55 protein-coding genes (1 of these 55 running past the window's edge) are annotated in these 57,671 nt (G+C 54.6%); 16 read left to right on the forward strand and 39 right to left on the reverse strand.

The window, feature by feature from the left end; translation table 11 throughout:
• From CSA35_02595 to CSA35_02610, 4 genes are all read right to left on the reverse strand, one after another.
• The coding region (locus CSA35_02595; protein PIE54998.1) for a hypothetical protein at positions 1-1,175 on the reverse strand (1,175 nt) is incomplete at its 3' end.
• Between the two features lie 440 nt (positions 1,176-1,615).
• On the reverse strand, positions 1,616-1,825 hold the full coding sequence (locus tag CSA35_02600; GenBank protein ID PIE54999.1) for a hypothetical protein: 210 nt from the start codon (positions 1,823-1,825) through the stop codon (positions 1,616-1,618).
• A 368-nt stretch (positions 1,826-2,193) separates the two neighbouring features.
• Positions 2,194-3,084, reverse strand: coding sequence for an RNA pseudouridine synthase (locus CSA35_02605; GenBank protein ID PIE55000.1), 891 nt, complete (start codon positions 3,082-3,084; stop codon positions 2,194-2,196).
• Positions 3,085-3,090: 6 nt separating this feature from the next.
• The gene (locus CSA35_02610) at positions 3,091-4,143 is read right to left on the reverse strand and encodes a phosphohydrolase (GenBank protein ID PIE55001.1); all 1,053 of its coding nucleotides are present in this window, start codon (positions 4,141-4,143) and stop codon (positions 3,091-3,093) included.
• Between the two features lie 129 nt (positions 4,144-4,272).
• On the opposite strand from CSA35_02610, the gene CSA35_02615 reads away from it, so the two are divergent.
• A complete protein-coding gene (locus CSA35_02615) occupies positions 4,273-6,396 on the forward strand; it encodes an AAA family ATPase (GenBank protein ID PIE55002.1) in 2,124 nt (707 codons plus the stop codon).
• Positions 6,397-6,402: 6 nt separating this feature from the next.
• On the opposite strand, the gene argH (CSA35_02620) is transcribed toward CSA35_02615, so the two are convergent.
• Both argH (CSA35_02620) and CSA35_02625 read right to left on the reverse strand, forming a co-directional pair.
• A complete protein-coding gene (gene argH / locus CSA35_02620; GenBank protein PIE55003.1) occupies positions 6,403-7,791 on the reverse strand; it encodes an argininosuccinate lyase in 1,389 nt (462 codons plus the stop codon).
• Between the two features lie 85 nt (positions 7,792-7,876).
• On the reverse strand, positions 7,877-9,109 hold the full coding sequence (locus CSA35_02625) for an argininosuccinate synthase (protein ID PIE55004.1): 1,233 nt from the start codon (positions 9,107-9,109) through the stop codon (positions 7,877-7,879).
• 662 nt (positions 9,110-9,771) lie between these two features.
• Between CSA35_02625 and CSA35_02630 the strand changes: the two genes are divergently transcribed.
• From CSA35_02630 to CSA35_02640, 3 genes are read left to right on the forward strand one after another with little or no spacing between them, the layout of a single operon-like run.
• Positions 9,772-10,335 (forward strand): hypothetical protein, encoded by a 564-nt coding sequence (locus CSA35_02630; protein ID PIE55005.1) that lies wholly within the window; start codon positions 9,772-9,774, stop codon positions 10,333-10,335.
• A gap of 30 nt (positions 10,336-10,365) precedes the next feature.
• The gene (locus CSA35_02635) at positions 10,366-10,665 is read left to right on the forward strand and encodes a hypothetical protein (GenBank protein PIE55006.1); all 300 of its coding nucleotides are present in this window, start codon (positions 10,366-10,368) and stop codon (positions 10,663-10,665) included.
• 1 nt (position 10,666) lies between these two features.
• On the forward strand, positions 10,667-11,746 hold the full coding sequence (locus CSA35_02640; protein PIE55102.1) for a hypothetical protein: 1,080 nt from the start codon (positions 10,667-10,669) through the stop codon (positions 11,744-11,746).
• A 107-nt stretch (positions 11,747-11,853) separates the two neighbouring features.
• Here CSA35_02640 and CSA35_02645 read toward each other — a convergent pair whose 3' ends face one another.
• Together CSA35_02645 and CSA35_02650 are read right to left on the reverse strand one after the other, a co-directional pair.
• Entirely contained in the window at positions 11,854-12,741 is an 888-nt protein-coding gene (locus CSA35_02645; protein PIE55007.1) for a fructose bisphosphate aldolase, read from the reverse strand.
• A 120-nt stretch (positions 12,742-12,861) separates the two neighbouring features.
• Positions 12,862-14,043, reverse strand: coding sequence for an aminotransferase (locus tag CSA35_02650; protein ID PIE55008.1), 1,182 nt, complete (start codon positions 14,041-14,043; stop codon positions 12,862-12,864).
• Between the two features lie 358 nt (positions 14,044-14,401).
• On the opposite strand from CSA35_02650, the gene CSA35_02655 reads away from it, so the two are divergent.
• Positions 14,402-15,688 (forward strand): hypothetical protein, encoded by a 1,287-nt coding sequence (locus tag CSA35_02655; GenBank protein PIE55009.1) that lies wholly within the window; start codon positions 14,402-14,404, stop codon positions 15,686-15,688.
• Positions 15,689-15,696: 8 nt separating this feature from the next.
• Here CSA35_02655 and CSA35_02660 read toward each other — a convergent pair whose 3' ends face one another.
• From CSA35_02660 to CSA35_02685, 6 genes are all read right to left on the reverse strand, one after another.
• Positions 15,697-16,005 (reverse strand): branched-chain amino acid transporter AzlD, encoded by a 309-nt coding sequence (locus CSA35_02660; protein ID PIE55103.1) that lies wholly within the window; start codon positions 16,003-16,005, stop codon positions 15,697-15,699.
• 13 nt (positions 16,006-16,018) lie between these two features.
• Positions 16,019-16,720: a branched-chain amino acid transporter AzlC gene (locus tag CSA35_02665; GenBank protein ID PIE55010.1), complete on the reverse strand. Its 702-nt coding sequence runs from the start codon at positions 16,718-16,720 to the stop codon at positions 16,019-16,021.
• Complete coding sequence (gene argH, locus CSA35_02670; protein ID PIE55011.1) at positions 16,717-18,111, reverse strand: argininosuccinate lyase; 1,395 nt, start codon at positions 18,109-18,111, stop codon at positions 16,717-16,719. Before argH (CSA35_02670) ends, CSA35_02665 begins: the two co-directional genes overlap by 4 nt.
• A 161-nt stretch (positions 18,112-18,272) precedes the next feature.
• Positions 18,273-18,740, reverse strand: coding sequence for a hypothetical protein (locus CSA35_02675; protein ID PIE55012.1), 468 nt, complete (start codon positions 18,738-18,740; stop codon positions 18,273-18,275).
• A gap of 6 nt (positions 18,741-18,746) precedes the next feature.
• Positions 18,747-19,082: a molecular chaperone DnaJ gene (locus CSA35_02680; GenBank protein PIE55104.1), complete on the reverse strand. Its 336-nt coding sequence runs from the start codon at positions 19,080-19,082 to the stop codon at positions 18,747-18,749.
• A 41-nt stretch (positions 19,083-19,123) separates the two neighbouring features.
• Entirely contained in the window at positions 19,124-20,596 is a 1,473-nt protein-coding gene (locus tag CSA35_02685) for a hypothetical protein (GenBank protein PIE55013.1), read from the reverse strand.
• 135 nt (positions 20,597-20,731) lie between these two features.
• On the opposite strand from CSA35_02685, the gene CSA35_02690 reads away from it, so the two are divergent.
• The 7 genes from CSA35_02690 to CSA35_02720 all read left to right on the forward strand — a co-directional run bounded on the left by CSA35_02690 (position 20,732) and on the right by CSA35_02720 (position 28,517).
• Positions 20,732-21,754: a TIGR00303 family protein gene (locus CSA35_02690; GenBank protein PIE55105.1), complete on the forward strand. Its 1,023-nt coding sequence runs from the start codon at positions 20,732-20,734 to the stop codon at positions 21,752-21,754.
• Between the two features lie 27 nt (positions 21,755-21,781).
• Positions 21,782-23,176, forward strand: a complete 1,395-nt coding sequence (locus tag CSA35_02695; GenBank protein PIE55014.1) for an FAD-dependent oxidoreductase — start codon at positions 21,782-21,784, stop codon at positions 23,174-23,176.
• A gap of 123 nt (positions 23,177-23,299) precedes the next feature.
• Positions 23,300-23,470 carry a ferredoxin gene (locus tag CSA35_02700; protein ID PIE55015.1) on the forward strand — a complete coding sequence of 57 codons (171 nt, stop codon included), beginning with the start codon at positions 23,300-23,302 and terminating at the stop codon, positions 23,468-23,470.
• A 249-nt stretch (positions 23,471-23,719) separates the two neighbouring features.
• Positions 23,720-24,931, forward strand: coding sequence for an aminotransferase (locus CSA35_02705; protein ID PIE55106.1), 1,212 nt, complete (start codon positions 23,720-23,722; stop codon positions 24,929-24,931).
• 270 nt (positions 24,932-25,201) lie between these two features.
• Positions 25,202-26,419: an aminotransferase gene (locus CSA35_02710; GenBank protein ID PIE55016.1), complete on the forward strand. Its 1,218-nt coding sequence runs from the start codon at positions 25,202-25,204 to the stop codon at positions 26,417-26,419.
• Between the two features lie 63 nt (positions 26,420-26,482).
• Positions 26,483-27,853, forward strand: a complete 1,371-nt coding sequence (locus CSA35_02715) for a tRNA uridine-5-carboxymethylaminomethyl(34) synthesis GTPase MnmE (protein ID PIE55017.1) — start codon at positions 26,483-26,485, stop codon at positions 27,851-27,853.
• A 70-nt stretch (positions 27,854-27,923) separates the two neighbouring features.
• Complete coding sequence (locus CSA35_02720; protein PIE55018.1) at positions 27,924-28,517, forward strand: nitroreductase; 594 nt, start codon at positions 27,924-27,926, stop codon at positions 28,515-28,517.
• Between the two features lie 60 nt (positions 28,518-28,577).
• Here CSA35_02720 and mce read toward each other — a convergent pair whose 3' ends face one another.
• Positions 28,578-28,982: a methylmalonyl-CoA epimerase gene (gene mce / locus CSA35_02725; protein ID PIE55019.1), complete on the reverse strand. Its 405-nt coding sequence runs from the start codon at positions 28,980-28,982 to the stop codon at positions 28,578-28,580.
• Between the two features lie 187 nt (positions 28,983-29,169).
• Here mce and CSA35_02730 point away from each other — a divergent pair, with 187 nt between their 5' ends.
• On the forward strand, positions 29,170-29,952 hold the full coding sequence (locus tag CSA35_02730) for a prepilin peptidase (protein PIE55020.1): 783 nt from the start codon (positions 29,170-29,172) through the stop codon (positions 29,950-29,952).
• Here CSA35_02730 and CSA35_02735 read toward each other — a convergent pair.
• From CSA35_02735 to CSA35_02760, 6 genes are all read right to left on the reverse strand, one after another.
• Positions 29,916-30,743 (reverse strand): alpha/beta hydrolase, encoded by an 828-nt coding sequence (locus tag CSA35_02735; GenBank protein PIE55021.1) that lies wholly within the window; start codon positions 30,741-30,743, stop codon positions 29,916-29,918. The two genes, CSA35_02730 and CSA35_02735, sit on opposite strands and share 37 nt — an antisense overlap.
• A 4-nt stretch (positions 30,744-30,747) precedes the next feature.
• Positions 30,748-31,488, reverse strand: a complete 741-nt coding sequence (gene pssA, locus CSA35_02740) for a CDP-diacylglycerol--serine O-phosphatidyltransferase (GenBank protein PIE55022.1) — start codon at positions 31,486-31,488, stop codon at positions 30,748-30,750.
• Entirely contained in the window at positions 31,457-32,104 is a 648-nt protein-coding gene (locus tag CSA35_02745) for a phosphatidylserine decarboxylase family protein (protein ID PIE55023.1), read from the reverse strand. The genes pssA and CSA35_02745 overlap by 32 nt, the downstream gene beginning before the upstream one ends.
• Entirely contained in the window at positions 32,101-34,545 is a 2,445-nt protein-coding gene (locus CSA35_02750) for a DNA gyrase subunit A (GenBank protein ID PIE55024.1), read from the reverse strand. Before CSA35_02750 ends, CSA35_02745 begins: the two co-directional genes overlap by 4 nt.
• 480 nt (positions 34,546-35,025) lie before the next feature.
• Complete coding sequence (locus tag CSA35_02755; protein ID PIE55025.1) at positions 35,026-35,835, reverse strand: FdhC protein; 810 nt, start codon at positions 35,833-35,835, stop codon at positions 35,026-35,028.
• A gap of 21 nt (positions 35,836-35,856) precedes the next feature.
• Positions 35,857-36,378 (reverse strand): nitroreductase family protein, encoded by a 522-nt coding sequence (locus tag CSA35_02760; protein PIE55026.1) that lies wholly within the window; start codon positions 36,376-36,378, stop codon positions 35,857-35,859.
• A gap of 159 nt (positions 36,379-36,537) precedes the next feature.
• Between CSA35_02760 and CSA35_02765 the strand changes: the two genes are divergently transcribed.
• Complete coding sequence (locus CSA35_02765) at positions 36,538-37,536, forward strand: glucokinase (protein ID PIE55027.1); 999 nt, start codon at positions 36,538-36,540, stop codon at positions 37,534-37,536.
• Here CSA35_02765 and CSA35_02770 read toward each other — a convergent pair.
• The 10 genes from CSA35_02770 to CSA35_02815 form a co-directional block, all read right to left on the reverse strand.
• Complete coding sequence (locus CSA35_02770; protein ID PIE55107.1) at positions 37,484-38,539, reverse strand: L-asparaginase 1; 1,056 nt, start codon at positions 38,537-38,539, stop codon at positions 37,484-37,486. The two genes, CSA35_02765 and CSA35_02770, sit on opposite strands and share 53 nt — an antisense overlap.
• Before the next feature lie 378 nt (positions 38,540-38,917).
• The gene (locus tag CSA35_02775; GenBank protein PIE55028.1) at positions 38,918-39,412 is read right to left on the reverse strand and encodes a rubrerythrin; all 495 of its coding nucleotides are present in this window, start codon (positions 39,410-39,412) and stop codon (positions 38,918-38,920) included.
• Between the two features lie 248 nt (positions 39,413-39,660).
• Positions 39,661-40,608: a hypothetical protein gene (locus CSA35_02780; GenBank protein PIE55029.1), complete on the reverse strand. Its 948-nt coding sequence runs from the start codon at positions 40,606-40,608 to the stop codon at positions 39,661-39,663.
• A 27-nt stretch (positions 40,609-40,635) separates the two neighbouring features.
• Positions 40,636-42,207 carry a peptidase C69 gene (locus tag CSA35_02785; protein PIE55030.1) on the reverse strand — a complete coding sequence of 524 codons (1,572 nt, stop codon included), beginning with the start codon at positions 42,205-42,207 and terminating at the stop codon, positions 40,636-40,638.
• A gap of 121 nt (positions 42,208-42,328) precedes the next feature.
• Positions 42,329-43,531 (reverse strand): deacylase, encoded by a 1,203-nt coding sequence (locus CSA35_02790; protein PIE55031.1) that lies wholly within the window; start codon positions 43,529-43,531, stop codon positions 42,329-42,331.
• A gap of 201 nt (positions 43,532-43,732) precedes the next feature.
• On the reverse strand, positions 43,733-45,028 hold the full coding sequence (locus tag CSA35_02795) for a citrate transporter (protein PIE55032.1): 1,296 nt from the start codon (positions 45,026-45,028) through the stop codon (positions 43,733-43,735).
• 29 nt (positions 45,029-45,057) lie between these two features.
• Complete coding sequence (locus tag CSA35_02800; protein PIE55033.1) at positions 45,058-45,651, reverse strand: hypothetical protein; 594 nt, start codon at positions 45,649-45,651, stop codon at positions 45,058-45,060.
• Positions 45,652-45,765: 114 nt separating this feature from the next.
• Positions 45,766-46,830 carry a hypothetical protein gene (locus tag CSA35_02805; protein PIE55034.1) on the reverse strand — a complete coding sequence of 355 codons (1,065 nt, stop codon included), beginning with the start codon at positions 46,828-46,830 and terminating at the stop codon, positions 45,766-45,768.
• Positions 46,827-47,267, reverse strand: coding sequence for a capsule biosynthesis protein CapC (locus CSA35_02810; GenBank protein PIE55035.1), 441 nt, complete (start codon positions 47,265-47,267; stop codon positions 46,827-46,829). The genes CSA35_02805 and CSA35_02810 overlap by 4 nt, the downstream gene beginning before the upstream one ends.
• Before the next feature lie 22 nt (positions 47,268-47,289).
• Positions 47,290-48,297 carry a capsule biosynthesis protein CapB gene (locus CSA35_02815; GenBank protein PIE55036.1) on the reverse strand — a complete coding sequence of 336 codons (1,008 nt, stop codon included), beginning with the start codon at positions 48,295-48,297 and terminating at the stop codon, positions 47,290-47,292.
• 167 nt (positions 48,298-48,464) lie between these two features.
• Here CSA35_02815 and CSA35_02820 point away from each other — a divergent pair, with 167 nt between their 5' ends.
• Positions 48,465-48,764, forward strand: a complete 300-nt coding sequence (locus CSA35_02820) for a hypothetical protein (protein ID PIE55037.1) — start codon at positions 48,465-48,467, stop codon at positions 48,762-48,764.
• Between the two features lie 403 nt (positions 48,765-49,167).
• On the opposite strand, the gene CSA35_02825 is transcribed toward CSA35_02820, so the two are convergent.
• The 4 genes from CSA35_02825 to CSA35_02840 form a co-directional block, all read right to left on the reverse strand.
• Positions 49,168-50,619: an S-layer protein gene (locus CSA35_02825; protein ID PIE55038.1), complete on the reverse strand. Its 1,452-nt coding sequence runs from the start codon at positions 50,617-50,619 to the stop codon at positions 49,168-49,170.
• Between the two features lie 619 nt (positions 50,620-51,238).
• A complete protein-coding gene (locus tag CSA35_02830; GenBank protein ID PIE55039.1) occupies positions 51,239-52,240 on the reverse strand; it encodes a hypothetical protein in 1,002 nt (333 codons plus the stop codon).
• Positions 52,241-52,428: 188 nt separating this feature from the next.
• On the reverse strand, positions 52,429-53,259 hold the full coding sequence (locus tag CSA35_02835) for a glycosyl transferase (protein PIE55040.1): 831 nt from the start codon (positions 53,257-53,259) through the stop codon (positions 52,429-52,431).
• Positions 53,256-54,215, reverse strand: a complete 960-nt coding sequence (locus tag CSA35_02840) for a hypothetical protein (GenBank protein PIE55041.1) — start codon at positions 54,213-54,215, stop codon at positions 53,256-53,258. The genes CSA35_02835 and CSA35_02840 overlap by 4 nt, the downstream gene beginning before the upstream one ends.
• Before the next feature lie 237 nt (positions 54,216-54,452).
• Between CSA35_02840 and CSA35_02845 the strand changes: the two genes are divergently transcribed.
• A complete protein-coding gene (locus CSA35_02845; GenBank protein ID PIE55042.1) occupies positions 54,453-55,391 on the forward strand; it encodes a hypothetical protein in 939 nt (312 codons plus the stop codon).
• 55 nt (positions 55,392-55,446) lie between these two features.
• Here CSA35_02845 and CSA35_02850 read toward each other — a convergent pair whose 3' ends face one another.
• The 4 genes in view from CSA35_02850 to CSA35_02865 are tightly spaced (at most 24 nt apart) and all read right to left on the reverse strand, a layout consistent with a single transcriptional unit that may run on beyond the window.
• Positions 55,447-55,905 (reverse strand): hypothetical protein, encoded by a 459-nt coding sequence (locus tag CSA35_02850; GenBank protein PIE55043.1) that lies wholly within the window; start codon positions 55,903-55,905, stop codon positions 55,447-55,449.
• On the reverse strand, positions 55,826-56,329 hold the full coding sequence (locus CSA35_02855) for a hypothetical protein (protein PIE55044.1): 504 nt from the start codon (positions 56,327-56,329) through the stop codon (positions 55,826-55,828). The genes CSA35_02850 and CSA35_02855 overlap by 80 nt, the downstream gene beginning before the upstream one ends.
• Before the next feature lie 24 nt (positions 56,330-56,353).
• Positions 56,354-57,397, reverse strand: coding sequence for a hypothetical protein (locus tag CSA35_02860; GenBank protein PIE55045.1), 1,044 nt, complete (start codon positions 57,395-57,397; stop codon positions 56,354-56,356).
• 14 nt (positions 57,398-57,411) lie between these two features.
• A protein-coding gene (locus tag CSA35_02865; GenBank protein ID PIE55046.1) for a hypothetical protein crosses the window boundary here: on the reverse strand, positions 57,412-57,671 show its end. The gene runs 787 nt beyond the window's last position; 260 of the gene's 1,047 nt are visible here — the last part of the coding sequence; the start codon falls outside the window, past its right edge; it ends in the stop codon at positions 57,412-57,414.

Raw genomic sequence — 57,671 nt, forward strand, 5'->3', positions numbered from 1 at the left:
ATATCCGCGCTCACCGTGCCGGCATCTCTGGCGGGACTCCCCTCTCCTATCGCCATGGTCCATGTGGGGCCGCCGTTATCAGCCAGAGGGCTCAACAGGGGATCTGATGAGATAACATGTATATCTGGAGATGAGATGTCCTCCACCACGGAGTAGGTCACTGCAGGTGTACTCGTACCCCCATTATAAAAATCTCCACTCACGTTATCCCAGAAGATGCAATTGGTCACGATCGGGTCGCTGTTGCGGTTGCACATCCCGCCACCCCAAGTTGCCCCGTTCCCAGAGAAGGTGCAGTTCGTCACTGTGGGGTTACTGCTGTCGTAGTTACGCATCCCACCGCCCTTTTGTACTGCTGTATTCCCCGAAAAGGTACAGTTGACCAGTGCAGGACAGCTGTTGTCGTTGTTGAAGATCCCAGCACCAAACTCTGCCTCGTTCCCCGAGAAGGTACAGTTCGTCACTGTAGGACAACTCTCCCAGTTGCGCATCCCGCCGGCCACATGTGCCTTATTCCCCGAGAAGGTACAGTTCGTCACTGTGGGACTACTTGCGTTATTGCACATCCCGCCTGCCTCATGTGCCTTATTCCCCGAGAAGGTACAATTCCTCACGAGAGGGTTGCTGACAAAGTTGTGCATCCCAGCGCCATTAATGTCAGCAGAGCCTGCACAGATAGTAAACCCGTCCAGAATCGCCGTGTTGTCACAACGATAGGATCTCACCACGCGGAGGCTGTTCGTTCCCACGATATTATCCGCCGACACAGTTACTCCGTTCACCTTATTGGCATCGTTATTGTCGATGTCTCCCGTGAGGACCGTGACGTTAGCTGATACGTCCCGCTCTCCCAGGGTTGTCTCGCCTCCTGCGAACCCCCCGTAGAGCGCCACGTTGTTCGACAACACGAAGGAGTCGGTGTTACTGCTCCCGGGACGGTAGACGCCCGCCTTCACCCAGAACTCCACCTCGCCACTCGCAGGGGTGACGGCTCTCAGAGCATCACGAAACTGAGGTTCGTCCAAAGCTGCAGCCCAGCTCGAACCATCACCGCCAACGCTTGTAGCGTCGACACGCAGGATCGTCGCCGCCCAGGCGCAGCTCGTCAGAAGCGTCATAAAGACGACCAGCGTCCCCGCTGCCGCCCATCTTCGTGCACATCTGTTCTCACACATATGGACCTCTCCTTTCGAGTTCTACCCCAAAATATACAGTTGATACGACATACAACAAGCAATATATTTCAGTATAGCACCAATAATTTAGTATGACATCTTTTCTGTAGTCAAGCATCAAACAAGGAAGGACAGGAGGGGAGACACCGAGTAAGGCGATAAGGAGAGAGAGGCATGATGGAGATCAGGATGGCCATACGGAATAGAAGCACTCATGACCGACCTCCCGTTCTCGACGTTCGTATTGCCGGAACATGGGCCTCTCCGATCTTTCCAATGGAACCGCTAGGATGATGGTCTGTTCCCCGGAGAAAGAGAGCAATAAGATCCGAGGTCTACGTACAGAGTCAACTACGAGATGGGAATGAAAATAATCAAAAGGCACCTGGGCACAAAACGACCCAGGAGCCTCTTTTAAAAAACCTATAGAGAGAACGAACTTAATGACAGGAAGTACACCCCTCACAGCCCGACTCTGCCGGAGCCAGCACGGCCGACGTGACAACCAGATTGACCATCCAGAGGAAGCCCTTGAGGTCGATGCTCACCGTCTTGTCGACAAAATCCATCGCATCTGGCACCCAAACAGTCACATCGCCGTCCTTCAGCTGTTGATAATTGTCCGTGGACGCAGGAGATCCGCTCTTCACGAGAACGGCCTGACGGGCTCCTCAGCCAATACCCAGAGTCCCCTCAAAAACGGTAACTTCAGGACCAATCTCGACGATTCGCTCCTTTGCTCTCTCTGTAATATCGAGCCTTAATTCTTTCATAAAAATCGCACCTCCAGGATCTCTTTTATAGAAGCATACCACATGAGGGTATAACTCACAATCAGTCATTTTGCCTACAGGGGATCTCTAAAAATTCAGAAACTCGCCTCATGTCCTTTCGACGGAGCTCATTCGAGATTCGTATTTTTTTGACCTGCCGTCATGAAGTATCGACTAGGGCGAGGCGGACGTCCTCCCAGGCCGGGAGGACACAGGAGGTGCCCTGCATCATAAAAGCCCATTGTTTATGGATGAAGCGGCAACAAGGCCTCCATGTCGTCAGGGATCGGGGCAAGTACCCTTATCCCCGACACCTCAGAAAGGTTTCCCACCAGCCCATAGGGGAATCGAATTGATCGGGCATGAAGCATGGGACGATGAATTTTCCTCGTCCGATTGACCGGAGCTCCTCCGTATTTTCGATCCCCCAAAACAGGAAAGCCCAGATGCGCCATGTGAACCCGGATCTGATGAGGCCGTCCTGTGAGCAGACTGATCTGACACAGAGCCACCCCACCCCCCACTGCCAAGCAGCGGTAGAGGGTTACCGCTGGCTGGCCGTCGGGATGGACCGAGACGACGTTGGTTCTCTCGTCCTTACGGAGGGGGGCATCGATTCGTCCTTCCCTGGGCGGGGAGCCCTGAACGAGCACCCAGTAGATCTTCTCTACGGTTCTCCGAGCCCAGAGATCGCTTAACTCCCGGAGAGCTCGTCCCGAGAGGGCCAGCACCATGACTCCGGACGTATTCCTGTCGAGACGATGGACAGCCTGAGGAGAAAAATCTCCTCCCTGTACCCAAGCCCGACTCACCACCGAGTCACCGCCCTTCCGATCCGGCTGGCTGAGCAATCCCGCCGGCTTATTCACAACCCAGACCGAAGAGTCTCTATACAAGGTTTCCAGATCTCTCCGAACCCCACGAGACAATCGTTCCTGCGGAGCCTCCCAAGGGACGACGACCTCTTGCCCCTCTCTAATGCGTTGGTCGTATCGTCCTCGTCCGCCGTCCACCCGGATTTGTTTTTTTCGAAAACCTTTCATCATGGCCCCTAAGGGCAGTTCGGGCCACCGAGCCCTGATAACCTTGTCCAGACGTCGGCCATCGTCGTGGGGACCTACGATAAAACGATCCATAACGACTCACTCCTCAGGATCAGGCCGCCACTTCCAGTACCGGCGCTGGGTTGGATAGTGAATATCCGAGATGGCGTCCTCAATCGCCTCGAAACCGCCTCTCAGCTGGGAGACAGCGTCCCCCCAGCAAAAGAGCTTAAAGTCCAGTTCGTCGGCTGCTGAGACAACCAGAGCTTCAGGCGTCCCCGGGAGCACGGGCGAACCGTATTCCTTATGTCCATGATGGCTTAAAATCACATGTCCTAAGGCTGTTCGCAGCACCTCATCAAGCCCAAAGGACTGGGCGAGGCTTTCAAACCGAACGTAGCCCAAGGCCACGTGGTCGATGACCGTTCCCTGAACGGTCATGCCAGGGCCTGGGTTGAGGATATACGAGTCCAGCTTGCCTAAATCGTGAAGAAGTGCTCCAGCGATGACCAGGGAGACATCGGGAGCCCTGAAGCCATGAATAGCCTGAGCCATGGACAAAGCCAGCTCGGTCACCGATATCGAGTGCTCCAGAAGACCGTGAACATACGCATGATGGTGAGCTACCGCAGCGGGCATAACTCTGTATCGGTCCCATATTTCGCCATCCTTGGCAAAGACGAATCGGAGAAAATCCCCTACAGGTCCAGAGCATCGGTTCACTAGTGCGTCAAAGCGAACCTCCAGATCATCGACGGCCACCGGTGCCGTTTGGACGAAGGACTCAGGTCTGTATTCCTCCCTCTTCTGATCGACGAGGAACACCTGGTTAAAGTTATACTGGTTCTTCCCCCGAAACTCACTGACCTGACCGGTGACACCCACTGTCGTCCCCTTGAGGTTCGTCACCAGGGACGAGGATGACGGATCGTCCAGCTGCGACCGGACACCCTCCCGATAGTCCCACCACTGAGAGTTTCCCCAGACCTTGGCGTCCATGGCCCCGCTACGATCCATAAGAGACATGGTCCAGTAGCTTTTGCCGTTTTTGTCCTTCTTCTCCCGTATATCCAGAACGACTCCCACGACGGAGAACTTCTCCCCCACAGGCAGCACCTTGATCTCGTCCACGACCTTCCTGTTCTCGGCCACACGATCCCCTCCCTTAGCCCCGATTCAACGCTTGAGTATAATCCATGGAAAGGAAAAATGCTAATAGACGACTGTTTTTCTATGATACAATCTATACACTAAAGTTTATAAACGAAAGAGGGAGAGCACATGCTCGTCGTGACCGAGGGACATAAAGAGGATTTTGGGCGGGGCATAGTCAGGATGACCCAATGGGACATGGAGCATCTCGGATTTGACGACGGACAGATCGTCGAGATCAAAGGCAGCCGACGCACCCCGGTCCGGCTCCTCCGTTCGATCAAGGATACCGACAGAAACGGATTTCTTGCCATGGATAGTATAACTCGTGGAAACGCCGGGGCCGTCCTGAAGGAGAGAATCTCGATCCACAAGGTGACGGTGGATTTTGCCGTAGAGCTTACAATTCGACCGATAACGTCCATCCACTGTTTGGAGAAGGACCTTGACCCCCGAACTCTCGGCGATAAGCTCTGCGGATTGCCTCTGATCAAGGGTGACCGGGTTCGACTTCCCCTGAGTGGTAGTCGGGACCTGGATTTTCAGATTATCTCCACGACTCCTGGCGGATCGGTGATGGTCTCTCCGGCCACAGAACTCTCGGTGGAAGAGCCAACAGTAAAAGGGCATGCCCAAAGGATCTCGTACAGAGATGTTGGCGGTCTCTCCCGTCAACTCCAGCGGATACGGGAGATGATCGAGCTTCCCCTCCGTTTTCCTCAGGCATTTCTCCGCCTGGGCGTGGAACCCCCCAAGGGCGTATTGCTCTACGGCCCTCCCGGTACGGGAAAGACCGTGATCGCAAAGGCCGTAGCCCATGAGACCGACGCATGGTTCACCCATATCTCCGGGCCGGAGATCATCGGAAAGTATTACGGAGAAAGCGAGCAACGGCTTAGAGACGTTTTTGACGAGGCCAAGGCCCACGCACCGGCTATCATCTTCATCGACGAGATCGACGCTATCGCCCCCAAACGGGAGGAAATGGGCAGCGAGAAGCAGGTTGAACGCCGGGTTGTGGCTCAGCTCTTGGCCCTGATGGACGGGCTCAGAGGCCGAGGTCAGATCGTTGTGATCGCCGCCACCAACCTGCCTAACACCCTGGATCCAGCCCTGAGACGGCCTGGACGGTTTGACCGGGAAATCGCCATCTCTATCCCGGATCGGCAGGGCCGGGAGGAAATTCTCCAGATCCACACCAAGGGGATGCCCCTGGCCCGAGATGTCGACTTGTCCCGGATTGCCGAGGTAACACGTGGATTCGTCGGGGCCGATCTGGAGGCCCTTGCAAAGGAGGCCGCCATGGCGGCACTCCGGGGAATCATGTCGTCGATGGACTTCGAGGACGCTCAGGTACCATCGGATCGTCTCCGAACCATGGAGATTGCCATGAAGGATTTTTCCACAGCTTTCCGAGAGGTGGAACCTTCGGCCATCCGAGAGGTTTTCATCGAGCGTCCGACGGTATCCTGGCAAGACGTAGGTGGTCTGTCCGAGATCATCGCAGAGTTAAAAGAGGCCGTCCAGTGGCCTATGGAACACGGCGATGTCTTTCGTCAATTTCGGGTGACGCCTCCCAAGGGAATCATTCTGCACGGCCATCCCGGATCGGGTAAGACCCTCCTGGTCAAGGCTCTCGCTCAGGAAAGCAGGGCAAACTACATCGCCGTACAGACGCCCTCTCTTATGTCCCGGTACGTCGGTGAGAGTGAGCGAGCCATACGGAACGTCTTTCGAAAAGCCAAACAGGCAGCCCCAATTCTCCTGTGTTTCGATAAAATTGAAACCTTGTTGCCGCTTCGGGAACAGAACTCAGAGGTGGAAGCCCAATTCACGGAGCGAGTGCTTGCTCAGTTTCTCTCCGAGATGAGCGCCTTGAAGGATATGGATGGAATCGTGGTTTTTGGGGCCACAGATCGCATCGACCAGGTAGACCCAGCGCTCCTGAGCTCCGGCCGATTCGAACTGGTACTCGAACTCCCCTTACCAAGCCACGACGGCCGAAAGGCCATCATGGAGATCCATCTGAGGGAGAAACCCCTCTCTGAGGACGTCTCCATGGAAGAGCTGGCAAAGGAGACTGAAGGAGCCTCTGGAGGCGAACTCGCCACCTTGTGCCGCCTCGCCTCATACGAGGCCGTCCGGGAATACATCCGCCGGGGCAAGACCGGCGATCCCCTGGTGGAGCAACGCCATTTTGAAACGATCCTAAAGCGTCACAAAAAAACACACGAGAGCAGAAGCACAACATAAAAAGGCCTACTCGGGCTGTCCCTTCAACTGGGTGATGATGTCCAGACCTCGCTGGATCTGGTGTCCCACCTGTTTGAACCCCGTTCCGCCCAGGGTCTCTCGTCGAAGCACCGCCGCTTGAACGTCGACCAAAGGCAGGAGGTCCTCCGTAGCATCACGGCCCAGAAAGGCCTGAAAATCTCCCAGGGACAGGTCAAAGAGACTCCGCCCCTCTCTGAGGCACCACCCCACCAGGGCACCGACCCTCTGATGGGCCTCTCGAAAGGGAACACCCTTGACCACCAGGTACTCGGCCACATCGGTAGCCAGAACAAAGCCGTCGGAAAAGCTCTCAACCGCCCGATCAGCGTCCACCTGGACGGCACGAATCAGGTCGGGCAACACGTCCAGGACCAGGAGGATGACATCAAAGGCCGAGAACAGACCTCGCTTATCCTCCTGAAGATCCCGATTGTACGTCATGGGCAATCCTTTCAGGGTGACCAGAAAATCCACCAGATGACCGACCATCTGACCGGTCCGCCCCCGGACAAGCTCAAGAACATCGGGGTTTTTCTTCTGGGGCATCATGCTGGACCCCGTGCAGAAACAATCGGGGAGAAGCACCCACCCGAACTCGGCACTGGCGTAGAGGATCAGGTCCTCGGCCAGTCGGCTGCAGTGAACCGAGAACATTGCGGCAAAGGCAAGAACATCGAAAATGTAGTCCCTCTGCCCCACAGCGTCCATGCTGTTCTGAGCCGGCGTCTTAAACCCCAGAGCCTGAGCCGTATAGTCCCGATCAAGGGGCAGGGTGGAGCCAGCCAGAGCCCCACAGCCCAGAGGACACTCGTCAGAGGCCTCCAAGGCGAACTCCAGCCGCCTCGCGTCCCGACTGAAGGCCTCAAAGTGAGCCATCCAGAAATGTCCCATGCTCACCGGCTGGGCCTGCTGAAGATGTGTGTAGCCCGGAACGATGACTTCCTGATGAACCTCAGCGCGATCAACCAGGGCCTCCAGGAGACGGATAAGACCAACCCGCACATGAGCCAGCATGTCCTTCACGTAGAGCCTCATCGTAGTCCCCACCTGGTCGTTCCGGCTCCGTCCGGTGTGGAGACGGGCACCAGCAGCGCCGATTTTCTCGGTCAGCCGATGTTCAATATTCATGTGCACGTCCTCGAGCCCCTCATGCGGGACGAATTCTCCCCGGTCAAGCTCGTCCATGATATCCTGAAAACCCCTTCGTATGGCTGAGAGGTCATCGTCGGAAATGAGGCCCTGTCGATTCAGCATCTCAGCATGGACCAGGCTTCCCCGTATATCCCACGAAGCCAGACGCCAATCGAGATCCAAGGACTGGGAAAAACGCTGAACCTTTCCGTCGGTCTCCTGGGTAAAACGGCCTTTCCACATAGCAGCTTTCTCCTCTCGTCATGAATAAACACCGGAAGGATCCCGGACTCCCCTTAGTGCGCAGATATCATCGGACGGGAGACTTTCAACAGGGAATTTTTATGGACGGTGAGTCGGCGTTTTTTTGAGCGTGGAGCTGCTGCCATGTTTTCAGGGGCAATCCCCAAACCTTGATGAACCCCACAGCCGACGAGTGGTCAAACCCATCGTCCTCCGAATAGGTGGCCAGATCGTGACTGTAAACCGACCAGTCGGACCTGAGCCCCTCCACCGTGGCCAGCCCCTTGAACAGTTTAACCCGAACGACTCCGCTCACGGTTTTCTGGGTCGTCTCGACAAAGGCATCGATAGCCTCTCTGAGGGGGGAGAACCAATAGCCAGTGTACACCAATTCGGAAAAAGTCGTCTCAAGCCATCTCTTGACAGCTAGGAGGTCTTTTGGCAACGTCATGGATTCCAGAGCCCGATGGGCCCTGATCAGGGTCACAGCTGCGGGGCACTCGTAGACCTCCCGGCTTTTAAAGCCAACCAGGCGGTCCTCTATCATGTCAATACGTCCCACTCCGTGAGCTCCGGCCATGGATCGAAGGGCCAGGATCAAGGAGGGCCCGTCCATGGGCACTCCATCAAGGGAGACGGGGATTCCCTTCTCAAAACATATCTCGACGACGGTAGGCTCATCGGGGGCATTCTCCTGAGAGACGGATATCTGGAAGGCCTCTTCAGGACAGGTTGCCCAGGGATCCTCAAGAGCTCCACACTCGATGGCCCGCCCCCACAGGTTTTCGTCGATGCTGTAGGGAGACTGGACCGATGCCCCGACGGGGATGTCATGCTCTTTGGCATACTCGATCTCAGCTTCCCGACTGAAATGCCAGTCTCGAACGGGAGCGATCACGTCCAACTCGGGATTCAGGGCCCCAATCGCCACCTCAAACCGGACCTGATCCTGCCCCTTGCCGGTACACCCGTGAGCCACAGCGACAGCCCCTTCGTTCCGCGCCACCCACGCGAGTTGCTGGGCGATCAGAGGACGGGATAAGGCGGAGCTCAGGGGGTAGGTCCCCTGGTACATACCGTTGGCCTTTAAAGAGGGCCATACGAAGTCCTGAACAAACTGTTTTTTCAGGTCCATGACGTAGGCTGCGACGGCCCCTGTCTGTAAGGCCTTCGCCTTCTTTTCCCTCAGATCAACGGACTGACCCACGTCAGCCGTGAGGGTCACCACATCGTACCCACGCTCCATAAGCCAACACACCGCCACAGACGTGTCCAACCCTCCGCTATATGCCAAAACGACCTTTCCCTTTTTCTCCATAACTGGCCTCCAGACATGAACCTATTTTTTTCTTTTATCAGGTTCATAAACTTTAGTTGCCTAAGTATAGTCCCTTCTCAAATTCTGTCAAGCATGAAGCCAAGCCCTGTCGTTGCCCATTGATACCGTCCACATCGAGTATAACAGTGACAGAGAGGAAACGCCTCATACGGTGATTTCTGAGCCTGAGACTCACCGACAGTCGTCCTTAACTCCCCCATATCACGGTCAAAGAGAGAGTGCGAACTACATGAAAGAACTACTGAACGACGAAATAGCAGCCAAGCATCAGAGCACGTTGTCAGAAGCACCAACCCCAGGGACTGCATCCACCGTCTCCTGGCCCGATCCAAGAGTTCGTCCATACGACCATAGGTTTCATAAGCTGCCCCGACGGAGAGGAAGATTCTATCATTTGTTTACTTTAAAAAAGCAACGATAACCTTTCTCTTCCACAGATAGTCTCCACTAAACACGCCGTCCACAGTTCGATTTATCCTCTGCTCGAAAACATCGTTGACAAAAAGAAAAAATGGAGCAAGATATAATTATTATATGTAAATTTATTATTTTATCGAAGGAGAGCAGTCCCCTATGTCAATACGGAAAAAACTCAGTCTGATAACAGTCATAGTGATCGTAATCATCGTAGTGATGACCAGATGACCACCACAACCCACCTTCGAACAAACGCTATAACGTATTGTCTCCTCCGCGATGCGGGAACCGAGATCGCAGTGAAAACGGGAAAAGAAATAACAATGTACTTCAAAAACATCGCTGATATTACGTCTACGGCGGCAACAGCTTTCTCCTTTGGGCTCCAATCTTGCAATATGAACGAGGATGAGCTGGAAGAGATCGCTGTCGAACTTACCAAGTCAAACACACAAAACGGGTTCGATAGCCTCTATTTTGCGTTTCAGTCAACTGGGCACCTGTCCGTTGGAAACAGATGGCAGGAACCCGATGACTACGACACTCGAAACCACCCTTGGTATAAAAAAGCCGCCCAAAGCGACAGCAAACTCATGTTTTCTGAACCATACATAGACGCTCAATCGGGAGAACTCACCATCACGGCTGCCAAGGCCATTCATAACGAAAAAGGCAACCTTTTAGGCGTAACAGCCGGTTATGTTTTTATTTCAAAGCTCAATGAGATCGTACAAATATTAAAATATTTGGAGAAGATGTGGGTATTTTATTTAAAAAAGATGGAGTAGCCGCATCCTCTGGATAAAAAGAGGGCAAACATGAAGCTTAATCTCTTTACCAGTTCCAGATTTCCCAACAAACTCAAAATGGCTTTGCGAGAGTCCTTTGAAGGCCAAGCCAGATACAATGAGTTCCCAATCGATGGGGCAAAGCAAATGGTGTTTTTTTGTTCCCATTGGCGATGGATATTCTTTGGGTATTATCTTCCCGTTGTCTGTTATCGACAATTTAATTTGAAATCTTACAATATTTCTTCTGATCATCGCCTCAGTAGCTCTCATAATCTGTGGATTTTTAATATGGACCATCACCAGAGGGCTGCCCCGAAACATATCTGAAATGAAGGTTGTCAGCACAATGCTCGGACAAGGAGATCTCACCGTCCGATTTGACGAATCGGGCAAAGATGAGTTATCCCATATCTCCAAGCACCTTAACAACATGATTGCCTCCGTAGCGAACGTGATTCGGAAAATTCGCCACGAGAGCGACACCACCAGTACTCAGGCCGAGGCTTTGAGTACTTTATCGACAGAAACTCTGACATCCATGGAGGATGTCAACAGCTCGATTTCAAAAGTAACAGAGGCAATCGCCAGTGCCTCGGTAACTGTAGAGGAGACCAACGCATCGGTTGAAGAATTTGCCGCCAACGCTCAGAGCACGGCCAAGAATGCGGCAAACGGAGCCGAACAGGCATCGTATGTGTCCTCCATTTCTCAAGAAACAGTAACTGAGGTGGAGAGCACCCTGAAAAAAGTGAGAGAAGCCCAGGACACGGCGACCACCAGTATTCACAACATGCAGAAGCTGGGACAAGCAGTGAACGCAATCTCCTCCTTTATGGATACCATAACCTCCATCGCCGACCAGACAAATTTACTGGCTCTGAATGCCGCCATTCAGGCAGCCCGTGCTGGCGATGCCGATCGAGGCTTCGCCGTCGTTGCCGAGGAGGTTCGAAAGCTTGCGGAAGAGTCAGCTCAGTCCGCACAAGAGGTATCCAAGCGCATGATCGATCTGAAAAGTCAGTCATCTCAGGCTGTCACAGCGACAGAAAACACAGAAAAACTATTAGTTGAGACGGCAAACGCGACTCAAGACAAGTTCCAGCACACGATGGAGGCCATGTCTCTCCTCAACAAGGCGATCCAAAACATCGCAGCGCCCTCTCAGGAAGAGGCAATATCTTCGGAGGAGATCACCACAGCGATACAGAACATGACCAACGCCAACCACGAGGTGCTGATGTCCAACGAAGCTATTGAGGCAGCCTCTCAAGGAACATCTCATGTGGCAGAGTCCATAGCCCAGGAGGCTCAGACTGTCGCCACCAGTTCCGATGCTCTTCGGAGTCTCGTGAGAACCTTTACTTTAGACAAAGAGTGGCTCGCAAAGACCGATCAGCTCACGCCCTAAACAACGCCTTAACAAAGCTAAACTTCATAAAATGAACTTTCATCAACAACATAAGGAGCCGCCCCAGAGGAGGGACGGCCCCTTATGCAAAACTCCGAAAAAACGCTTCAGGCCACGGACGCCCTGTATATCTCATCGATGGACCGCGCGAGCATCTCGTTGAACTCCTGATCGCTTTGAGATGCGAGGAGCCCCTCCGAGAGAGCCCGTGAGAAGCTGGCGATAAGCCCGGGATTTTCAGCCAATAAGCGATTGGCCTCCTCCCGACTGTAGCCTCCTGAAAGAGCCACCACCCGCATTACCCTGGGATGAGCGATGATATCCGAGTAGAACCCAGACACCGAGGGGATGGACAACTTGAGCATAACCCAAACTCCCTCAGGGAGCCGATCCAGATGAGATGCGATCTCGGCCTTGAGGAGATCCTCGGAACGGGCTTTGTCGGAACTGTGAATGTCGACCTCGGGTTCAATGATAGGCACCAAGCCACTACGAGCGATCCTGATACCGTACTCGAACTGCTGATCCACCACTGCCTTGATTCCCTGAGGCTGAGCCTCCTTGATGACGGAACGCATCTTGGTACCGAAAATCCGCCGTTCCCTGGCCCGATCCAGGAGTTCCTCCAGACCGGCTATGGGTTTCATAAGCTGGACCCCGCCGGAGAGGGTATCTAATCCCTTGTCCACCTTGAGGAAAGGGACGATACCCTTTCTCTCCCACAGATAGTTCCCCGTGAGCAGGCCATCCACCGTTCGGTCCATCGTCTGTTCAAACAGGATAGCCCCCAAAATGCGCTCCGACGTAAAAGACGGGCTGGTGACGATCCGGGTGCGCATGGCATGGACCAGATCGAACATTTCCCGATCACCGTCGTACTCAGATTCCCGAATACCGTAGAGAGCGAGGGCCTTGGGGGTACTGCCTCCGCTTTGATCCAGAGCAGCGATAAACCCCTTGCCACTAGACATACGTTCTGCCTGTCTCTCGTTCATGAACATCGCCCCTTTTCTTAAAATACAGGTCTGCGGCCGTCGGGATGACAGGCCACACAGGTCGAACGGTCCTTCATACAGACAGTATAACAGGAGCAAGGGCAGCCGACGAATCCCCGATCAGAGACTTTGGCGAAGCAGGAGCCCCAGACGGCGTATTCCCTCCCTCAGACGATCTTCAGGAACCGCCGAGAAGTTGAGCCTCATGAAGTTCTCGTGCCCCGATTCGGCGAAAAAGGCCCCACCCGGCACGAAGGCAACCTTATGCCGGGTGACAGCCTCGGCAAAGATCTCCCGAGCGTTGACCCCTTCGGGAAGAGACACCCAGGCGAAGAGCCCTCCTAGCGGTGGACGGACCGATGCTTCCTGGGGGAAATGCTCATCCACAGCTTCCAGTAAGGCGTTGAGTCGCTTCTTGTAGACGTCACAGAGACGACGAACATGGGCATCCAGGTCAAACATCTCGTCGTAGGCCACAATTTGAGCTTGATGCAGTGTGGAGGAACAGAGGATATCGTTCTGTTTCATATCCATAAAGGCCATAAGGATATCGGGACAAGCCATCATCCAGGCCACCCTCATTCCGGGACAGAAAATCTTTGAGAAGGACCCCAGAGAGATCACCGTTCCCTTCTCGTCAAAACTCTTGATTGATGGCGGGCAGGCCCCCTCGAAGCGGAGCTCACCGTAGGGATTGTCCTCCACAGCCGGGACGTCGTACTCCCCGACAAGACGGGCAAAGGCCCTACGTCGTTCCACAGACCAATCGATTCCTGTGGGGTTTTGAAAATCAGGGTTAACGTAGACCAGGCGAACTCCTTGAACGTCACGGAGCTTGCGCTCCAGATCCTCCATGACCATGCCATCATCATCGGTCTCTACCTCGATGAAACGGGCTCCGTAAGTCCGAAAAGCCCCCAGAGCTCCCAGATATGTGGGGCTCTCACAAAGCACGACCGATCCTTCGTCGAGGAAGACCTTTCCCGCTATGTCGAGCGCCTGTTGGGAACCGTTGGTAATCAGGATCTGATCCGGCTCCGCAGGGGTCCTGTATTTCTCAGCCATTCTCCTGGCAATCATAGACCGCAATCTGGGATCACCCTGAGACGACGAGTACTGCAGAGCACGCCCTCCTTCGCGATCTATAACCACCGTCGTCGCGGCCTTTACCTCCTCAACGGGAAACAATTCCGGCGCCGGAATTCCTCCGGCCAAGGAGAGAATCTCTGGATCTGACACAGCCTTCAGGATCGCCGCCACATCAGACGAATCGCTCCATGCAACCCTCTGAGAAAACTCCATACACTATCGCCCCTTTCGAAGGACACTCTCGATCCGAGCCCTCCCATTCCAGAATGGAAGCACCGGTCCAAATCGATCGTGTAAAAATTTCAAAAATTATACATGACGTCTTCTCCCCTGTCAAAATACTTAAGGCAGTACGAAACCTCACTGCTGCTCACCACATTCTGGAAGAGGCAAGCTGGCATATCCTGCCCTCCGTAGCCTCTTCTCATCGCTTCCCATACGACCCTGAAATCATTGATACGTTTCATGGTGTTTCCAGGGACTCGATCCTTGGTGTATATTTGTACCACATACCATGAATCATAGAGCCCCAGATGGCGCTCTTGGCGATACGAGGAAGGAGAAACGACATATGGCACAATCTGCGATGAAGCTGGGCAAGGAGAAGATCCAGGTCTCCGTGCCTGACGAAGGTCTTCTGGGAACATTGGAGAGCCGCCCCATACCGGGAGCCGGAAGTGAGGAGGAGGTGATCCGAAGGGCTCTGGAAAACCCGGTGAACAGCCCGAAGCTGAGGGACCTGGTTCGCTCTGGGGAGTCCGTCTGCATAGTGATCTGCGACATCACCCGGGTGTGGCAGCGACCCCACGTCTACCTTCCTCTCCTGTTAAAGGAACTCGAACGAGCAGGGGTGAAAGACGAGGACATCACGTTTCTCAGTGGTACGGGAACGCACAGGGATCAGACATCTGAGGAACACCAGGCCCTTCTGGGGGACCTGTCCAGCCGGTTCTCCGTGGTGGACAATCACTGCGAGGATCGTTCGTCCCTGGTCCATGTGGGTGTCACATCGCTGGGTACACCGGTCGAGATCAACAAAAGAGCCCTGGAATCTGATCACGTGGTGATCACCGGAGCCGTGGTCTACCATTTCATGGCGGGCTGGGGGGGCGGTCGGAAGGCTATTCTGCCGGGTATCGCCGGGCGGGAGACCGTCATGAAAAACCACTCCTTGGCCCTTCTCCCCTCGCCGGGAACGGGACGGAACATGAACTGCCGAAGCGGTAATCTGGAGGGGAACCTGATCCACCAAGACATGATGGAGGCCGCCGCTATGGTAGCCCCATCCTTTGCCCTCAACGTGGTCATCGGATCGGGGACCGGCACCATCGACGCTGCCCTTGCGGGGGACTGGAAGGAGGCCCATCTGGAGGCCACCCAGATCGTGGATCAAGCCGACGGAGTTCCCATTACAGAGAAGGCCGATGTGGTCATCGCATCAGCAGGAGGCTACCCCAAGGACATTAACTTCTATCAGGTTTCCAAAACTATCATGAACGGCTACGAGGCAGTGAAACACGGAGGTGCCCTCATCATCCTGGGAGAGTGCTCCGAAGGCTACGGCAACGGAGAGGTCCAGTTCATGCTGCAGGACTTCCACACCCAGGAGGAACGAGAAGCCGAACTCCGTCGGGAGTTCACCATCGCAAAATACGTAGGATATTTTGTGGGACAGGTTGCCCGGGACACCGATTTTTACCTGGTTTCCCGGATGGATCCCAAGGAACTGGAGGGAACGGGGATCATCCCAATCCAGTCTTTAGAGCAGGCCATGGAGATGATCTCCGCCAAGGGACGGGGACCGACTATCTGGCTCATGCCCACCGGCGCCAGCGTACTGCCAAAAATTTCAGGATAGAGAGATCTCTACCGAATCACCCGAAGCAGGACCATGTATATAACTGTCCCCACAAAAACGCTGAGAAACTGGTTTCGACAGACTCTATGAATCACGGCAACCGAGGCCAGGGCAATACACTCGGGAAGGCCGAAGGGAGAGGCATGAAACTGAACGTGCCTTAGGCAATAGAACACCAGAATGACCATGATAGCCCCAGGAAGAACCGTGCCCAAATACTCGACGACAGGGGGGAGCTTTGTTCTCCCCCCCAGGGTCACGTAAGGCAATCCTCGCGTGAGAGCCGTCACTGCGGCAACGACTACGAGGGTCGCCATGGGCCAGGAAGACTCAGGAGGAACCACGACGAACCTCCAACTGGCGAGTGACGCTTCCTCTGACGAAGAAGAGGACCACTAAACTGATGGTCAGAGCCGGAAGCAAAAAATGCTCCCGCCCGAGGAGCAATATGCACCCCACAGCACTCCCTGCTCCTACGAAAGAAGGAAGCCAGGTTCCCAAGCGTCGCCCTTGATCCAGAACCGCCGTAGCAAAAAACGCAGTGGCAGAGAACTCGATTCCCGCGAGAGATCCAGGTATGGATCGCCCCAGCAGAGCACCCACGGCGCAACTGAAGACCCACAGGCAATGACAGAGGACGGCGATCAAAAACATTACCCTGTCTTGATCCAAGTCCTGGGGGCACTCCAAGGACGACAACAGAGAGTACGTTTCATCGGTGAGGGTCAGCGCCATGTACGGATACGCCCGCCCCATTCGCCGAAAGGTCTCCACGAAACCTATGCCATAAAAAACGTGACGCCCGTTGACGAACAGGGTCATGATCGCAGTGGTCAGCAGAGAATCCCCCGACGCCAGGAGAGAGATCATGACGATCTGCATAGACCCAGCGTAGACCACCAATCCGACGCATACCGCCCAACGAGCGGAGAAACCGGCCTTATGGGCCAGAACACCGAAGGCGACCCCAACGAACAGGTACGAGAAAAGGAGCGGGGCAATGGCCACCAGGGCAAATCTGAGCTCCTTCAGGAGACCGTACCAGTTTCCCTCAATGAAAGAATCAGATCGACCCCACGCTGGATCTGTCTTCTCACCTGTTTGAACCCCGTTCCTCCCAAGGTTTCCCTCCGGGCCACGGCGGCCTCCAGGTCTACCAAGGACAAAAGGTCCTCCTGAGCATCCTCCGCCAGAAAAACCTGAAATTCATCCAGGTCCAGGTCGAAAAGACTTCGTCCCTCCCGGATGCACCATCCCACCAGTGCATCGACCCTTTGATGGGCCTCCCGGAAAGGAATTCCCTTCAGCACCAGGTATTCGACCACGTCGGTGGCCAGAGCCAAGCCGTCGGAGAAGCTTTCGGCGGCTCGATCGGCATCCAGCTCGACAGCGCTGATCAGCTCGGGCAAGACATCCAGGAGCGGAAGAAGGGCGTCAAAGGCGGAGAACAAGTTTCGTTTTTCCTCCTGAAGATCCCAATTATACGTCATCGGCAATCCCTTTAAGGTAACCAGAAAGTCTACCAGATGCCCCACCATCCGACCGGTGCGACCCCGGACGAGCTCAAGGGCATCGGTGTTTTTGTTCTGGGGCATCATTCTGGAACCTGCGGAGAAGCCACCGGGAAGGATCACCCACCCAAACTCGGCACTGGCGTAGAGGATCAAATCCTCAGCCAACCGACTGCAATGGACCGAGAAGATGGAGGCGAATGACAGAACGTCGAAGACGTAGTCCCTCTGCCCCACAGCGTCCATGCTGTTCTGAGACGGCCTCTCAAATCCCAGTGCTTGTGTCATGTACTCCCGATCCAGGGGCATGGTAGACCCCGCCAAGGCCCCACAGCCCAAAGGACACTCGTCAGAGACCTCCAAAGCGAACTCCAGTCGCCCGATGTCCCGACTGAAGGCCTCGAAGTAGGCCATCCAAAAATGGCCCATACTCACCGGTTGAGACTGCTGAAGATGAGTGTAGCCCGGGACGATGGTCTTATGATGAATCTCAGCACGATCGAGCAAGGCCTCCAAAAGACGGATAAGACCGTCCCTCACCTGAGCCAGGACGTCCTTCACGTAGAGCCTCATCGCGGCCTCCTCATGATCGTTCCGGTTCAGTCTGCTGTGGAGATACGCACCAGCGACACCAATTTTCTCGGTTAGCCTGTGTTCCAGGTTCATGTGCACATCCGCTAAATCCTCACCCGGGACGAACTCCCCTCGGTCAAGTTCATCCAGAATATCCTGAAAACCCCTTCGTATGGCGGAAAGGTCGCTGTCGGTTATGAGGCCCTTTTGATTCAGCATCTCAGCATAAACTAAACGTCCCCGTATATCCCACAAAGCCAGACGCCAATCGAGATCCAAGGATTGGGAAAAACGCTGGATTTTTCCGTTCGTCTCCTGAGAACAACGGCTCTTCCACATAGCAGCATCCTCCTCTCGTCACACATAAGTTCCGGTCGGATCACAGATTTGCCAGAATGAGACAACGTTCAACGGGAAATCGAGAGGACATGCCTGCAGATCGATTGATTGGAGGAGAACTCTCATCTTGAAGGCATCCCAAACTCAAATAGCCCACTAAGTCAATTGACGACAAAATCATCCAGATTCCTGTAGATATCGTACTCCTTTAGTCCTTCCTCAGAAAGCAACTGCCCAAGGCCTTGCTCGTTCTCAACCTCGTAAACGACCGGTTCATCGCCAGTGTAATCAGCAACAAGGAGATCCCCGCCCCGAGACGTCATGTCGATGAACAGGTGGAGCAGCTGTTCCAACTCGATAAGACGGATGAAGAAAAGATCATAGTCGTCATCATCCTGTATGGTCATGCCCTCTTCCTGAAAATATCGATCCATCCGATCCCGAAGTATCTCATCTGAATCACTGTCCACATACACTCCCGTAGGCCCACCGTCGGGATCTTCTTCAAAGGTCCCGATTTTGCTTCCGTCAAGATAGAGTTTCCCCTTAAAAAGCGGGTCTCCATCGACCTCTACAGGAATCATATCCCGAACCTGAACGCCCTTGATCTCGGCATGCTCAAGCACCATATCGGATCACTCCTCGAATTCCTCAAGATGATGGAGCTGATACTCCGTGGTGATCTGCTGTACCACGACACGTCCGGTACCACCGCAATCGTCACAGGGGCGGCTGTCCTCGGGACCGTAGATAAAGGCCCCCAGGCCAGCACAGCTCTTGCACACTCGTACCTTCATCGTCTCCCGATCAAAACTCAGATTCTCGTTTAACTCGTTCAACCCAAACTCATCTTTCAGAATCTTGGCTACGATCCGCCCAGAGCCCGAGCACTCGGGACACCCAAACTTATCCCCGGTCTTACCCAGGGCGAAACCCAGACCTTTGCATTTCTTACACAGTTTTACCTTCATGATTTCAGGATCGTATCTCAAAGGGGAGCCTCCTCTCCACGTCACCGACGACGATACAAAATCCAGGTTGATCGGTCCAGGTCCTCGTACCGAAGCACAAGCCGATCCCACGAGGACAGTTTTTCTTGCAACGTATTCATCTTCAGATCGCCCACGGGAAGCCCTGCCAGACCGGCCATTTTTTCGTACACATCGAGGGCACGGGACAGCTCCTGAATATCGACAGCCAGTGCAAAGGGGCCTTCCTGGACTACAGCCTTCTCAATCGATGAAGGTATCTGTGGCGATCGGTTAAGTCCATCGGGGTTGAGGATCCCCATCAACAATCCCGAGGGCCCATAGGCCATGACAGCGGTGACCGGTAGCCGTAAGGATAAGCCGCCGTCCCAACCGTCCACATCGAGATGAGCGACACCGAAGGGCAGAGAAAGCGTCTGCACCACACCTGTCAGCCGTCTTCCCAGATCCGAAGAAACCCCCTCCCACAGAATATATCCTCCGGGGAAATTACCAAGCAGTCCTCCGGCCTCAGTACCGAGAACGACCGATGTTCGCCGATTGAAGATGTGCATCAGGTCGTCCCATGTCATGTCAACGGAATTCATAAGCTGACGGACTGTCTCCAAAGCAAAGAGCTTTTCCGAAGAAGTCGCAGCCAGGACCTCCTCCCAGGAAGGATAGGTCCGATTCTCGATTCCAGTCCAGGCCAGGAGGCCAACCAAGGAACCACCACCGTAGAGGGAAACTGGGGACATCGATGCAAGGGATTGCCTCTCTTTGGGAGACAGAAAGAGGGACGCCCCGTTACTCCAGGACGAGAGAGCCACCTTATCATCATTCGTCTGGAGCCCCAACTCGAGCTTCACAGACTGATCTCCCGAGAGAGCAACGCAACTGGTCTTTTTGAGATAGGCCGCAGAAATAGTAGAGCGAAGCCAGTCAGGCCCCTGGGTCTCCCTCTTTACGGGGCGCTCCTTCTCCACGATCATGCCCGCCAAATCCTTCACAGAGGGAGCACCCACAATCACAGCTCGGCCTTGCGTCCGGTATAAGGCCGCACATAGATCGCCACTCCTCTCCTGCAGGCGAAACAGGGGACTCATCCCCTCAGGCAGGTCTCCCTCAAGAGGTACCATGTCGAGAGCTCCTTCACCAAGGAGCTCCGCCAAGAGGCTGGCGACCTCCAACGCTTGCTCGGGATCGGAGATCTCAGCAACACACCATAAATCGTAATGGGAGTCGTCTTCAGCCAGATTCACTAACCAAGCACTCTGACCAAGAGCCGGGGCGATCTTTTTCAGCGAGGCCTCCTTGCTCGTCAATCCCAGATGCTGCGCAAGAGAGGCGAGAGCTTCTACGACTTGAGTGGTGTGTTCGAGATGGATTTCAACGGCGGTCTCCTTCGGAGCAGGAAGAAAGAGCGCCGGATTGGGAGCCTGACCGGACAGAAACGCTAAAAATCCGGCGAGGACACCCCCCGCCACGACGACGACTCCGATGATTGTCTTTCTCACTATCAATCAACTCCTTCATAGTCTCCAATGTGACACGAGCAAAAAACACCTGCCAGTAGGTGAATATGATACCATCTTCAGGGCTTGGCTTTCGAGCTACAAACTCGTTTTTCCCTGGGGAAAGGAATGGTATACATGTTCGTCCTTATCGTAGGCTCCACAGAGCTCAGTACCATCCCAGGGCTCTCGGCCGCAGGGGCCGATCTGGAAACCCTACCCTACACAGCTCCCACTGACGCTGACCTGCTCTGGTGGGGCAAACCTCGAGTTATCGGTCATATCCCGCTGGATCCTCAAGGACACCCAACCCCAGCGATCATCACTCGAGCCGCCTATCTGGAGGCTCATTTTCCCCTGTCTATACTTCGAGCAGGAACCATCATACCCCCCCAAGCTCCGTATATCGACACAGGAGCTTTCCCCGGAAAGGACCCCACTCGGGAACCAGCGGTCCCTCAAGCTCACGAGCTGTTCATCCGAGGACAAGAACTTGCTGAGGATCTCTCGTCAGACCAAGAACCTCTCGTCATCGCTGAATCGGTTCCGGGGGGGACCACAACAGCGGCGTTGGTTCTGGAGGCCTTGGGATATTCCGGGGCCGTATCGTCCTCCGGGCCAGATAACCCCAAAGAAATCAAGCAACGTATTACAGCCCAGGCATTCGATCGTCTGGGATGGAGTACCGGGATCATGGCCGGCCGGGGTCTGGAGAGCGTCTCCCAGCTTGGTGATCCTATGCAGCCGCTGGCGGCAGGGCTGGCCGCCGGAGCCCCCAAGGGTATTCAGGTCGTCTTGGCCGGAGGAACCCAGATGCTCGCCGTCGCAGCGATCCTTCGACATGAAGGCTGCGACAGGCCCCTGACCGTAGCGACGACCTGCTACGTACACAGAGACGTCAGCGCTGATTTCGACGGAATCGCTCGGGACGTTGACGTTCATCCCTGGTCGGCACCTCTGGATTTTCGCCAATCAGCATGGCCAGGACTTCGAGGCTATGAACAGGGCTACGTGAAGGAGGGCGTTGGAGCTGGAGGAGCCGTCTGGTACGCTCAGCACCTGGGGGTCTCCGTATACGCCGTAATCCGCCGAACCGAGCTCATCTATTCCGCCATGGCGGAGACATATCTCAAAGGCACACCGACATCACGCACGATATAATACCCTTGAGAGAAGGGGGAGTATATCATGATATACGACGTCATCATCGTCGGATCGGGGCCAGCCGGCATATTTGCCGCGCTGGAACTCACCGAGGCCAGCCGAAAAGTATTGATCATCGACAAGGGGAAACTCATCAAACAACGCGAATGCCCCATCATCGCTCAGAAAGTAACCAGCTGCATCAGCTGCCCATCGTGCAGCATAGTCTCAGGATGGGGAGGCGCCGGAGCTGCTTCCGACGGTAAACTCACTCTCACCACCGGGTTCGGTGGCAACCTGGAGGAATACATCGGGCGCTCAGCCCTGGTAGAGCTCATCAACTCGGTGGATGCCGCTTTCGTGCGCCACGGTGCAGATCCCAACTATTACGAGCCCTCTGGGCCCGTGGTTAAGGACACCATCCGACGAGCGGCATCGGTCGGACTCAAGATTCTCCCTGCCAGGATTCGCCATATCGGAACCGATGCCTCTCGAGAGGTTTTGGACAATATGTACAAAACCCTGAAAGATCGATGTGATATTCTTCTGGACACCGTCGTCGAGGATATCGTTGTGGAGAACGGGCAGGCCAAGGGCGTCATCCTCTCAGATGGAACGAGATACGACGCTTCGGTGGTCATCGCTACCCCAGGCAGGGACGGAGCGTCCTGGCTTGAGGCCATCGTGCGTCGTTTAGAGCTCCCCATCGCCTCCATGCCTGTGGATATCGGCGTTCGGGTTGAGGTCCCCGATAGCGTCTGCCAGGACCTGACCGAGCACTTCTACGAGGTCAAGTGTCTCTATAACACCCCGACCTTCGATGATCGATGTCGAACCTTCTGCATGAACCCCTCGGGATTCGTGGTCTCGGAATACAACAAGGGACACAATCTGGTGACGGTCAACGGCCACAGCCTGAAAAACACCAAATCGGACAACACCAATTTTTCTATCCTGGTCACAAAGAACTTCACCCACCCTTTTCAGGACCCTATAGGCTACGCCACCCATATCGCCCGCCTGGCTAACATGCTGGCTGGTGGTGGCATCCTGGTCCAGCGCCTGGGAGACCTCCGGGATGGGCGGCGATCTACAGCCTCTCGAATCCAACGGGGCATGATCGAACAGACAGGTTCGGCTGAACCTGGAGACCTGAGCCTCGTCCTGCCCCATCGACACATGATCGCTATCGTCGAGTTCCTGGATGCTCTGAACACAATCATGCCTGGGGTCAACCAAAACGACACCCTTCTCTACGGAGTGGAGATAAAACTCTACTCCCTTCGGGTACAGCTTGAGGAATCCCTGGGAACTCCCTTAGTGCACAACCTATTCATGGCCGGTGACGGTGCCGGAATCAGCCGCGGCATCATTCAAGCCGCTGCCAGCGGTGTCGTCGCCGCTCGCTCTGCTCTAAGGCGTCTAACAGAGTTAGATTAAATATACTTAGTTTTATGTTTTTTACGCTAAGTTACACTTCTAAAACAGTTGCATTTTCTTCCCGTTCAGTGTATAGTGATCCATATCAGCAGTATGAAAAACATTATTGAGGGGGAAGACAATATGTCTGCGAAAGTAAACAAAGATACTTGCGTTGGTTGTGAGAGCTGCGTCAGTGCCTGTCCGGTGGAGGCAATAGCCATGTCTGAGGGCAAGGCTACCGTGGATGAGGCTACGTGCGTCGAGTGCGGCGCCTGCGTCTCTACCTGCCCGGTGGAGGCAATCTCACTGTAAAACCGTCTTGACAAGTACAAGGGGAGAGAAAACGCCCGACCTCAAACAGTGGAGGTCGGGCGTTTCTCGTCCTCACGAAGTCTAAATTTAAAGTCATATCTTCCTTTTAAAGAAAGAGGTATAATACGGGAGAAAAGAGAAGGTTTTTCAAAGTTAAAACAAGCGCATTGAAAGGGGAGGATACGTGCCTGTGCCTGAGGCACCCTCCCAAAGGTGGTCAAAGACATTGGAAAGGGAGGCGACCTTCTGATGAGTACTCTTTGGGATTCCAACTTCAGTTACACGGCGAAGCACGTTCGACCATCCCCGGTTCGAGAGATGCTCTCGGTCATCAAACAACCGGGCATGATTTCCTTTGCCGGCGGCATGCCGGCCCCGGAGGTCTTCCCCGTCGACAAGTTCTACGAGGGAGCCCACGTTCTTAAGGACCACGGCAAAAATCTGCTCCAGTACGGGACCACCGAGGGATACCCCCCTCTTAAGGAGTTTCTGGCATCCTTCACAGCCGAGCGCATGGGACGTACTGTGGCCCTGGATGAGATGCTGCTCACCACCGGCTCTCAGCAGGCCCTAGAGCTTTTTGCCTCCTCTATGATCGATAAAGGCGACGTTGTCATCACCGAGAACCCCTCGTACCTTGCCGCCCTCACGACCTTCTACAACCACGGGGCTCAGTTCGTGGGAATCCCTACCGACGAGAGCGGAATGAACGTGGATCTCATTCCCGAAGCTATCGAAAAAGCCCGGAGCGAGGGTAAACACGTTAAGTTCATCTACACCATCGTCAACTTCCACAACCCTGGCGGGGCCACTATGAGCCTGGCACGTCGCAAGAAATTAGTGGAGATCTCCCACAAACTCAACGTTCCCATCTTTGAGGACGATCCCTACGGATACGTTCGCTACGAGGGAGAGCACCTTCCGTCTATTTTCTCATTCGACGATCAGGGCGGCACCGTGTATGCTGGTTCTTTCTCCAAGATCCTAGCACCCGGTGCCCGGATCGGCTGGGTTACCGGAGACCGGAAAATTATCAGGAAACTGGTGATCTTCAAGCAGGCCGCTGACCTGTGCTCCAGTCCCATCTGTCAGTCTCTTGTCTACGAGTACTGTAAAAAGGGGTATCTGTCCGAGCATCTGCCAAATATCATCGCTAACTACCGTCCCAAGAGAGACACCATGGAGGCATGCCTCAAGAAATACCTGGCTCCCCACGGTATCACCTGGGTTAAGCCCGAGGGTGGGTTTTTCTTCTGGCTTGACATGCCGGGCATCGATTGCCATGACCTGTTCAAACGGGCTGTAGACAAGAAAGTGGCCTTTGTGGTGGGAACACCCTTTTGCGTGGAAGAAGGTGCTGGAGTCAACAAAGCTCGGCTCAACTTCACGTTTGTCCAACCCGATGTCATCGACGAGGGCGTCCGTCGCCTCGGTGAGGCCATTGAAGAGATGAAGGGATAAAAACCTGGCGAACTTCGACCGAACGCGCTACAATTGACTGCAAAATTGAGGGTCTGCCTGTTTCAGGCAGACCTTTTCGATATGACAGCATCAGGGAACCCCTAAAAATTCAGAAACTCGCCTCAGGTCGTTTCGACGGAGCCCATTCGAGGTTCGTGACCTGCCATCGTGAAGTATCGACTGGAGCGAGGCGGACGTCGTCCCAAGTCGAGAGGGCACAGGAGGTGTCCATCAGCAACAACGAACACGTCATCAAGGAGGGAGTACACCATGTCCGACATCGTCCAATCTTTGTTTAATCAATCAACCCTAGGGATCAAGCCATCGCCGATCCGCGAGGTCTTCCATCTGGTCCGCAAGCCCGGGATGATCTCCTTCGCTGGGGGGATGCCAGACCCTGACATCTTCCCCATCAAGCAATTTCATCAGGGAACAGACATCCTTCTGGCAGAGGGCAGGGAGATCCTTCAGTACGGCGTCACCGAGGGATACGAACCTCTTCGGGACTTCCTGATCAGATGGAGTGCCCCAAAGATGGGACGAGAGCCGAATCAAGAGGAGCTCCTGATCACGTCGGGTTCCCTTCAGGCAGCCGATCTGCTCACCCGCACCCTCGTCGATCGAGGCGACTGGATCGTCTGCGAAGAGGCCTCTTTCCCGGGGAATACCATCAGCATGTACAACCAGGGCGCCAACTTCATCACCGTCCCGTGCGACCAGGACGGCATGGTAGTGGAGGCTCTCCCTGAGCTGTTGGACCAGGCCAAGGCCGACGGGAAACGGGTCAAGTACATCTACACCATTCCGAACTTCCACAACCCTCTGGGATGTACCTTATCTCTGGAGCGCCGAAAGCTGCTGGTGGATATCGCCAAGAGGTATGGACTCCTGATCCTGGAGGACGATCCGTACGGCTGCGTCAGATTTGAGGGGGACAATCTGCCCACCCTCTATTCCCTGGATAGAGTGGGGTTGGTCCTCTACGCTGGATCCTTTTCCAAGATCCTGGCTCCGGGAACCCGGGTAGGTTGGGCCGTTGGTCCCCAAAAGCTCATCCGGGCCATGACCGTCCACAAACAGGGAGTAGATACCTGCACCAGCGTGGTCGCCCAGGCCCTCGTCTATAGCTACTGTCAGTCGGGAAAACTGGATGCTTTTTTGCCGAAGATCGTGGACCACTACCGGATCAAGCGCGATATCATGGAAGAGGCATTTAAGAAGCATCTCCCCCTGGACGAGACACGATACGTCACACCTCAGGGAGGCTTTTTTTACTGGGTGACCACTCCCAACATCTCGGCCCAGGAGCTTTTCCGGAGAGCTATGACGAAAAACGTGGCCTTCGTCTGTGGAGACGCCTTCTTCCCCAACGGTGGCGGCAAGAACAGTTTTCGTATGTGTTTCACCTTCGCCTCCGCAGAAGAGACCGACCGAGGAACTCACCTCCTGGGAGAGGCCATGAGAGAGCTTCTCGCCGAAAGGGTATAGCTTTTGGAGCCTCCTCTGGGCTACAATAAGGGCGATCCCATCCACCACGAGGAGGCCCAAACCATGTTTGGAGACACCATTGCCGCCATCTCAACAGCCTGGGGAGACGCTGGCATCTCAATCATCCGTATCTCGGGACCGGACTGTCAGGATATAGCACGGGCTACGGTACGAACGGTGACTCCCTTCGACCAACTGCGCCCTCGGTTCATGAACAACGGGATTTTACTGGACGAGTCGGGAACTCCAATCGATGAGGTCCTGCTCGTCCTCTTCGTCTCGCCCAAAAGCTTCACCGGTGAGGACCTGGTGGAAATCCACTGCCACGGAGGAAGTCTCGTTGCCCAACGATGTCTGGAGCGATGTATTCAAGGCGGGTGTCGCCACGCTGCTCCAGGTGAATTCACCCGACGGGCCTACGAGAACGGTCGTCTGGATCTGGCTCAGGCTGAGGCAGTCAACGGGATTATCCAGGCCAGAAGCAACGAGGCCCTTCGAGCCGCCAGCCGGACTCTTCAAGGCGAGCTGTCCCAACGAATCAGGGAACTCTACGACGAGCTGCTTCTCCTCTCGGCCGAACTAGAGGTAGGCATAGACTTCCCCGAGGAGGACATACCCTATATCGCCGAGGAGGACGCAGCAAGCCGAATAGAGACACTGATCCAGGATTTGAGGGACCTCCTGGACCGATGCACCACCGGATGTCTTCTCCGAGAGGGAATCAAGGTCGCTCTTATCGGTCGTCCTAACGTGGGCAAATCCTCCCTTCTCAACGCCCTTCTCCAAGAAAGCAGAGCCATCGTTACGTCAGTCCCGGGAACAACCCGGGACGTCATTGAAGAAGTGATCACCCACCGGGGTATCCCCCTGCGGCTTATGGACACCGCCGGACTTCGGGAATCCCCTTCCGACGAGGTGGAAGCTATAGGCATCCAACGGACGTCAAAAGCCATCGAGAAATCGGACGTAGTTCTGTGGATCCTGGACGGCAGCAAACCCCTCGAGGGGATCGACCGTTCCATGATTGCCAGCCTCTCGGATCGCCCGCACCTCGTGGCGATTAACAAATCGGATCTGCCCAACAGCTTGGACGAAACGGCTCTGACGGCTCTGGCTCCCGACTCCTGGGTTTTTCGGATCTCCGCTCAGGAACGACATGGACTGGATGAGATCAAGGAGGCTATAGTAGACTTGGCGGCCAAGATCGGAACGCTGGACGCCAGCCTCAACGTCACATCACGACAGGTCGGCGAAATTCGAGCAGCTATTCAAGCCTTGGCCGAGGGGCGAGATGTCATATCCACCATGGGAGACCAATCCTTAGCGGCCCAGGCTCTCACTGAGGCTCGAAGCTGCCTCGAACGAATTTTAGGCTTGCAGGACGACGAGGCCCTGTTGGATGTCGTTTTCTCGCAATTTTGCGTCGGGAAATAAACGAGATCATATAATTTGACCCCCACTTCCTTTGACGCTATGATATTTCTGTGGAGGAGGAGGGTGTGCTGTGGAAAAAAAAGCTCGAACGAATTACCCCATAAACGACGTCCTGGTCAGACGATGGAGCCCAAGAGCCTTTTCTCCCCGAGTTCCGGGAAAAGAGATCGTCCTGTCCCTCTTTGAAGCTGCGCGTTGGGCCCCGTCGTGTTTTAACGAACAGCCATGGAGCTTCATCTACGCCATAAAGGATGATCCCGACGAGTTTAAGAACCTTCTGAGCTGTCTGCTTCCGGGCAATATCCGGTGGGCAAAAGAAGCTCCGGTTCTCATCCTCGCTGTCGTCACGGAGTTTTCCAGTAGCGGACGGCCCAACCCATGGGCGTGGCAAGATGTGGGCATGGCTGTGGGGAATCTCATTCTGGAGGCCACATCCAAGGGATTGTTCGCCCATCCCATGGCGGGTTTCGACAGCGAAAGGATCGTGGAGCTTTACTCCATCCCTAAAGGCCATCGCCCGTCGACGGCTATTGCCCTGGGATATCCTGGGGATCTTGCTTCTCTTGATGCGGATCTCCAGGAAGTTGAGATAGCCCCAAGAGAGAGAAAAGCGGTTTATGAGTTTACCTACCGCCGGACATGGGGAGATAACCGAGGTGTTTGACCAAAAAACAAAAGCCGGACACACCCCAACAGTGTATCCGGCTTTCGTGTATCGTTTGGGTCAGTCCCTCTCGCAAAGCTCCAACAGAATACCGCCGCTCGACTTGGGGTGGACAAAGGCAATTTTCGCCCCCCCAGCCCCAATTCTGGGCTTCTCATCGATAAGACGTACCCCTTTTTCCTTAAGCTCGGCCAAGGAGGCCTCCAGGTTCTCCACCCTGAGAGCCAGATGGTGGATGCCCTCTCCTTTTTTTGCGATGAACTTGGCCACGGGACTCTCATCGGAGGTCCCCTCCAGAAGTTCAATCTCCGTGTCCTTGATGGGCAAGAAAGCGGTCTTGACCTTCTGCTCGGCCACCTCCTCGACACCGTGACACTGGACACCCAAGGTCCCCTCCCAGAATTTCAGTGATTCTTCGATACTCTGTACAGCGATACCGATATGATCCACAACCTGTAGGTTCATCTCTATAAGTCCCCCTTCCCGAATATAAGAGAATTGTATCAGATCAGAAACAGAGCAGGGACTTCAAAAGGTCAACGTCAACGGGAATGCGCATAAAGCCTGTACAACTCCATCTCCTCCGGCTATCATTGCAAAATCGGGATATACGTACACTATATTCCTCAATCTCTCAATCGAGAAAGGGTGCTTGTTCGTGAACTTCTCCGTGACACTCGTATGCCTAGGTTTTCTCTTCGGTGCTGTGGCGGGATCGTTTTTCAACGTTATCGCTCTTCGTACCGTGCTCGAACGTCCCTGGTGGGGTAAAGAACGGTCGTGTTGCCGAAGCTGCGGACGAACCCTCTCCACTATCGATCTGATTCCCATCCTGTCGTGGGTGATCCTTCGGGGCCGATGCCGTACCTGCAAAGCTCCGATCCCCCTTCGCTACCCCTTGGTCGAACTCGTCTACGGCCTGTGGGCAGCAGCAGCTCTCTGGCGTTGGGGACTGAGCATATCCGGAGGGATCGCCATCCTGGGAGGTTGGCTTATGATGCTCAACGCTTTGACGGACCTCGAATCGGGATACATCTATGATTCCCTGGCCGCGTCGGTGGGAGGAGTCGGCCTGCTCGTTCGTCTCGTTGGAGGATGGGGTGCCCTGGTGGACGGGGGTTTGGGAGCTCTGGCTGCCGCATCCGTGATCGCTGTCATCATAGTCCTCAGCAGAGGCGGCATGGGGTGGGGAGACGCCACTCTGATGGCCGGAGCCGGAGCACTGCTGGGGTGGAAAATGGGACTTTTAGCGACCTATCTGGGGTTCATGATCGGCGGAGTCTCAGCCGTGGGGCTCCTGATCACAAAAAAAGCAGCCAGAAAGGACGCCGTCGTTCTTGCGCCTTTTCTGGCCGCAGGGGTTCTGTGTACCCTTCTATGGGGACCCAATATCCTCGACTACTGGGGACAAGCTCCCGGATGGCCCTGGAGCTGAGGCTGCAGATTCCGAACCATGTATTCCAGGGGCCTGATCGACGGCATACCGCCTAGCCTTCTAAAGGCGTGATCCACATCGGGAAGGACCGTAAAAGCTCGATCGTCCACGGGAATGAGGTCAAAAAGCCGCCGGCACGATGCCTCATCGAAGGTCTCGTCCAGGGAACCATAAAAGAACCGGAGCCACTGAGCCGATATACCCCGGCATGCATCATACAGAATATTCACTGAACACATTGAGTCCAAAATAGGCAGGGAATGTTGGCCCAAATCAGCCCCGGAGCGCAATGAGTCGCCGCTTCCCGATACGACAATCCCACAGATACGATCTTGGGAGACCTCAGCAATCGGTGAAAACTCTCCGCCTATGACGTCGGCACTCCGTCTTCCCGCCACCATGAGAGCGTTCAGTCCCCCCAAGGAAAACCCCCAGAGACAGAGTTTTTTTGGGGGGAAGAGGGCGGAGACTTGGGCGATACCCGAGACTGAGTCGAACAATTCCTGGGCGTAGGTCTTGCCCTCAAAAGCACTCCAGGCCCACCGATCCCGATCGGTAAAGACCTCCCGATCCCGCCGGAGCCTGCTGGTCTCGACAACACAGACCGACACGCCAAGCCGAACTAAAAGTCGGGCCAGCACGCCGTATTTATTGCCCTGCTCCAGAGACGCCACCCCGTGAACTCCGTGAAGGAGACAAACCACCAACGAGGACCCCGGAACGTCAAGAACGGACAGAGGAACCGTTCGATCTCCGAAACACCCAATAGCGGAGGTTATCGTGACGTTCATGGGGTTATTTTCCGTCGACCTCCGCCGCTTCATCCTCGGCCAGCGAGAGCCAATGCTCCCAGTCAAACCGAAGAAGCCCACTGACCATGTAAATTGATATGAGAGCCAAAAGGGCTCGTTCCCGCAGGATGACCACGGCTGCAAGGACCAGGATTTTGAGGCTCAGAAGTCGGAGCCGGTTCACCGATCCCTTCTTGATCCCTTTCAGGTTTCCGTAAGGCACCGAGGAGATCATGAGCCCACCGGTCAGGACAGCAAGAGCAGCCATAACCAGAGGAGGCAATGTGATCCCTGCTATAATCCAGGAGACCAGAAAAAGCCCCCCTGCGGGAATAGGTACCCCCTGGAATGGACCGGGAACATGGATCACGTTAAACCGGGCTAACCGCAAAGCACCGCATAGGGCGAAGAACACCGCGACCAGAGCTCCAGCCACGCCAGGCATAGCTGAGAGACTTGACCTATAGATCAGGAGAGCCGGAGCCACACCAAAACTGACCACGTCGCCCAAACTGTCGAACTCAACACCGAAAGCGCTGCTCACGCCCAGCATCCGGGCCACCTTCCCGTCCATAAAGTCGAAAAACACGGCAAAGGCGATCAACCAGGCTGATGGAATTACCTGCCCCTTCATCGTGAGGATGAGGGACAACATACCGCACAGCAAATTACCGCTGGTGATCATGTTGGGGATGTATGACCGCCAATGAAACTCACGCCTCTTCAATCGAATTCGTCTTTTCATGACAACTCACTCCTATACAGGTTCGACCAGCATACACCCTTTGACCAAGGGTCACTCGCAACTGCACACCCCGAGGAAGATAGACATCGACTTTGGAGCCCAGCTTGATCATGCCAAAGCGCTCTCCTGTGGCGTACGGCTGCCCTTTTCTGCTCCGGCACACAATTCGCCGGGCCAGCAGACCAGCTATCTGAACGACCAGTGTCCGCCCAAAATCGGTGGAGAGCCCCAGATAGAACCGCTCGTTCACCTTGGATGCCTTGGGAGCACAGGCCATCCATTTTTTCCCGGGAACGTACTCCAGATACTCGACCACCCCGCCCCGAGGCACCCGGTTCACGTGGACACTCAATGGATTCATAAAAATCCCCACCTTCACCGCTGGCCCTGTATATGGATGGTCCAGTGGGACGATCTCCACGACCTTTCCGTCAGCGGGGGCCACCCAACCGTCGGGACCACACAGAGGATGGCGATCGGGATCCCGGTAAAACCACAGAACCAAGAGAACCAGGGGGACCAAAATCAGAGTCGACGAGGGGCAAAAGGCCCACCCAAAGGAGGCCAACGCCCCAGTAAAGATAATGGACGGCCAGCCTTCAGCGGAGATGTTCATTCCTCAGACTCCCGGTCTATCTGGACGACGCTCAGCTCGACAACTGAGTCTCCGGGATCCAGCCGGACAACTATAGCCCCAGCGGCCGTCCGACTCAAAATACGAATCTCCCGGGCAGCCACCCGGACCATCCGCCCCCTAGCGGTCATGATCACGACCTCGTCATCCTCGGTTACAGACGTGGCCGAGGCCAGCAACCCCGTTCGCGAGTTGATCGTCATGACTCTCATACCACCACCACCCCGATGATGGGGCGTGAACTCGTCGAACTGGGTACGTTTACCGATACCCGTCTCACTTACCAACAAGGGACATCTACCCTTCATCAGCACTTCACAACTGATGATCCGATCGCCGCTCTTAAGCCTCATGGCTTTGACGCCTCGAGCAGTACGGCCCATGGCCCGGAATTCGTCCTCGGCAACCCTGAGAGCCTGTCCCATAGCCGAGACCAACAGGAGCTCGTCCTGTCCAGAGGTAGTTCGAATCTGGGCGATCTCGTCACCCTCATCAACACTGACAACCCGACGTCCGGCTCTGGTCAGATTCTCAAGCTCAGACGAGGGAAGACGCTTGGCAATGCCCCGTCTGGTTACAAAGAAAAGGAAGCTCGTCTCGGCGTCCAGATGGGCCTTCATGTTCACTACAGTCTCGTTGGCTTCGAGCGAGATATACTTCCCAATAAGCTTTCCCTTACCGGAACGGCTCTCGGAGATGACATGCCCCTTAATGGCGAACACCCGTCCCTTGCTGGTGAACAAGTAGATATCGTCGTGGGTAGATCCCACGTCCATGAGGGAGACCTGGTCTTCCTCCCGAAGCCGAGCCCCTCGACGTCCCTTGCCGCCTCGTCCCTGAAGGGAATAGGCCTCCAGAGGAACCCGTCTGATATAGCCATCCTGGGAGAGCATGACAACTATATCCTCTCTGGGGATCAGGTCCTCGTCTGAACAATCGCCTCCGACAGAGTCCAGAATTTTGGTCCGACGATCATCGCCGTACTTCCCCCTGAGGGCCGTGAGCTCATCCACAATCACCTGATCCAGAACAGTCGGATTGTCCAGTATGGAGCGGAATCGTTCGATATCGGCCAGGAGACCCGCCAGTTCCTCGTCCAGCTTCTGACGTTCCAGGCCGGTGAGCCTTTGAAGTCTCATGTCTAAGATCGCCTGAGCCTGAAGTTCGGAGAACGCCAGCTCGGTCACAAGCCGCTCTTTGGCAATGGCCGCCGTCTGGGACCCTCGAACGACAGCGATAACCTGGTCGATCACGTCCAGAGCTTTAACCAGCCCTTCCACGATATGGGCCCGAGCCTCGGCCTTGGCAAGCCGGAAGGACGTCCGCCGCCGAACCACCAGTCGACGATGATCCAGAAACACCGAGAGCATCTGAACCAGCCCCATCTCCACTGGCCGGTTGTCCACCAACGCCAGATTGATCACCCCAAAGGTGCTCTGGAGCTGGCTTCGACGGTAGAGCTGACGAATGACCAACTCGGCGTCCACGTCACGGGAGACTTCCAAAACCACCCGAAGGCCACGACGGTCAGACTCGTCTCTGATGTCAGTGACCCCATCGATGGTCTTGTTCTGGACCCCCGCAGCGATGGTTTCAATGAGTGTGGTTTTATTCACCATGTAGGGGATCTCGGTGATCACCACGTGACTCTTGCCTCGTTTCCCCTCCTCAACATGAACCTGTCCCTGAACAACCAGCCGTCCCCGCCCAGTTCGGTAGGCGTCGATGATGCCATCTCGGCCGAGGATCTTGCCTCCCGTCGGGAAATCGGGGCCGGGAAGCCGAGCCAGAAGTTCGCCAAATTCAGCGTCCTCCCCTGTCTCCACCAAGTAGCACAGGGCGTCCACTACTTCCCGAAGGTTATGGGGAGGCATATTGGTGGCCATACCGACGGCGATCCCCGTGCTGCCGTTGATAAGCAGATTGGGCACTTGAGCCGGGAGGACCAGAGGCTCCTGGAGAGACTCATCGAAATTCGGTCCCCAATCCACGGTATCCTCGTCGATATCACGAAGCATAAACTCGCCCAACTCCTGGAGCCGGGCCTCGGTATACCGCATGGCAGCGGCACTGTCGCCATCGATGGAACCGTAGTTCCCTTGACCATCGACCAAGGTATAGCGCATGCTGAAATCCTGAGCCATACGAACCATGGTCTCGTAGATCGCCGAATCCCCGTGAGGGTGGTATTTACCCATGGTCTCGCCGACGACACGAGCCGATTTCTTATAAGACTGGTTATGTCGAAGCCCGAGATCCTGCATAGCATACAAAATCCGTCGCTGGACAGGCTTCAGGCCGTCACGGGCGTCAGGCAGAGCCCGTCCTACTATGACACTCATGGCGTAGTCCAGATAGCTGTGCTTGATTTCCTCCACAAGAGGATGATGAATGATCTTCCCAAAAAGGGTTTGTTCTTCCATGTATGAGACCTCCGAGAGGGACCGAGAAAGCCCCTGGCGTCGGCGGCGTAGGCTCTGCCGCACCGGTTTATTGTACCACGCCAAGGTCGGAAGGGACGCTTCAGCCAAAAGCATATATGGGGACCTCTAAAAACTCAGAAACTCGCCTCAGGTCGTTTCGACAGAGCCCATTCGAGGTTCGTATTTTTGACCTGCCGTCGTGAAGTATCAACTGGGACGAGGCGGACGTCGTCCCAGGCCGAGAGGGCACAGGAGGTACCCTTCGAGGCTACGGTAGGAGCAGGCAGGTCAAAAATACGTTGGGACGAGACAGGGTTCTGGCGAAGCGATTTGAGGCTGGGAGGCTCGGATGCAGACTTTTATATTAACCGCCCGATAACATTGCATATACAAACAGGAGCAACCTCAAATGGGAGGCTGCTCCCTCGCTTGAACCGTGTCCATCTTTCCCCCTGTGGGGAGAGGTTACTCTATTTCTCCTTATTGGTCGATAAGGCTATCCTTGAAGACCCCAAAATAGAGAACGGCCACAAAAAGCACACCACCCAGGACATTCCCCAGGGTAACCGGGATGAGGTTATTGACAAATCCCCAGATACTCACGACCCCAAGCCCTCCGTCGGGCAACGCCGCCAGGGCCACGACCTCTGAATGCCCTTTAAGAAGAAGTCCCATCGTCATGAAATACATGTTGGCGATAGAGTGTTCAAACCCCGAGGCAACAAAGACCATAATGGGGAAATAAATAGCCCATATCTTGCCTACCACGTTCTCCGCTGACATTGAAAGCCACACGGCCAAAACGACGAGCCAGTTACATAAAATACCCCTGAAAAAAGCCTGGAACCACCCCAGCCCCATTTTTTTCGAGGCAATCGTAAGCGCTTTAGCACCGATAGCCCCGTGCCAAAGCCCCGAGTTATACAAAAGAAGGGCTACGACCACCGTACCGATAAGATTCGCCAGGTAGACCCAGCACCAGTTCCGTAACACGTCCTTCATTGAAATGCGCCCTGCCATGACGGCCAACGGCATGACACAGTTACCCGTGAAAAGCTCGCCCCCGGCCAAGACCACCAGGAGAAGTCCGATGGCAAAAACCGTTCCTCCGAGGAGTTTCGCCACGCCTACGATAGGCACGTCAAAGGTGACAACCGTCATTGCCCAGCCGCCAAAAGCTATATAGGCTCCGGCCAGCCCACCCAGGATAAGCATCTGAGGAACAGTCCAGGCAATCTTGGCCTCGGCCGAGGTGCAGCTCAAACGGGCGATCTCTCTCGGTCTTCTCATGGCATTTGGCCCCTCACGATTTTACCATCGATTCCGGTGCAGCCGTTCCCTCGGGACGTCGTTATGGGGATCCTTCACCTCGTCAGGATACCCTATCGCCGCCAAGCCCATAACAGGGACATCCTCAGGAACGTGAAGAAGTTCTTTGATCGTCGTCCCCCGGTCGGGCATATGACATACCCCAAGCCACACAGCTCCCAGGCCCAGGCCCTGAGCGGCGATCAGTAGATTCTCCATGGCAGCGGCACAATCCTGCTCCCAATAGGGTTTGGCCAGCGCGATCTCGGGCTCAACGGCACAGATCGCAAAAGCGAGAGGAGCCTTGGCCAACATCTTGCCGTAGGGATGAGCCTCCGCCAACCGATCCAGAAGCCCCCGATCTGTGATCACCACAAAGTGGGCAGGACGGCCATTGGCCGCACTGGGCGCTGCCGCTGCGCACCGTACCAAGAGATCAATCTTATCGTCCTCCACCGGTTTGTCCACATACCGACGAATACTCCTGCGCCCTAGAAGGACCCGAATCACCTCGTTACCGCCCATCCTACATTCCTCCTTCTTTTCTGGTATATCCCCCGCATCTGGCCCAAATTGCCAAAGCGGAGAAGACCATTTATCATTTACTGGGTTGTTGTATTTCATTATACCCTCAACAGTACAGACCCCCGGGAACACTGACCCAATCGTACAGGAGGCGCACTCATGAGAGAGACCGACCATTCCCTCGCCCACCCGAACCTCGACGAGGCACCCGTTTCTATTGACAGAGACAACAACCAGCCCCCTCTCGGCCAACATCGACAGGGAGAGACCGCTGTACGGATCGGGGTCGACCTGGGAGGCCACAAGATTAACGTCGGAGCAGTCGTCGATGGGACTGTCACGTCGTCAGCTCAAGAACCAACGCCATCATCTCGAACACCCGATACGGTGATCCGGGCCATCGTCAGGCTCGTCCGCTCTCTGAACATCGACGAGCTCCTATCCGTGGGGATCGGATTGCCGGGGATGCTGTCTCTGGACCGACGGTCAGTCGTCCGACTGACGAACCTCCCCCGCTGGGATAACCTTCCCCTGGCTCACCTTCTGGAAGATCGCCTGAAAGTGCCCGTGGTGCTCGACAACGACGCCAAATGCGCAGCCCTGGGGGAACTCGTGGCCGGCGAAGGCCAGGGAATGACCGATTTCGTCATGATAACCCTGGGCACGGGCATCGGTGGAGCTGTGGTCTCCGGTGGCTCGGTCCTACGGGGTAGGCGAGGCCTGGCAGGAGAGTTGGGACACCTGGGACTCCTCCATCAAGAACCTTGCAACTGCGGCGGCATGGGACACAGCGAGACACTCTTCTCCGCCGACAGATTCGATCGACGATGCGTCGAGACCGGGGTACAATCGGTGCCAGCTCTCTGGAAGAAACGAAAAGAACCGAGGCACCGCCTCTTTTGGGACCGATCTTTGGAGGCTCTGGCATGCACGGTGATCTCAGCGGTGCATCTCCTGGACCCCCAGGCCATCGTGTTCTCCGGCGGCCTGGCCAGACTCCCCAACCTGATGGATGAACTGGCTCCTCTGGTGGAGGTTCGTCTGGCAACCGCCTTTCGCCCAGGCCCTCCGCTGCTGCTTTCCCAGCTGGGTGGCGACGGCCCTGTTATAGGTGCAGCCTCTCTGCTCCCCATTCGCGAAGAAACCGGGAGAGGATGAATCCCGGTGCTTCGGGAGAGGCCAGCAGAGCGTAGCACCCCAAGGCGTGGATGAACTCCAGAGGATAGTTCATCTGCCCCCACACAGGAAAACCCGACGCCGCCAGAGACGCCAACCCCACATCGGCATAGCCACCAGGGTTTTTCATCCCCCCTTCGGCTTGGCTGCAGGCAACGACGTGGGGCTTGGGGGCATTGGCAAACACCGTACGGAGCTCCTGAAGAACCCCGCTGTGACAGTTCCCCAAACCATAGCCAACAACTGCAAGGATCCGTTCATCCCCTCGAAGCGACGGGACGACGCCTGGCGCACAAAAGACCCACCCCACCCCCCGAACGATCTCCTGAACCTTTTGGAGATCGGTGTTTATCGCTCGTTTTGAGAAATGAGACAACTCCATAGACCCAGGCTTTCTGATCGAAAGCCCCTGCCCTCTTCGTCCCCACTCAGGGTTAAAATACAGCGGCTGGCCGTTGACCGCCGTGTACGCATCGGGATACTGGGAGTGGGCCTTGTGAGCCCGATCTCCTGGAATGAGCTTCCAGTTGCAGTAGATCCAAACGCCGGGGACATCTGCACAGACCACCTGAGCAGCGCCCCGGAGATTCACCGTCACGTCCTCGGGCATGAAATCTAAAGTGAGCTGACTCCCCGTGAGAACAACCGGGACATTCAGCTGAGGGAAACACAGGCTGAGCCACGCCGAGGTGTAGGCCATGGTGTCCGTTCCGTGAAGAATCAGGACACCCGTCGCTCCTTCACGAAGCTCAAAGGCAACCGTCCTGGCAAGCTCCACCCAGTGAACCGGCGTGAGTTCAGAACTATCGAGCCCCGGAACGCCCCAGGGTTCCCGAGAAACGACGACCACATCCTGATCCTGGAAAATCCCCTCCACAAGCTCGTGAACCTCCTGGGAGGCGCGCTGATCGGGACCGGTCCGTCCCTCAGCACCCAAGGCACTGACGATGGTTCCTCCTGTAAAGATAACCGCCAGTCGCTGCATGCAATCCCGCCTTTCATCGTACATCTCTCCTAAGGGAACCTCTAAAAACTCATAAACTCGCCTCAGGTCGTTTCGACAGAGCTCATCCGAGGTTCGTATTTTTGACCTGCCGTTGTGAAGTATCGACTGGTACGGACAGGACATCGTCCCAAGCCGGGAGGGCACAGGAGGTCCCCTTCGAGGCGACGGTACGGAGCATGCAGATCGAAAATACGTTTGGGTGAGACAGGGCTCTGACGGAACAACCTGAGGCTGGGAGACTCGGATGTGGGTTTTTAAAGGTGCCCCCAAAGAATCCAGAGCCAATGGGACGTGTAGAGGACGAATGACGAGCCCTGACCGATAGGTCCAGGCTCGTTAGCAACTGTCAATCCGGCCCTACGCCACCAACTGATACACCCTGGAGGGGGCGCCGCACACCGGACATCTCTCCGGGGCGTTTCCCTCCTCGATGTGGCCACAGACAGTGCAAAGGTAGTAGTCAACCGAACGCTTTTCCGACAGATGCTCCAGAGCCCTCTTATACAGATCGGCGTGGACCTTCTCGACCTGATTGGCCAGGTTGAACCCCGTCAAGGCCCGTTTTTCCCCTTCAGCCTTAGCGTTGGCGATAAATTCGGGGTACATCTCGGTGAACTCGTAGGTTTCCCCTTGGATAGCGTCTTTCAGGTTTGCCTCCGTCGAGCCGATTTTCCCCATGTTCCGATAGTGCATCTTGGCATGGATGGTTTCGGCTGCGGCGGCAGCGCGAAACAACCTGGCAACCGACTGGAACCCCTCTTTGTCGGCCACCTCGGCATAGAAAAGGTATTTCCTGTTCGCCTGAGATTCACCGGCAAAAGCCTCACTCAGATCAGCCATGGTCTTGCTCATGCCCATTCCCCCTTCCAGAATATATGGCGTATCCCTCTCTCTTGTAATTATACCACTGTGATACGGTAACTTCGAGGAAGATGGCGAGAGGAACGTATCAACCAAGGTGACCTGTAGGAGTCACTCGCCCTTGGTGGTGGCGTACGGCATGGTCACATCCATGATTGTAGCTATACCCCTTGCTCTCGGTTGAACTTGGGGCGTCGTCCTGGCAGCCATTTTCAGGAGCCCTCCCCGAACCGAACGTCTCAATCTCCATCAGCAAGACACCGACGCCAGAGAAAAGGATTCTCGTCGATGGGAACGTCCCAGCTACGGGCGATGTCCCGAACACAGAGCAGATGAATCACCGGCACACCCCGATCGAGATATCGGCAAAACAATCCCTCTCGGGGCATGGAATCGAAAGGAGCCTTAGTGATTCCGCCGGGAAAGGCCGCAGATTCCTCCCCACTGCCAAAAGTCACATCCGCCCCGCCAATGCCGACAAAACACCGGACACCACTCTCTCCGGCTGCTTCTTCGTACAGCCTCAGACGATACTCAACGCTCTCCTTCAACCCCGGTTCCAGGATAAACCCCGCTCCCAGACGCCGAGCTTCCTCAAGAACCCGCTCCCGCCACTGGGGAAAGAGGGGGGCCTCATCCCGATCATTGCGACCTCCCAAGGAGAAACCCAAAAGCACGGGAGCCACCAAACCTCTTTTCGTAAGATCTCGAACGAGATCCACCACCGTAGCTCCTAACCGGTTGGCTCCGTACATGGATGAACCCAGGGAACAGATCAGCAGAGGGCGAAGCCCCACGGCCTCACAAGCCGACAAAACGGCAACGAGAAGGCCCGGAAAAGAGGCACTGGCCCCGACAGCCACGACATCACCCCGATCCAGTCCCAGGTTATGAAAAAGACGCACCATACCGGAAGCCATCAGAGGATGGGTAGATGTTCGTTTGTCCTTCAGGTGTCCCAAGGTCGTCGTCAGGGGGCTGAACTCCACACCGATAAGCCCCGTGCCATAGGGGTCAAGATCGGCAGAGACCACGATATCCCGCCGAAAACACCGATACAGCGCCTCGTTCAGACAATCCTCCATGATCTCCGCCGCACGCATCTCCTGCGACGATACTGCCAACACCTCGGTACTCCCGAGAAAGACCACGAAGCCCAGTGCGACCATACGGAAAAAGCCCCCCATAAGGGGGGCTCGTGATATCGTCACGAACTAACGCTTCAGCGGACCATAGCCGATGAAGTCGTTCCACTCCTGAGGATAGCCCGTTATCTTGAAGTTCTGGTATCCCAGAGCGTAGTTACCCAAGAGGTGATCGCCCAGCTTGAGCCACGTACGGTTCCAGTCAACAGCCCGGTCGTACGCAAAAGTGGAAACCAAATCCACAGCGGCAGCCTTCTTGCCGTGGTTCCAAAGCTCAGCAGCATCCTTCTGGACAGCGTACGTCTCGGAGAACTGAAGCTTCATCTTGGGATCCCGAAGAGCATAGATCTCCTTGATAGCCTCGCAGTAGCGAAGAGTAGCCATCTGCTGGACATAGGAGTTCACCCACCAGCCGGAATCACGACGGAAGTCCTCGTAGCGGGAACCAACCTCGTAGAATTTGGGAAGCTCCTTCATGACAGGCCACAGAGGCGTGAGGTAGGTGGTATCCGGTGCGCCATAGCCAAACCAGCTGATACCCTTGAAAGGGCCGCTGATCTTGGGGTTGACCTCGCCGATGTGAACGTAGCAGGTGCGATGCATGTTGATGGAGCGCTCCCAGGAGCCTTTACCCTTGTTGGCATATCGAAGAGGATTCCCCCAGGGACCAGCAGCCGGCCCCTTGGTCAGGTCGTAGGCCGTACCCTGATAGTAGTCGCCTTTGATCTTGAAGACATCCCACACAGAGAGCTTCTTATCGGGCTTGACGAAGAGAGGATAGTTGTATTCGCTGGGACCCTGCTTAAGAGAAGGAGCCACGAGCTCCTGAGCCCTCCAGACCCGCCGGGTGGCATACAGTTTATCGTTGGGAGCGTACACATCAGCAGGGCTGAACTTCGTGGCATCAACATCAAGGCGACGGATCCAGCCCTTTTTCACGCCGTAGGAGATGAGGTTAGGTGAGTGCATGACGTTCTCTTTGTCAGTGAGGTCGATGTCGCGCAGCCTGGCGCGGTTGGCCGAGACGAAAAACATATCGTCGGGCATACGGACGGCGCACCACAGATCTCGGCCGTAGAACTCGGCGATCCAGACCTCGTTGCCGTCGGTGATATCCATGGTCTCTCCGCTACCGGCCCAACCATATTCCTCCACCAGATCGCCCATGATGCGCACGGCCTCCCGAGCCGTAGCAGCCCGCTCCAGAGCGATATCCTGGGCCAGCCAGCAATCGATGATGCCGTCGCTGTCGGTCACAAGATCCTTTTTGATCTCGGCATCCTGAGTGCCAAAGGTGGACTCGCCCATGGCAAGGCCCATCTCGTTCATGAAGGAATAGCGGCTCTTAAAGTAGCGATAGGTATGCTTCACCTGAGAAGTTTCACCCATCACCTCTCCGGGCTTATATCCATGGTCGTTCATGATAAGCTCCCGAACGGATCCGGCGGGCCAGTCCTTCTCAGGGATAATCCAGAGCTTGAAGTTGGCACTCGTTGAGTCGTCGTTATGGGTGATAATCGAGGTTCCGTTCACCGTAGCTTTTTTCCCCACAGCAACGATGGTACACGCCGAAGCGGCCATGGCAAAAACAGCCACAAAACACAGTGTGACAACCAGAGATATCAGTTTTTTGTTCTTCATCGCTCACACTCCTTGTTCTTTGTTTGGTCCCACAATTTCCCGGGACACCGCTCGTTCTTCTGACGCGGGGCTGTTCTGCCGTCGCACCACTCCCCTCCTGAACTTCTTTTTCCTGCTACGATCAATTCCAGAAGATCTTGGTACTGTGAGCCTTCGACGGATCGTGAAGGTAGGCACCGATACCGTTAGCCATGACATCGTCAAACTCAGGCCAGCTCGCTTGAAGCTCCTTCTCTGGAAAGAAATCGTTCATCTGACGAACCAACTCGGCCACGGACGACAGATGCCGCCCGACCCGGTATTTCATGGGCGCACCAAATTCTATGTTATATTCGGGAACACAATACAGCAAACCATGCTCCGAAGCCGTCTGGAGGAACTCGTCCTTCCCCTCCATCATGAGAGACTCGTTGATCTTGCCAGCCACTCGGTCGATAAAGGGTTCCATCGTCTCCATCAACACAGCGAAGACACCATCATACCCCTCTTCGGGAAGGGCCGTATAGTCCCCCACCTCCCGGTGAGAGAGGCCTCGAAGACTCTTAGGGCTGGCCTCGCACTTCATGGGGAAGGTCGTTGCGCTCAGCTCCATAGCGGCCATCATGGCGATGTCCAAGGCTTTATCGTGAGCCACATATGTGCTGACCACGGGGTACATAAGGGACGCCTCGTGGGTATCGCAGTAGAGATCGGCCTTTTCCTTGCGGATAAGCTCCATGAGAGCGAAGGCCAACTGCTCGGTCAGGTTCCCATCAGGCCGTCCGGGATACGTTCGGTTCAAATTCCGGGCATCCGTATATGCAAGGTTCTGCTTGGATGGATAATGAACGTACGTGAAGGGGTCTGGCCACTGATCCAGAGGATCGCTGGCCCTGTCACCTATCCTGTAGGCCTTGGGACCGAAGGACGTCTGGACGTGAAGAAACTTGGGATAGGCATTCCCCAGCATCCCCACTCTGGAGGCGCTCATATTGGCATGAGGAATGACGAACACCCTGCCCTTAGTCACGGAGATGTTTTCCATAACCACATAGGCCGCCAACATAGTGGCAGGCTCGTAGGGATGAGTCCCTCCCAGAAAGATCAGCGTCCCCCCAGGGACCCCCGAGTCGTACAGATACACCGGAGTGTCCACGCCGGTGCCCTTGATACCCTCAAAATAATCGCTGAGCATGATCTTTTTTGTAAAAGCGTCTGAAACAACCACGGACTCCTTGTAGTTCTGGAGCTCCATAAATTCCCGACCGCCCAGAAAAGCCACCACGGCCACCAAAGCCAGAACAATCAGTTTTCGGGGAGTAATCCCGGTCTTCTTATCGGTCATCATGGCCTCTCCTACTTAATGTGAAGAACCCGAAGGACAAAGGGGATCAAGGTGTAAGCGTAGACGATATCGTAGATCAGCCCAGTCCTGGTCTTCCTGAAAAAGAGGTTTCTAAGGAGCAGAAACCCAAAAAAGGCCGCAATAACGTAGTATAGCTGGTGGATGATCTGGTTCAGAAATGGAATCACCGGCATCCCCTCCTCATCGAATCACAAGAAACTTGAAGAAATTAGCGTTCATCAACATGACAAGAGCCACCAATCCCATAAACAGAGCCGGCACGAAAACGCCTCTCAGGAAGGACATATAGCTGCCCTCATACCCCGAAACCTCAATAGCCACTCGGCCAGAGATACGGGACGGGGGCAGGCAGTCGCCCAGAGGAAACATGAGGCTCAGGGCCGCCGCCACCACCGTGACGTTAAACCCCACGGAATTAAACAGGAAGATAAGAGGAGTCCCCAGGATTATGGCACTACCGTAGCTCAGAGAGCCCTGAGCCATGGGAAGGACGAACAGAGCCGTCACGTAGATAAAGAAGGTCGGCAGGGTGACAAACGTAATGGCGATCAATCCACGAACACCCGTAGCCGTCATGATATTCACCAGCACACCAACACTGATAACAGTCGCCAGCAGGGGGAACACCTGCTCCAAGGTATCCAGTATAGTGCCATACCATTCCCGCAGGGAGCGACGCACCGGCGAACACAGAACCGCCACACCACCGGAGATAAGGAAGTTCAGAGGCAAACCAATAGTAGGCATGCTGAACGCCATATACTTGGAGAGCACCACGATGACCAGGAACGTCACCATAGGAGCCAGTATCCGAAACCAGTTCATCCCGGCAGGAGGCTCGGGAAGCTCGGACATAATCTTCTCCTTGGCCTGAGGCTCGCCACCTCTCAGAAGGTACACAACGGTAAAGATCGTTATCACCACAATGGGCACGACAAGAGGAACGGTGAATCCCACATAGGGCATATTGGCCTGAGCCGCCATAAGCATCGCCCAAAGATTGATCGGCGGCGCCACAGCCGACAGCATCGACGTCACGTAGATAAAGGCCGTAGTTCGAACGGAGGAGATCCCCATATACCGAAGGACCGTAGCGATCATGCCGCCGACGACGAACATGGACACACTACCGGCACCGGTCAGAGCGCCGGGGATAAGCATGATCACGGCCAGGATGGAGAAAAGAACCCACTTACGACTGTAGAATTGATCCACCATCTTTCGGACCAAAGCGTTCATGGCCCCAGTGGCGGAATAGACGTTGATGAACACCGATGCCGTGATGAAGATCAATCCAACGTCAAAGTAAGTGAACGTCCCTTCAACCAGAAGCCGTACAGGGAACCAGAGCCTTCCGGCAAGAGCACCGGCAATGGCAGTGATCACCATGGATATCTCCGGCGACTTGAGCTTCCAGCTGCACAGAGCAAAGACTACGGCCATCACCGCCAGAACCAAAGAGGTCTCGACGTACATAGACAAGAGCAAAGCCCTCCTTTTAAGAACTACTTAGAGTACATATCTTTGATGACAGGCATTAAATCTCTGGTATCATCAATGACGGTCAGGGGAGCGTTGTTCTTCTTTGCCAACTCGGTGAACCGACCATCGGTATTGCTGTCGGCCTTCACTATGAAAGCCTGAGCATACGGGGCGATGGCGTCGATTGATCTCTCGTCAGCACTGCCGGGCTTTCCCCTGCGGGCAGCTCCCTCAATGTGGGCAGCGATCACCTGGATACCCTCTTTCTTGCAGGTTTCCATTATAGCGTTCAGACGGGCAATCTCGTCGTCGATCGTGACGCCCGATGCGCCCAATCCCTTGGCGGAGGAGCCGATAACGACCAGAACCGTCTTATAGCCACCGGAGACGATCTCCTCGGGCGTAGGTTCGGCGTTGTATGTTATGTCCTTCACGGCCTTGGATCGACTCACCAGAAGCCGTCCCATCTTACCTCCCGGTCCCTGGCCAGCGTTGGTGATGAGCAAAGGCTCCTGCCCCTTCAAGGGCGCATCTCCTGTAACGGCAGCCAGAGCCGCGAGGGGAAGCAGGGACAGAACCATGACAAAAAGAGCCAAAGAGCACAACGTTTTTCGCATAACACACAACCTCCTCAAAATAGTGAACTGAAGCATTCCTCTTTAGGATATCCTGTAGACACCTTTTCGGTCAACGCCCTCGCCGTCGAGCGTCCAATTTGAACCGTTTTGTTCTCAATCGTTTTCGATATCGTGACAGAATCGGATCCGACCCAACCCATACAGAGCTGCTCCATACAGGAAAAGACCAAGAAGAGCCCCGCCGGTAGAGCGACGTCCCCCACCCCACATAACCGGTTTTCGATCGAAAGGGATCCCCTCACGGTCCGCCAGTTCCCGTAGGTTCAAAAGATGGATCACAGGATACCCCGACTTCAGGGCACGACCAATCACGCCGTCGCCACCTTCAGTCTCCCCTGGACGATGGATTCCCGGGGATAACGTCAGAATCGCCGGATCGTCGCCCATGTTAGCGCTGGAACCACCGATGGAGATAACCGCCTTAGGGTCGAGAGAGCGAATCCAGCTCATCTTCCAGCGGATGACCTCGCTTTTGGACCCACAGCGTCGAAGAGGAACGCCCACCTCCGAAGCTGTCCGTTCCATGACAGCCCAAGCCTCGGGAGAGAGCCCACCGCCGGTTTCTCCTTCCCCGCCCGGTGTGTACACCTGAGCTCGAACGTGGAGAAATCCCAGACGTCGAAGAGCCTGAGCCATCAAAGGCCAGGGGGCCTTGGGATCGTTGCAGCCCCAGGTGGACGACCCAAGGGAAACAAGCAAAGACACGTCCAGCCCTCGATACTCGGCTGCCATCAAGACGTTGAGAAGCATTCCAGGAAAGGACGCCGACGACAAAACGGCCACAGAATCGCCAGGAGAGAGCTCCAAGCGATCAAACCATCTCAGAGCCGCCAGAGCCCAAGATGGATGACATGCCGTTCGTTTGGACGGCAAACTGCCTAACGTCGTGGACAAAGGGCTCCATTCGAGCCCGATCAGCCCCAGATCCCAGGGATCGGATTCATGAGACGCCTGAGAGCCACGACGCAGACGCCATTCTCCCACCGCTCTCTCCGCATCACGAACGGTGGTCCAGAGGCGGGCCTCTTCCAAGCTCAGATTCGAACCAGACCAGATCCACAGCCCCCACAAAGTCGAGGCCAGGCAGAGAAGGCACGCACTTCGAAGGAGACGAATCCGCCGGGTTCGACGGCGATACCCCGTGAGATCCAGCGTCACAGAACGGCCTCCTTCAACGCCACGAAAAGGGAAAAAGCCATGGCGGTTGCCGCTGCCGTCGACACAGAGGCCGCAACCGTCACCAGCGGCCCCTGACGCTGAAAATCAGCGGCGACGAGACCGGGGACCGCCCACCCCAGCCACACCCCCATGGGATCGCCCAAACCGCCAATAATCAGACGAAACAGGACGGCCAGCCCCATCGAAACAGCCATCCGTTGACGGCCGTAGAGAACCGTCACCCGACTCAGCCCCTCCAGAACAAGCCAGATCGCCCCAGCGGCGGTGAACGTCCACACGATCTCCATGGGAACCGTGAGGGAGACGGCCAACACCCCCGGAGTGATGATGCCCCCGCAGGAAAGACCGGTCTGTCGATACAAGAGCATCCCGAGCCCAATACCCAGCAGAAGACGCCACAGAGAGCTTTCAATCACACGACATCATCTCCCAAAAGATTTAAAGACAAGAAAGTCTGAGAAGCAAGGGAAACCCATGCACGACGTTTCCACACCCAAACACCCGTCCACTTCGAGAGATCAGATCGGCCAAATCCCACTCAGACCGAAGAGGGCGATAGGACGGCGCCCCTACGACAAAGGGGCGATCCCCCACGACCAGCCTCTCCTTCCAGCGCTCGTCACCGATCCATGGAAGAAACTCTCGAAGCCGCTGAGGCCTGTCGCCCCTATGGTTGAACAAAACCGTAACGTCCTCCCGGGGCCAGGACAGAGACTCAAAAAGCTCCTGAGTCGTCATCACATCGTTGGCCGAAAAGCCAAAAGCCAACTGCCCGTCTCCCACCCTCAAAACCGAAAAATCAGCCACATCGGGCGGAAGAGAGCGTAAAGCAGGGAGAACCGAGACATCGTCAAGCCCAGACAGACGGCAGACCTCCAAAGCCAGACCAGCGTTGACGGCCAGATGGGACGCCATTCCCTCGACAGGCCGGGCAATCGTCAGATCACACTGCCTGTCCTGAAGAAACACCCGAAGCGGAAGGCACCGAGCGGCCTCCTCGGCCCAAACGACCGTTCCGCCAAAGGGGATCCCCCGGCACAGGGCATCGGCAGCACCGGAACGCCCCGGACCCCACACATCCTGATGATCAGGCCGAACGTTCGTCAAAACAGTCACAGTTGGCCTGAGCCATCGAGCGGCAAGGGGTTGCAGCTCCCCCGAGACGGCGCTGTTCTCCATCACCACCGCCTGAGCGTCTGAGGGAAGCTCGTCGAGCCACCATGCCATCTCCTGAACATGAGCCCGTCGACCGCGAAGAATCGGCCGCTCCCCGCCGGGCGTCAACGTCCTGGGGACGACCCCGGTTATTCGACCATACGCCCGAAAACCGCACGCGACGAGAGCCCGATGGATAAGACGGGTCACAGTGCTCTTACCCCTACTCCCCGTGACGAGAACCCGCAACGGAATCACGCCCTCCTCCCCTCCTTTCTCACACACTGTTATATGAGAAAACCCACCTACTGTCCAGCCATATCAAAAATCCTCTGGCAAGCCGATAAAAGGGCACCAATGCTATGATTAAATTACTAACTTTATCATGTTTAAGCAGCGAAAAGGACGAGTCTTTAGTGTGGTCAAAAAGAGCCTTCAGCTAAAATCTTTTATAGGCCTTGGGGATATACGTCAAATACCTCTTTGGCAAGCAGGAACACCACGAGATCCTTCTGGACTTTATCAACGACGCCGTCTTCGACGAAGACGACAGACGCTTCACCAAACTCATGCAGATAAATACCGAACTGACCCCGGAAGGACAGAACCAGAAACTCTGCCGTCTCGACAGGGTAGCTGAACTGGACAACGGAGTCACTGTCGACATAGAGATCCAGATCGTAAACGAACACGACTTCAACAAAAGACTCCCCTACTACTGGGCCATGAGTCACGGCAGCAAAACGTCTACGGCATAGCCAACGTGGAAGGCAGGGTGGAAGGCATCTTCACAGGCAAGAGAGAGGAAAACCTTGTAATAACGTACAATCTGCTGGATGATGGCATCCCTGACTCGGGTATCTGTACGTACACGGGGCTCTCGCCGGAAGATGTCGCTGAACTTCGAAAACAAAAGCCTCTCAATCATGAGAGCCCCTGATCAGTACACCCAACATCGAGAGAGAGCACCATGGCCGTAGTCACTTATAGAAAAACACTTCTCTGAGAGATCTTGACCAGTACGGCCAATACGGGACAACGGACATGACTCACAACATTCCCCAGGCCTTTTACAAAAAGCGAGGGCTCCGCACGATCATGCGGAGCCCTCGCTTTTAAGAGACAGGGCTTACGCCCTGCCTCTTTTCAAGCACTTTTAACTTAGAAATTGACCTGAGTACGGAACCGGATCAAGCTGTCGTCACCGACATTGTTATCGTAATCAATATCGTCATAGACAAGCTCGAAGGAGAGAGCAGGAGTGTAGTAGTACTTGGCACCCAAGCTCCAGTTCGTCACGTCATTGTTGTTGATCCCCTGATCCACACCAACATAGCGAAGAAGGGTCGACCATTTGTCGCTCCACTTCTGCTCGGCCTTGGCATAGAGAACAGAGATATCATCGACGCCATTACCCAAAGCAGGAGTGACACCCGGCCCAGTCGTCGGATAGTTATCGTAGGGATTGGAACCAGGGATAGCCTGATAGGTAGCGTCGAAGTTAGCGTACTCGAGCCACAGACTGGTAAACTTCAAGGCCTCCTGCTTCACGTCCAAGATAGCCTTAAAAGCACTGGGACTATCATCCCAAGCACCCACAGGTGCAACAACGTCCTGATCCTGCATGTAATAAGCACCCTTAAAGGCAATAGCAGGGGTGAAGTTAAGAGTAAAGTTAGCCCAATAGGTACTGATACCCTCAATGGTGCCGGCAGGGTACACAGCATTCGCGGTGTCATCAGCATCCTGAACGAAGGCGTTCAGCGCCATGCTGAACTTCTCGTTGAAGTTGAACTTGGCGCGCAGACCGTAGAACTGGGTATCATAAGTAGGCGTCCCCGGTAACGCGGAGATCCAAGGGAAGCTTCCGTAATCATTGCCGCCCTCGTCCCGAGCCAGATATACAGCCACCTCACCGAGCCCAAAGGACTTTGTGAACAGGAAACCCTGAGTGGTGACGTCCATCACGAAGGCATCGTTATCGGTATACAGACCGTCCTCATCCTCCCAATCAACGTTAAACAGACCAGCCCGCATGGAGATGTCCCAAGGAAGATCCACGTCGATGTAGTAGCGCTCGAACACGGCATTCCGACTACCCAGACGAGCAGTGAAGGTCACCTTGTCGTCGACTTTCTTCTGCATCCAGATACGGTAACGAGCCACGGTCCAGTCACTCTCGTCAATCCGGTTGTCGTAGTAGCGGACATCAAAACGGAAACTACCCCAGAACTTCCAGCCACCGATGTTCTCCTCGAGAACGGCGACACGGCTGTCAATCTTATCTACCTGAACACCCAGAGCATCAAGCTCGTCTTTGAACTCGACGACGAGGCGCTTAAGCATCTCGACATCCTGCTTGCTGGCCTTCTCCATGTCGACGACGGCGAGAGCACGAGCGACGACAGAGGCCATCTCGTAACGGGTCATGGGCTGGTTACCCTTGAAGGTACCATCGGGGAAGCCGGAGATCACACCACGGGCAGCAAGCTGACCGACGGCATCATAAGCCCAGCAGTTCATAGGAACGTCCATAAACGGATTTGCGGCAAAGGCGGGAGCGGCAAAGGCCACAAGAGCCACTACAGCCAAAAGTGCACAAAGCTTTTTCATAGTATATAACCCCCTAAGTTAGGTTGTATATACGCTCGTCCCTGCTGAGATCGAAACAACCCGGGGTCGAAAAGTTTCCACGTTTCCTTTTCGGTTCCTCGGCTGCTCCCCTCATGCTCGGGATCGATGCGCTTTCTCAAGCCGCTCCTTCCGTATTGGCTGGGGGTCGTACACCTCCTTTCCTGCCATCGGGATATCGTCACGACTATCGAAACATTATTACCGGGCACAAAGCCCTCAGAAGAGATTATAACACGCAAATTCCAGGACGCAAGTTTTTTCTAGATGGATCGCAGTAAACGGCAAACGGCATACGTCTTTACGTTCTTACAGCGGGGAAAACCCCTTTCTCTCAAAGCTGATTCTCCCCGCTGGAGGCCCGTATACGTGCAGATAAAGCAAGGCCGGAAGGACTTCTTACTTATGGGGCACCCCTAAAAACCTACATCCGGGTCTCCCAGCCTTAGATCCTTCCGCCAGAGCCCTCTCTCGCCTAAACGTATTTTTTGAACTGCCGTCGTGAAGTATCGACTGGAGCGAGGCGGACGTCGTCCAAAGCTGAGAGGGCACAGGAGGTCCCCCTACGCCTATCGCGCACCGTCACCTCGATCATAGCATCTCAACCCTGAGAGCTTTTTCGTGCTCGAAGGTGAGCGATGTCATCTGGGGAGAGGTTCGTTATGTCACAGACCTCCGCCTCCGACATACCACGACCCAATAGATTCCACGCTATCGAAAGCGCTCGTTTTCTGTCGCCTTCCTCAAGGCCCTCTGCTCTACCTTCTGCTCGACCTTCTACTCTACCTTCTGCCCGGCCCTCTACTCTACCCTCTACTCTACCCTCTCCCCTAGCCTCTTCAATCCGCTCTTCGTAGTCCGATTCGTTCATCAAGGACTCTATGAGCACTTTTTGTTCTGGAACGTAGTTGAGCATCTGGTCTCTGTCTGCCCAGAAATTCCTCTCAAAAAGCAACGCCTGAGCGATCTCTTTGTCTACTTCCGCTATCTCTCTCATCTTTTCTCCCTCCACATTGCTCAGGTAGGTGAGCCAACGCTGAAGCCCCGTCTGCCTCGGCAGAGGGTCTTCTTTCTGGAATTTGTCCAGCTCAAGGTAGATGATCTGCATGTCGTCACACAGGGGCTTACCGCTTTTCAGGTTGGCGATCCCGTAGACGTTTCGGTACGGTTTCTCTTCCCTCAGCAAGGTAAAGGCCAAAACACAGATGACGATCGTCTTCGTGATTTTCGAGTATGGAACACCGCTCTCAAGCTTGCTCGAATGACGCATCGCCCAATAAAACGGAGCCCTTTTTTTGAAGTCTCGCCTGTTCAGAAGCTGTACCTCTATGTCCACTGTCACTCCGTCGTCGAGCTCGACAGAAAGGTCGAGTTGAGAGAGCTTCAGATGCTGTACGGCCGGAGGCATTTCCGTGTTGGTCTTGATGAGTTTGGTGAAGTGCCGCTCTCCCTCGGGAAAGACGATGTCATTGATGAAGTCCAGAAGTATAGCGCAGTGTTCCTTCCTGCCAAAAAGAGATTTAAAGAACCGGTCGTGTATTCGGTTGATCCGATTCTCTCCCACGTCTATAAAAAACTGCGGACGAGCCTTCGCATCGCTCATAACGACACCACCGCCTCCTTACTGGGAAGATGTACTATCTTGATTATAACATCGTTGATAACCGTGATCGATGACGCGGAGTGAGCTTTAGTGCTGCCTCGTACCACGTGAAAAGAAGATCGACAAAGAAAGAGGAGTATACATCTCCAAGCTCTCGCCAAAGTCTCTCCACACTGTTCGCTCATCCACTATTTTTTAGCCTCTTCGTCCTTGCTCAGTTTCGGTACCGCAAGGAGGCTGGTCAGCCCCAAGTAGTCGTGTCGCCCCAACTGAGTGTGTTCGTAATATTTGGAGAACTTAAGAAACCGCATGTACCCCACGTTTACCGCATGGATAAAGCCCCAGAACCCGTAAAGAAAATACCGATCAAGAAGAAAAACCTTTATAAAATTACCCAACATACAACCGACCATCCGCCAGGGGCTATACTTTTTTCCTTCAAGGAGAGCCCTTCTGACCTGGTCGTCGGTCGCTTTGTTCCGTTTGTCCACGGTGCGCCGTTGACTCAAAAAAGAATAGTGGTGGACAAAGGAGTCCAGAAGCCGTATCGATGGATTTTCCACGATAAAGTCCACATCGTCATAGCCAAAGCGTCCCCCCATACACATTTTTTTTCTATCGTATAGCCGAACAAGCTGATAGTGCCTGGCCCAACGCTTTGGTCTGGAGACCCCAGGAAAGACATCCCCTATGCGAAGTTTATAGCCATCACAGTCAGGCCCCTGTTCCTTGATGAGTCGGATTTCCTCCCGAAGGTCGTCAGAGAGCACTTCGTCGGCGGCCAGGAGCAAGACCCAGTCGTGTGAACAGCACCGTTCGGCATACGCCACTTGATGGCCGATGGATACCCAGTCGTTGTGGATGAAGCGGGCTCCGTACGACTCAGCGATTTTTTGGGTTTTGTCTCTGCTTCCCGAGTCGACGACGACGATTTCATTCGCCAAAGGGGCGGCCGCCTGTAACATAGCAGGAAGACGGCGCTCCTCGTCTTGGGTAATTGTGTACAAAGAGAGCTTCACGAACGCCCCCCGAGGTAAGACTTGAGCCAATCGAGAGTGGCTGCTAACCCCGTATCGAAATCGACACCAAAGGTAAAGCCAAGTTCTCGAAGTTTGCGATTTGAAACATTGAATTCCTTGATATCGCCGGGGGTCCAGTCTTCGTATCGTATCTCCAGATCGGGTTTTCCAAAATAGCTCTTCACTTTTTCAGCCAGTTCGCCGACGGTCACTGAAATACCGGAGGCACAGTTATATATCTGTCCCCTCGTCTCCGGTCTGTCGGCTACCAAGAGGTTGATGTCGACCAGGTCCTGAACGTAGGTGAAGGAGCGTTGTTGTGTCCCATCGCCGAAAATCACGATGGGATTCCCCTCAATAGCCTTTCGGCCAAAGATAGAGACGACGCCCCCCACGTCCGAGTTTTCCTGTCTGGGACCATACACATGAAAGTATCGGAGTACCGTGACGTCCATATCGTACAGGTGAGCAAACGCCAGGGCGTACTTCTCTCCCGCCAGCTTGCTGACGCCGTAATACGATGTGGGGTTCAGAGGATGTCTCTCGTCCTGGGGAACATATTGGGCTTCGCCGTACACCGACCCGGTAGACGCATGGACGACTTTTTTCACACCGTAATCCCTGGCAATTTCCAAGACATTGAAGGTTCCCTTGCCGTTGATCTCAAGGTCTCGTCTCGGATCGTTGAGACAGATAGTCTTTTTCGAGGCTGCCTCGTGAAAGACGATATCCACCCCGTCAAACAGGCTCTTCAGAGATTCGTAGTCGGTGACGTCGCATCGAACTTCTCTGAACCCAGGATATTTATGAAGGTGAGCAAGGTTTTCCTCCTTGCCGGCAAAGTAGTTATCTACGCTGACGACATCAAGCCCCAGGGACAAGAGCCGCTCCACGATATGACTGCCGATAAAACCGGCTCCCCCTGTGACCAACGCCTTGCGGTATCCGTTTAACATCTCTCACCAACTCCGTTTCTCCGATCTTGACTCATCATATCAATTATCGCTCAGGCACCCCAATGATACCGTAGAAGCGATACGTTGTGTAAATGTGTAAAGGGCACAGCGTATTCCCAAGCCGAGAGAGAATATCTTTTCTTCCTGTTCTAAGGTAAGATTGTGAGGTTGATGATAGGGAGCATTGTCTCTGTCGGGGTCTTTTTTAATTTCGTAGACGATAGGGCGTGATTTTTCATGATTTCGGTCGTGATAGTGACGAAAAACAGACACGAGGCATTGAGAGAGATCTCTCTGCCCTCCCTGCTTGCCCAGGACTATACAAATTTTGAGGTTATCATATGGGATGCCAGCGACGACGACTTATCTGCCTTGGTCGTTTATTCTTTTGTCAAAAAATTTAACGCCAGGAGCATACCCCTCTCTTTCTTTAAAGCCCCACGAGTCGGAAGTGCCTCTCAGAGAAACGACGGGCTCAAGAAAGCCAAAGGGGATCTGATATTCTTCATCGACGACGATTCCGAGGTCTCCACGGACGGGCTCAGCGCTGTTGCGGAATGTTTTGAGAAAAACCCCAAATGCGTGGGCGCAAGTCCGATGCTTCGGGATATTCCCCTTGGGTTTGAAGCTCAGGCATCACGTCGGGGTTGGAAAGAAACGTTTTATTCCCTGGTGGGCTACAGAAAAAAGAGGACGGTCTCTCTCTCCGGCTCCGCCAAGGGGATGTCCGCCCCCCCTGGCGAGGCTCAGTGGCTTAGTGGTTGCTCAATGGCCTTTCGAAGGGAGGTCTTTGACGACATGGACTTCAACGAGAAGCTCGAGACCTTCGCTCCCTACGCTATGTGTGAGGATATAGAGTTTTCCTACAGGGTTTTTAAGAGGTTCAAAACCCCCTTGCTCGTTTCGAAGAGAGGCGGGGTCATCCACCGGTCCAATCGGAAAGAGCGCATCTATGGCACCTGGCAAAAGGCAGCCACCTTTTATTACAACAGATATCTTCTCATGAAAGTCACGTCTGAAGATCACCCTTTTCTGGGAAGGCTCCTTTTCTTCTGGACGTTTTTAAGGCTGACCAAAAAGAACCTAAAAAACTGCGGGGGGCAGTCGACCTGGAAGGGGTTTAGAATGGCACTGAGAGAAATTGCCCGCGATGCTGGGAGGGGCAACCACTCCTAAAACATTTCGCGTGGTCACACCTCTTGTAGACGAAGGAGCGCCCCTCATGATGCCACTAGATCCTGAGCCATTTTTCGGGCACGATGTGGTCAGAACTCATACGCTGAAACCATTTCAGCGGAGCGATTGTTCTTCCTGAGGTATCGCGACCAAGCCAGGCTCCCCACCAGCTAAAGGAGCTATTCGCTACGATGTGATGACGACACAGAGACATCAAGACAAGTTCCTCACAGTCTCGAAGGTCGTGACCGGAGACGTGAACAACGTCCCCAAGAAGACACAGGTTATCCTTGACCCATTGAGAGTCATCGGTAAAAACATAAAAAACGAGGGTTCTATTGTTCGCCAACAGTGTCTCTGCCGCCTTTTGATAATACTCAACGGGCATCACACCATGAACTCTATTGGCGGAGCTGTCGCTCACGTAGTCACCCCTACGAACGTGGACGCTCACAGAAAAGTCCGTATTCCTTAAAAGACTTTCTTTCCATTCTAAAAAAAAAAGAGCTTTCATCTTTTAGCGTAAAATCTCTTTTGATCCTGTCCGCATGATGAACAAAGTACCCTTCAGACTGCCAATACCCCCCCACAAAGACGTCCTTTTCTGGACGTATTTTAAAATCACAGGCAGGGACAAAATAGGCAGGAAAGGGCTCAAGGAGAATATCAGAAAAACAGCAATCAAAAGCCTTGATGTTTCGCTTGTTCATTTTCTGCGCCAGCTTCATCTTCAACCTTGGGAGAAACGGACTCCTCCCACAAAAAGAGGCATCCTCGGAAAGATGAAAGGCATTTACCGCCAGAGGTCTTCCTCCTCGTTCGAATCCCGATATGTCCAGTTTGAGATCGGTGCCGATATCCAGGGCTAACGCTCGACCAAAAGCGTATTGAAACATCTGGTTGCCCAGCCCACCACAACATTGAACGATAACAGACATGTAAACCTCCCACCTCTGGGCTCTTCAGTCCATTTTCCCTTCGCCCATGAGGCCCCCTGTTACTACATCAGCAAAGTACTCCGCTCTAAATCGATCAGCAGAATCACTTTCAAGAAAATCCATGATATGGGACATATAGGCATTGTACTCCTCTCCAGTAAAATGCGTAAGGCGCTGAACTAAAGACTCCATCGATTGAAAATCGCGCCGATTTATAAAACACGCCTCGGGAATATATTTTGATACGCCACCCCACCCCCAATAGATGGGGATCACTCCAGCAGCAAAACAATCCAATATTTTTTCAGTGATGTATCCCGGAATATCCCTGGCGTTCTCATAACAAAAACAAAATTTATACTTGGACAGAGCCTGTATTTTGGAGTTGATAGCGCCCCTGTACACAGGAGAAACGTCGACTGGCAACGGAAACTCACCCCTAAGATAACGCGGTATGTTTCTTATATGTTTTTTCAGTCGAACCATTGCGCCATAATCCCATCCCCACCCATACAGGTCGAAGTTCTCAGGGCTATTTTTTATGAACCAATCTATGGTATGGAGCCTCTCCGTGTAGAGTTCGAGGGGATGCTTTTTTCTCTTATCTGAAACAACCATCACAAAGTCTTTCTTACGAGACGTAAACGGCTGAGTCTGTACAGAATACGGCAATGAATGCGGCCAAAAAAAGTGTACAAATTTCTCCCTGGGGTGCAGTTGAATATCCTCGTCCCATGTCAAGATCACGTCAAATTTTGAATAAGTGACGGGAGACCAATTTTCCGGCATCACGACCTCGGACTCAAAAACCATCAAAAATTTTTTTGCACTCGGATCCCTTTTATGTACCTTGCGATAGACGGCCCCATCATAATTCATAAAAAGATACCCATAGGGTTTCGTGCTCTCTCGTATATTTTTGTAATAGACAGGGCTGATGCCGCATGAAGAGATCCTCTCCAGCAAAAATTTCCACGGTCCCAGAGAGTTATCTGGATCAACTTTAGAATATAGAAGCCTCTTATCGCACAGATCTTCAGAGCCGACAAGCCCGAGCACCTTCCCCATAATAAAGCCACACCCTAACTTATCAGAATATTTTTAATTAAACTATTCATAAAAGCATCACCGCTAAATAAGGCCGACTTTTGGCTAGCCAGAAAAGAAACAGCTGCATCAAGGTACTCTTTATGGCGCGTCTCATCCATCGAGGAAATAAAGCTGTACAGATCCCCGACAGAGTCAAAGCGACTGGCGTCTATAAAGGTCTCCTCGGGAATCAGAGACGATACCTCGTCCCAACCCCAATATATTGGGACGATACCACCGGAGAAAGAGTCAA

This window comes from Dethiosulfovibrio peptidovorans, from assembly GCA_002748665.1.
In the GTDB taxonomy this organism is placed as follows: Bacteria; Synergistota; Synergistia; order Synergistales; family Dethiosulfovibrionaceae; genus Dethiosulfovibrio; species Dethiosulfovibrio peptidovorans_A.

Excerpts from the sequence above, each read along its gene's own strand:
- CSA35_02760 (PIE55026.1), bottom strand. The coding sequence starts at position 36,378 with ATGGGCGGTAACGAGGTGATTCGGGTCCTTCTAGGGCGCAGGAGTATT.
- CSA35_02745 (PIE55023.1), bottom strand. The coding sequence starts at position 32,104 with ATGAACATCTCCGCTGAAGGCTGGCCGTCCATTATCTTTACTGGGGCG.
- pssA (PIE55022.1), bottom strand. The coding sequence starts at position 31,488 with ATGAAAAGACGAATTCGATTGAAGAGGCGTGAGTTTCATTGGCGGTCA.
- CSA35_02845 (PIE55042.1), top strand. The coding sequence starts at position 54,453 with ATGATTTCGGTCGTGATAGTGACGAAAAACAGACACGAGGCATTGAGA.
- CSA35_02850 (PIE55043.1), bottom strand. The coding sequence starts at position 55,905 with ATGAAAGCTCTTTTTTTTTTAGAATGGAAAGAAAGTCTTTTAAGGAAT.
- CSA35_02660 (PIE55103.1), bottom strand. The coding sequence starts at position 16,005 with ATGGCGACCCTCGTAGTCGTTGCCGCAGTGACGGCTCTCACGCGAGGA.
- CSA35_02840 (PIE55041.1), bottom strand. The coding sequence starts at position 54,215 with ATGTTAAACGGATACCGCAAGGCGTTGGTCACAGGGGGAGCCGGTTTT.
- CSA35_02650 (PIE55008.1), bottom strand. The coding sequence starts at position 14,043 with ATGGAGTTTTCTCAGAGGGTTGCATGGAGCGATTCGTCTGATGTGGCG.
- CSA35_02755 (PIE55025.1), bottom strand. The coding sequence starts at position 35,835 with ATGAGAAGACCGAGAGAGATCGCCCGTTTGAGCTGCACCTCGGCCGAG.
- CSA35_02635 (PIE55006.1), top strand. The coding sequence starts at position 10,366 with ATGAAGCTTAATCTCTTTACCAGTTCCAGATTTCCCAACAAACTCAAA.
- CSA35_02775 (PIE55028.1), bottom strand. The coding sequence starts at position 39,412 with ATGAGCAAGACCATGGCTGATCTGAGTGAGGCTTTTGCCGGTGAATCT.
- CSA35_02675 (PIE55012.1), bottom strand. The coding sequence starts at position 18,740 with ATGGTGCTTGAGCATGCCGAGATCAAGGGCGTTCAGGTTCGGGATATG.
- CSA35_02855 (PIE55044.1), bottom strand. The coding sequence starts at position 56,329 with ATGTCTGTTATCGTTCAATGTTGTGGTGGGCTGGGCAACCAGATGTTT.
- argH (PIE55011.1), bottom strand. The coding sequence starts at position 18,111 with ATGTGGAAGAGCCGTTGTTCTCAGGAGACGAACGGAAAAATCCAGCGT.
- CSA35_02770 (PIE55107.1), bottom strand. The coding sequence starts at position 38,539 with ATGCAGCGACTGGCGGTTATCTTTACAGGAGGAACCATCGTCAGTGCC.
- CSA35_02790 (PIE55031.1), bottom strand. The coding sequence starts at position 43,531 with ATGACCGATAAGAAGACCGGGATTACTCCCCGAAAACTGATTGTTCTG.
- CSA35_02780 (PIE55029.1), bottom strand. The coding sequence starts at position 40,608 with ATGGGGGGCTTTTTCCGTATGGTCGCACTGGGCTTCGTGGTCTTTCTC.
- CSA35_02860 (PIE55045.1), bottom strand. The coding sequence starts at position 57,397 with ATGGGGAAGGTGCTCGGGCTTGTCGGCTCTGAAGATCTGTGCGATAAG.
- CSA35_02640 (PIE55102.1), top strand. The coding sequence starts at position 10,667 with ATGAAGGTTGTCAGCACAATGCTCGGACAAGGAGATCTCACCGTCCGA.
- CSA35_02705 (PIE55106.1), top strand. The coding sequence starts at position 23,720 with ATGAGTACTCTTTGGGATTCCAACTTCAGTTACACGGCGAAGCACGTT.
- CSA35_02630 (PIE55005.1), top strand. The coding sequence starts at position 9,772 with ATGACCACCACAACCCACCTTCGAACAAACGCTATAACGTATTGTCTC.
- CSA35_02655 (PIE55009.1), top strand. The coding sequence starts at position 14,402 with ATGGCACAATCTGCGATGAAGCTGGGCAAGGAGAAGATCCAGGTCTCC.
- CSA35_02795 (PIE55032.1), bottom strand. The coding sequence starts at position 45,028 with ATGTACGTCGAGACCTCTTTGGTTCTGGCGGTGATGGCCGTAGTCTTT.
- CSA35_02690 (PIE55105.1), top strand. The coding sequence starts at position 20,732 with ATGTTCGTCCTTATCGTAGGCTCCACAGAGCTCAGTACCATCCCAGGG.
- CSA35_02715 (PIE55017.1), top strand. The coding sequence starts at position 26,483 with ATGTTTGGAGACACCATTGCCGCCATCTCAACAGCCTGGGGAGACGCT.
- CSA35_02830 (PIE55039.1), bottom strand. The coding sequence starts at position 52,240 with ATGAGCGATGCGAAGGCTCGTCCGCAGTTTTTTATAGACGTGGGAGAG.
- CSA35_02680 (PIE55104.1), bottom strand. The coding sequence starts at position 19,082 with ATGAAGGTAAAACTGTGTAAGAAATGCAAAGGTCTGGGTTTCGCCCTG.
- CSA35_02765 (PIE55027.1), top strand. The coding sequence starts at position 36,538 with ATGAGAGAGACCGACCATTCCCTCGCCCACCCGAACCTCGACGAGGCA.
- CSA35_02695 (PIE55014.1), top strand. The coding sequence starts at position 21,782 with ATGATATACGACGTCATCATCGTCGGATCGGGGCCAGCCGGCATATTT.
- CSA35_02710 (PIE55016.1), top strand. The coding sequence starts at position 25,202 with ATGTCCGACATCGTCCAATCTTTGTTTAATCAATCAACCCTAGGGATC.
- CSA35_02800 (PIE55033.1), bottom strand. The coding sequence starts at position 45,651 with ATGCGAAAAACGTTGTGCTCTTTGGCTCTTTTTGTCATGGTTCTGTCC.
- CSA35_02825 (PIE55038.1), bottom strand. The coding sequence starts at position 50,619 with ATGAAAAAGCTTTGTGCACTTTTGGCTGTAGTGGCTCTTGTGGCCTTT.
- CSA35_02750 (PIE55024.1), bottom strand. The coding sequence starts at position 34,545 with ATGGAAGAACAAACCCTTTTTGGGAAGATCATTCATCATCCTCTTGTG.
- mce (PIE55019.1), bottom strand. The coding sequence starts at position 28,982 with ATGAACCTACAGGTTGTGGATCATATCGGTATCGCTGTACAGAGTATC.
- argH (PIE55003.1), bottom strand. The coding sequence starts at position 7,791 with ATGTGGAAAGGCCGTTTTACCCAGGAGACCGACGGAAAGGTTCAGCGT.
- CSA35_02700 (PIE55015.1), top strand. The coding sequence starts at position 23,300 with ATGTCTGCGAAAGTAAACAAAGATACTTGCGTTGGTTGTGAGAGCTGC.
- CSA35_02735 (PIE55021.1), bottom strand. The coding sequence starts at position 30,743 with ATGAACGTCACGATAACCTCCGCTATTGGGTGTTTCGGAGATCGAACG.
- CSA35_02615 (PIE55002.1), top strand. The coding sequence starts at position 4,273 with ATGCTCGTCGTGACCGAGGGACATAAAGAGGATTTTGGGCGGGGCATA.
- CSA35_02785 (PIE55030.1), bottom strand. The coding sequence starts at position 42,207 with ATGAAGAACAAAAAACTGATATCTCTGGTTGTCACACTGTGTTTTGTG.
- CSA35_02605 (PIE55000.1), bottom strand. The coding sequence starts at position 3,084 with ATGGATCGTTTTATCGTAGGTCCCCACGACGATGGCCGACGTCTGGAC.
- CSA35_02645 (PIE55007.1), bottom strand. The coding sequence starts at position 12,741 with ATGAACGAGAGACAGGCAGAACGTATGTCTAGTGGCAAGGGGTTTATC.
- CSA35_02625 (PIE55004.1), bottom strand. The coding sequence starts at position 9,109 with ATGGAGAAAAAGGGAAAGGTCGTTTTGGCATATAGCGGAGGGTTGGAC.